General features: G+C 36.8%; 52 protein-coding genes, 3 pseudogenes and 1 riboswitch (2 of these 56 running past the window's edge). Of the genes and pseudogenes, 7 read left to right on the top strand and 48 right to left on the bottom strand.

Annotation, left to right across the window (positions count from 1 at the left end; all coding sequences use genetic code 11):
- From ACQKMI_RS04950 to ACQKMI_RS04980, 7 genes are all read right to left on the bottom strand, one after another.
- Positions 1-922, bottom strand: the start of a protein-coding gene (locus tag ACQKMI_RS04950) for a YheC/YheD family protein (RefSeq protein WP_427487572.1). 1,361 nt of this gene lie to the left of the window's left edge; 922 of the gene's 2,283 nt are visible here — the first part of the coding sequence; the start codon lies at positions 920-922; the stop codon falls past the left edge of the window.
- A gap of 100 nt (positions 923-1,022) precedes the next feature.
- On the bottom strand, positions 1,023-1,454 hold the full coding sequence (locus ACQKMI_RS04955) for a hypothetical protein (RefSeq protein WP_427487573.1): 432 nt from the start codon (positions 1,452-1,454) through the stop codon (positions 1,023-1,025).
- A gap of 471 nt (positions 1,455-1,925) precedes the next feature.
- Complete coding sequence (locus ACQKMI_RS04960) at positions 1,926-2,258, bottom strand: DMT family transporter (RefSeq protein ID WP_427487574.1); 333 nt, start codon at positions 2,256-2,258, stop codon at positions 1,926-1,928.
- Positions 2,259-2,272: 14 nt separating this feature from the next.
- Positions 2,273-2,599 carry a DMT family transporter gene (locus tag ACQKMI_RS04965; RefSeq protein ID WP_427487575.1) on the bottom strand — a complete coding sequence of 109 codons (327 nt, stop codon included), beginning with the start codon at positions 2,597-2,599 and terminating at the stop codon, positions 2,273-2,275.
- A 5-nt stretch (positions 2,600-2,604) separates the two neighbouring features.
- Complete coding sequence (locus ACQKMI_RS04970) at positions 2,605-3,135, bottom strand: TetR/AcrR family transcriptional regulator (protein ID WP_427487576.1); 531 nt, start codon at positions 3,133-3,135, stop codon at positions 2,605-2,607.
- 130 nt (positions 3,136-3,265) lie between these two features.
- Positions 3,266-3,478 carry a helix-turn-helix domain-containing protein gene (locus tag ACQKMI_RS04975; RefSeq protein WP_376072085.1) on the bottom strand — a complete coding sequence of 71 codons (213 nt, stop codon included), beginning with the start codon at positions 3,476-3,478 and terminating at the stop codon, positions 3,266-3,268.
- An 11-nt stretch (positions 3,479-3,489) separates the two neighbouring features.
- Complete coding sequence (locus ACQKMI_RS04980; protein WP_427487577.1) at positions 3,490-4,128, bottom strand: DUF2975 domain-containing protein; 639 nt, start codon at positions 4,126-4,128, stop codon at positions 3,490-3,492.
- Positions 4,129-4,256: 128 nt separating this feature from the next.
- Here ACQKMI_RS04980 and ACQKMI_RS04985 point away from each other — a divergent pair, with 128 nt between their 5' ends.
- On the top strand, positions 4,257-4,997 hold the full coding sequence (locus tag ACQKMI_RS04985) for an SUKH-4 family immunity protein (RefSeq protein WP_427487578.1): 741 nt from the start codon (positions 4,257-4,259) through the stop codon (positions 4,995-4,997).
- Between the two features lie 37 nt (positions 4,998-5,034).
- Here ACQKMI_RS04985 and ACQKMI_RS04990 read toward each other — a convergent pair whose 3' ends face one another.
- The 3 genes from ACQKMI_RS04990 to ACQKMI_RS05000 all read right to left on the bottom strand — a co-directional run bounded on the left by ACQKMI_RS04990 (position 5,035) and on the right by ACQKMI_RS05000 (position 9,213).
- Complete coding sequence (locus ACQKMI_RS04990; RefSeq protein ID WP_427487579.1) at positions 5,035-6,309, bottom strand: DUF5068 domain-containing protein; 1,275 nt, start codon at positions 6,307-6,309, stop codon at positions 5,035-5,037.
- Positions 6,310-6,740: 431 nt separating this feature from the next.
- Positions 6,741-8,255, bottom strand: coding sequence for an osmoprotectant update ABC transporter permease/substrate-binding subunit OpuFB (opuFB, locus tag ACQKMI_RS04995; protein ID WP_427487580.1), 1,515 nt, complete (start codon positions 8,253-8,255; stop codon positions 6,741-6,743).
- Positions 8,248-9,213: an ABC transporter ATP-binding protein gene (locus tag ACQKMI_RS05000; protein ID WP_427487581.1), complete on the bottom strand. Its 966-nt coding sequence runs from the start codon at positions 9,211-9,213 to the stop codon at positions 8,248-8,250. Before ACQKMI_RS05000 ends, opuFB begins: the two co-directional genes overlap by 8 nt.
- 790 nt (positions 9,214-10,003) lie before the next feature.
- Here ACQKMI_RS05000 and ACQKMI_RS05005 point away from each other — a divergent pair.
- Positions 10,004-10,762 (top strand): glucosaminidase domain-containing protein, encoded by a 759-nt coding sequence (locus ACQKMI_RS05005; RefSeq protein ID WP_427487582.1) that lies wholly within the window; start codon positions 10,004-10,006, stop codon positions 10,760-10,762.
- 106 nt (positions 10,763-10,868) lie between these two features.
- On the opposite strand, the gene ACQKMI_RS05010 is transcribed toward ACQKMI_RS05005, so the two are convergent.
- The 16 genes and pseudogenes from ACQKMI_RS05010 to ACQKMI_RS05085 form a co-directional block, all read right to left on the bottom strand.
- Complete coding sequence (locus ACQKMI_RS05010; RefSeq protein WP_427487969.1) at positions 10,869-12,833, bottom strand: S9 family peptidase; 1,965 nt, start codon at positions 12,831-12,833, stop codon at positions 10,869-10,871.
- A gap of 1,054 nt (positions 12,834-13,887) precedes the next feature.
- Entirely contained in the window at positions 13,888-14,700 is an 813-nt protein-coding gene (locus ACQKMI_RS05015; protein WP_427487583.1) for a C40 family peptidase, read from the bottom strand.
- Positions 14,697-15,482, bottom strand: coding sequence for a serine hydrolase (locus tag ACQKMI_RS05020; RefSeq protein ID WP_427487584.1), 786 nt, complete (start codon positions 15,480-15,482; stop codon positions 14,697-14,699). Before ACQKMI_RS05020 ends, ACQKMI_RS05015 begins: the two co-directional genes overlap by 4 nt.
- A 7-nt stretch (positions 15,483-15,489) precedes the next feature.
- Positions 15,490-16,422, bottom strand: coding sequence for a S66 peptidase family protein (locus ACQKMI_RS05025; RefSeq protein WP_427487585.1), 933 nt, complete (start codon positions 16,420-16,422; stop codon positions 15,490-15,492).
- The gene (locus tag ACQKMI_RS05030) at positions 16,419-17,366 is read right to left on the bottom strand and encodes an ATP-binding cassette domain-containing protein (RefSeq protein ID WP_427487586.1); all 948 of its coding nucleotides are present in this window, start codon (positions 17,364-17,366) and stop codon (positions 16,419-16,421) included. The genes ACQKMI_RS05025 and ACQKMI_RS05030 overlap by 4 nt, the downstream gene beginning before the upstream one ends.
- Positions 17,356-18,420: an ABC transporter ATP-binding protein gene (locus ACQKMI_RS05035; protein WP_427487587.1), complete on the bottom strand. Its 1,065-nt coding sequence runs from the start codon at positions 18,418-18,420 to the stop codon at positions 17,356-17,358. Before ACQKMI_RS05035 ends, ACQKMI_RS05030 begins: the two co-directional genes overlap by 11 nt.
- Before the next feature lie 6 nt (positions 18,421-18,426).
- Positions 18,427-19,401: an ABC transporter permease gene (locus ACQKMI_RS05040; protein ID WP_427487588.1), complete on the bottom strand. Its 975-nt coding sequence runs from the start codon at positions 19,399-19,401 to the stop codon at positions 18,427-18,429.
- A complete protein-coding gene (locus tag ACQKMI_RS05045; RefSeq protein ID WP_323646425.1) occupies positions 19,401-20,345 on the bottom strand; it encodes an ABC transporter permease in 945 nt (314 codons plus the stop codon). The genes ACQKMI_RS05040 and ACQKMI_RS05045 overlap by 1 nt, the downstream gene beginning before the upstream one ends.
- 197 nt (positions 20,346-20,542) lie before the next feature.
- The gene (locus ACQKMI_RS05050) at positions 20,543-22,366 is read right to left on the bottom strand and encodes a peptide ABC transporter substrate-binding protein (RefSeq protein ID WP_427487589.1); all 1,824 of its coding nucleotides are present in this window, start codon (positions 22,364-22,366) and stop codon (positions 20,543-20,545) included.
- 196 nt (positions 22,367-22,562) lie between these two features.
- Positions 22,563-23,627 carry a dipeptide epimerase gene (locus tag ACQKMI_RS05055; RefSeq protein WP_427487590.1) on the bottom strand — a complete coding sequence of 355 codons (1,065 nt, stop codon included), beginning with the start codon at positions 23,625-23,627 and terminating at the stop codon, positions 22,563-22,565.
- A gap of 23 nt (positions 23,628-23,650) precedes the next feature.
- The gene (locus tag ACQKMI_RS05060; RefSeq protein WP_427487591.1) at positions 23,651-24,445 is read right to left on the bottom strand and encodes a M55 family metallopeptidase; all 795 of its coding nucleotides are present in this window, start codon (positions 24,443-24,445) and stop codon (positions 23,651-23,653) included.
- On the bottom strand, positions 24,442-25,188 hold the full coding sequence (locus tag ACQKMI_RS05065; RefSeq protein WP_427487592.1) for a M15 family metallopeptidase: 747 nt from the start codon (positions 25,186-25,188) through the stop codon (positions 24,442-24,444). The genes ACQKMI_RS05060 and ACQKMI_RS05065 overlap by 4 nt, the downstream gene beginning before the upstream one ends.
- A 780-nt stretch (positions 25,189-25,968) precedes the next feature.
- A complete protein-coding gene (locus ACQKMI_RS05070; RefSeq protein ID WP_427487593.1) occupies positions 25,969-27,012 on the bottom strand; it encodes a P1 family peptidase in 1,044 nt (347 codons plus the stop codon).
- A 1-nt stretch (position 27,013) separates the two neighbouring features.
- The gene (locus ACQKMI_RS05075) at positions 27,014-27,712 is read right to left on the bottom strand and encodes an aspartate/glutamate racemase family protein (protein WP_427487594.1); all 699 of its coding nucleotides are present in this window, start codon (positions 27,710-27,712) and stop codon (positions 27,014-27,016) included.
- A 656-nt stretch (positions 27,713-28,368) separates the two neighbouring features.
- A pseudogene (locus ACQKMI_RS05080) lies at positions 28,369-28,554 on the bottom strand (SDR family oxidoreductase); the annotation flags it as partial.
- Positions 28,555-28,826: 272 nt separating this feature from the next.
- Positions 28,827-29,768, bottom strand: coding sequence for a rhodanese-related sulfurtransferase (locus ACQKMI_RS05085; RefSeq protein ID WP_427487595.1), 942 nt, complete (start codon positions 29,766-29,768; stop codon positions 28,827-28,829).
- An 897-nt stretch (positions 29,769-30,665) separates the two neighbouring features.
- Here ACQKMI_RS05085 and ACQKMI_RS05090 point away from each other — a divergent pair.
- Complete coding sequence (locus ACQKMI_RS05090; protein ID WP_427487596.1) at positions 30,666-32,060, top strand: alanine/glycine:cation symporter family protein; 1,395 nt, start codon at positions 30,666-30,668, stop codon at positions 32,058-32,060.
- 263 nt (positions 32,061-32,323) lie between these two features.
- Here ACQKMI_RS05090 and ACQKMI_RS05095 read toward each other — a convergent pair whose 3' ends face one another.
- Positions 32,324-34,282: a methyl-accepting chemotaxis protein gene (locus ACQKMI_RS05095; RefSeq protein ID WP_427487597.1), complete on the bottom strand. Its 1,959-nt coding sequence runs from the start codon at positions 34,280-34,282 to the stop codon at positions 32,324-32,326.
- A 277-nt stretch (positions 34,283-34,559) separates the two neighbouring features.
- Positions 34,560-36,239 carry a methyl-accepting chemotaxis protein gene (locus ACQKMI_RS05100; protein WP_427487598.1) on the bottom strand — a complete coding sequence of 560 codons (1,680 nt, stop codon included), beginning with the start codon at positions 36,237-36,239 and terminating at the stop codon, positions 34,560-34,562.
- 316 nt (positions 36,240-36,555) lie between these two features.
- Here ACQKMI_RS05100 and ACQKMI_RS05105 point away from each other — a divergent pair.
- Positions 36,556-37,110: pseudogene (locus tag ACQKMI_RS05105) on the top strand (delta-aminolevulinic acid dehydratase).
- A gap of 45 nt (positions 37,111-37,155) precedes the next feature.
- Here the strand turns inward: ACQKMI_RS05105 and ACQKMI_RS05110 are convergent.
- The 12 genes from ACQKMI_RS05110 to ACQKMI_RS05165 form a co-directional block, all read right to left on the bottom strand.
- Positions 37,156-37,953: an ABC transporter ATP-binding protein gene (locus ACQKMI_RS05110; protein ID WP_427487599.1), complete on the bottom strand. Its 798-nt coding sequence runs from the start codon at positions 37,951-37,953 to the stop codon at positions 37,156-37,158.
- 12 nt (positions 37,954-37,965) lie between these two features.
- Positions 37,966-38,742, bottom strand: coding sequence for an ABC transporter ATP-binding protein (locus ACQKMI_RS05115; protein ID WP_427487600.1), 777 nt, complete (start codon positions 38,740-38,742; stop codon positions 37,966-37,968).
- Positions 38,743-38,753: 11 nt separating this feature from the next.
- The gene (locus ACQKMI_RS05120; RefSeq protein WP_427487601.1) at positions 38,754-39,563 is read right to left on the bottom strand and encodes an ABC transporter permease; all 810 of its coding nucleotides are present in this window, start codon (positions 39,561-39,563) and stop codon (positions 38,754-38,756) included.
- A gap of 1 nt (position 39,564) precedes the next feature.
- Positions 39,565-40,545 (bottom strand): nickel ABC transporter permease, encoded by a 981-nt coding sequence (gene nikB / locus ACQKMI_RS05125; RefSeq protein ID WP_427487602.1) that lies wholly within the window; start codon positions 40,543-40,545, stop codon positions 39,565-39,567.
- A gap of 48 nt (positions 40,546-40,593) precedes the next feature.
- Positions 40,594-42,213 (bottom strand): nickel ABC transporter substrate-binding protein, encoded by a 1,620-nt coding sequence (gene nikA / locus ACQKMI_RS05130; protein ID WP_427487603.1) that lies wholly within the window; start codon positions 42,211-42,213, stop codon positions 40,594-40,596.
- A 227-nt stretch (positions 42,214-42,440) separates the two neighbouring features.
- A riboswitch (cobalamin riboswitch) is annotated at positions 42,441-42,634 on the bottom strand.
- A 142-nt stretch (positions 42,635-42,776) separates the two neighbouring features.
- Entirely contained in the window at positions 42,777-43,313 is a 537-nt protein-coding gene (locus ACQKMI_RS05135; RefSeq protein ID WP_427487604.1) for a DUF1572 family protein, read from the bottom strand.
- Positions 43,314-43,487: 174 nt separating this feature from the next.
- Positions 43,488-44,390 carry a hypothetical protein gene (locus ACQKMI_RS05140; RefSeq protein ID WP_427487605.1) on the bottom strand — a complete coding sequence of 301 codons (903 nt, stop codon included), beginning with the start codon at positions 44,388-44,390 and terminating at the stop codon, positions 43,488-43,490.
- Positions 44,383-44,901 (bottom strand): RNA polymerase sigma factor, encoded by a 519-nt coding sequence (locus ACQKMI_RS05145; protein ID WP_427487606.1) that lies wholly within the window; start codon positions 44,899-44,901, stop codon positions 44,383-44,385. Before ACQKMI_RS05145 ends, ACQKMI_RS05140 begins: the two co-directional genes overlap by 8 nt.
- Positions 44,902-45,007: 106 nt before the next feature.
- Complete coding sequence (locus tag ACQKMI_RS05150; RefSeq protein ID WP_427487607.1) at positions 45,008-45,616, bottom strand: SCO family protein; 609 nt, start codon at positions 45,614-45,616, stop codon at positions 45,008-45,010.
- A 104-nt stretch (positions 45,617-45,720) separates the two neighbouring features.
- Complete coding sequence (locus ACQKMI_RS05155) at positions 45,721-45,843, bottom strand: YvrJ family protein (RefSeq protein WP_082337366.1); 123 nt, start codon at positions 45,841-45,843, stop codon at positions 45,721-45,723.
- Between the two features lie 85 nt (positions 45,844-45,928).
- A complete protein-coding gene (locus ACQKMI_RS05160; protein ID WP_427487608.1) occupies positions 45,929-46,153 on the bottom strand; it encodes a DUF2922 domain-containing protein in 225 nt (74 codons plus the stop codon).
- A gap of 12 nt (positions 46,154-46,165) precedes the next feature.
- Positions 46,166-46,381, bottom strand: a complete 216-nt coding sequence (locus ACQKMI_RS05165) for a DUF1659 domain-containing protein (RefSeq protein WP_427487609.1) — start codon at positions 46,379-46,381, stop codon at positions 46,166-46,168.
- Between the two features lie 121 nt (positions 46,382-46,502).
- Here ACQKMI_RS05165 and ACQKMI_RS05170 point away from each other — a divergent pair, with 121 nt between their 5' ends.
- Complete coding sequence (locus tag ACQKMI_RS05170; RefSeq protein WP_427487970.1) at positions 46,503-46,931, top strand: DUF2621 domain-containing protein; 429 nt, start codon at positions 46,503-46,505, stop codon at positions 46,929-46,931.
- Positions 46,932-47,160: 229 nt separating this feature from the next.
- On the opposite strand, the gene ACQKMI_RS05175 is transcribed toward ACQKMI_RS05170, so the two are convergent.
- From ACQKMI_RS05175 to ACQKMI_RS05190, 4 genes are all read right to left on the bottom strand, one after another.
- Positions 47,161-47,349 (bottom strand): hypothetical protein, encoded by a 189-nt coding sequence (locus tag ACQKMI_RS05175; protein WP_427487610.1) that lies wholly within the window; start codon positions 47,347-47,349, stop codon positions 47,161-47,163.
- A gap of 193 nt (positions 47,350-47,542) precedes the next feature.
- Complete coding sequence (locus ACQKMI_RS05180) at positions 47,543-48,040, bottom strand: cytochrome c biogenesis protein CcdC (protein ID WP_323646450.1); 498 nt, start codon at positions 48,038-48,040, stop codon at positions 47,543-47,545.
- A gap of 22 nt (positions 48,041-48,062) precedes the next feature.
- On the bottom strand, positions 48,063-48,449 hold the full coding sequence (locus tag ACQKMI_RS05185; protein WP_323646451.1) for a response regulator: 387 nt from the start codon (positions 48,447-48,449) through the stop codon (positions 48,063-48,065).
- Between the two features lie 34 nt (positions 48,450-48,483).
- Complete coding sequence (locus ACQKMI_RS05190) at positions 48,484-49,194, bottom strand: cytochrome c biogenesis CcdA family protein (RefSeq protein WP_427487611.1); 711 nt, start codon at positions 49,192-49,194, stop codon at positions 48,484-48,486.
- 351 nt (positions 49,195-49,545) lie between these two features.
- Here ACQKMI_RS05190 and ACQKMI_RS05195 point away from each other — a divergent pair.
- Positions 49,546-49,670 (top strand): annotated as a pseudogene (locus ACQKMI_RS05195) (LUD domain-containing protein); the annotation flags it as partial.
- A gap of 130 nt (positions 49,671-49,800) precedes the next feature.
- Here the strand turns inward: ACQKMI_RS05195 and ACQKMI_RS05200 are convergent.
- Positions 49,801-51,087, bottom strand: a complete 1,287-nt coding sequence (locus ACQKMI_RS05200) for an MFS transporter (protein WP_427487612.1) — start codon at positions 51,085-51,087, stop codon at positions 49,801-49,803.
- Between the two features lie 149 nt (positions 51,088-51,236).
- On the opposite strand from ACQKMI_RS05200, the gene ACQKMI_RS05205 reads away from it, so the two are divergent.
- The gene (locus tag ACQKMI_RS05205; RefSeq protein WP_427487613.1) at positions 51,237-52,487 is read left to right on the top strand and encodes a helix-turn-helix domain-containing protein; all 1,251 of its coding nucleotides are present in this window, start codon (positions 51,237-51,239) and stop codon (positions 52,485-52,487) included.
- Positions 52,488-52,530: 43 nt separating this feature from the next.
- On the opposite strand, the gene ACQKMI_RS05210 is transcribed toward ACQKMI_RS05205, so the two are convergent.
- The 3 genes from ACQKMI_RS05210 to ACQKMI_RS05220 form a co-directional block, all read right to left on the bottom strand.
- The gene (locus tag ACQKMI_RS05210) at positions 52,531-54,435 is read right to left on the bottom strand and encodes an endonuclease MutS2 (protein ID WP_427487614.1); all 1,905 of its coding nucleotides are present in this window, start codon (positions 54,433-54,435) and stop codon (positions 52,531-52,533) included.
- A gap of 953 nt (positions 54,436-55,388) precedes the next feature.
- The gene (locus ACQKMI_RS05215) at positions 55,389-56,765 is read right to left on the bottom strand and encodes a PD-(D/E)XK nuclease family protein (RefSeq protein WP_427487971.1); all 1,377 of its coding nucleotides are present in this window, start codon (positions 56,763-56,765) and stop codon (positions 55,389-55,391) included.
- Positions 56,766-57,067: 302 nt separating this feature from the next.
- Positions 57,068-57,671, bottom strand: the 3' end of a protein-coding gene (locus tag ACQKMI_RS05220; RefSeq protein ID WP_427487615.1) for an ATP-binding protein. Its footprint extends 653 nt past the window's final position; only the last 604 of its 1,257 coding nucleotides appear in the window; its start codon lies off the right edge, out of view — the gene reads right to left on this strand; its stop codon occupies positions 57,068-57,070.

The raw sequence follows: 57,671 nt of genomic DNA on the forward strand, positions 1-57,671 counted from the left end.
TTTGATTCTCATCTAGGCCTATATCAATGCCAATTTCATCAATAACTTCTCCAAATTGCGCCATCTGAATTTCATCTAAATGTTGAGCTAGTGACAAGGAAAAATGCTCTAACATACGCCGAATATCATAAGCACCATCTTTAAATTCCTGCTCTAGAAAAGGATCTAAATAATTCGTAAATCCACCATTGTTAATATTCGGTATGATTGAGCCATTTGGTGCAACTCGCGGATAAATCGTCGTTATAACCCACTTACCTTCACCATTTTTTTGAACGTGAAGACGAAAATCATATATTTGACCTGATTTTGTTTTGGATTGGATATAAGGCTGCACGATAAAGGTGCCTGTAGAAAGTTGCCCTCTAATTAATTCATCTAGCTGGGACTTTGAATAAGCAGTAATATCCCTATCCTTCTTTACCTCAAAGTTAGTTCTTCCTACTTTCGAAATAAAATAAATCCCTTTTCCCTTCCGGCCATCTATCGGTTTAAATACGACTTTTTTATGAAAAGCCATAAATTTGTGGAGTAAATCAACATTTTCCACAATTTCAGATGGAATTAAATACTTATCGAACTCCTTCGCTTCCTTCAGTCGCTTCATCACATTCCATTTATTCCCTATAGAATAAGTTGTAAAAGGGATATCCTTTTTCAATTTCTCAATAATGTCCTTTGATACTGATAATTTTTCTGGACTTCCTGCATTATATATCACATCTGGAAAGGGCATCGTTCTTTCATGCCAGTCACCATTTTCATATACTTTTCCTCTAATAGAACGTTTATCGAAGTCAACACTTTTTGGTGTAAAGTAAAAAAATTGAGCCCCTTCTGCTTTTGCAACGGCCGCAAATGCATAAGACTTAATAACTGTTCGAGGATCTAGACGATGATGCAACATTCCAATAATTGTCATTCATTTATCTCTTCCCTTCATACGATTCTCTATCTAATAAATTCAGTGATACAACGTGCATATAGACAGATGCTCTAATTATTAGTAGTTTAATATTTCATCACCATTTGGGCTCAATGATAAATTTCCCTTTTAACATGTCAGGCTTTAGTAATTGAATCGCAGAAATCCCACTTAATTCAATGGATTTTACTGTGGATGTTCGCTCTAACCTGACAACCTCTGCAATCAAATTCGTATCATGCCCTTCATAATCATAAGCACGCAAAAGTGAAACAGTTCCTCGACAATGTTCTCTATCAATAGCCTCTATACGAAAAAACTCTGTTTCAAACTGCTTTACAGTATCCATCAACCTTAAATGAGTACCGTTTTGTGTGATTAAAAAAAAGGGAATTGTATCGCTTCCCACTATTTTCACTAGCAGCTGACCAAAGTATTTAGAATGAAAATCCTTTATCACATCTTGGAGTGCTTTTATATCGTAGAGCGCTTCACATAGAAAATGGTTTCTTTTGTTTTCATTATTCATTTCCCCCAGCCCCTCCCAAGTCTTCATGAGCCATTCGTCCAGGACAGTAAGACTACCCATTCAAGGTTTACGTGTAAACAAAAATATAAGTGGGAGATCAACTGCCCGTAAAAGCCCGATTAGTTCAATCAGCGGGAATAAGGAGCTCCCATTTCACTTTATGCAACATCCTCTCTTTATCATATGTACAGACAAGAAATATGACGACTCTTTTCGATTTACATACAAAATTGGTTCTTTGAATTAATTTGTATATGTTGGCTGAGGAAAATAGTTTACCGAATAAAGATTATGTTAACTTTTTACTAGTTTGGAGAGTTAATATGAAGAAGTTCCGAAGATATTTAAAAGCAACCATGAACGGGCAGTAAGACTCCCTAAACAACAGCAAAGAAGTTAGGTGGAGTTCAACTGCCCGTTAAAGCTCGTTTAATGAAGGTTGATTATTAATAGAGAACTCCACGTTTCACTTTATTGAACGCTATGTTGGTCTCCTTGATTTAGCAAAATAACACCACCAATAATCAGTGTGATTCCGATTGCTGAGTATAGATTAAAAATATCTCCCCATACAACGATTCCGACAATTACTGTTAATGCTGTACCTATACCTGACCAAGTGGCGTATGCAAGGCTTAATGGCAGCGTTTTTAAGCATAGGGACAAAGAATAAAACGAAATCCCATATCCTATTGCGACAGCTATGGATGGACCTAGAAATGTAAATGCCTCTGAAAACTTAAGCATTGTTGTTGCAAATACTTCACTGACAATCGATAACGCTAAAAATAGATAACCCTTCATTTACAAATTCCTCCTTAATGTCCGCTACCAGCAAGGTTAAGTATAACTACACCCACAATAATAAATAGAATACCCATAAGCTTTTTTTTATTAAATAATTCCTTATAAAAGATGACACCGATTAGCGCCGTTAGCGCCGTTCCTATTCCTGCCCAAATCGCATACGCAGTGCCAATTGCTATAGATTGTAATGTTAGAGAAAAGAAATAAAAAGCTGTTCCATACCCAACCACTACACCAATTGACGGGAATAATCGTTTAAAGCCATTTGTAAGTTTCAGCATCGAGCTTGCAAAAACTTCTGCGATAATTGAAATAAATAAAAAACCTAAAGCACTCATGTGTGTTAGTCCTTCCTTGTCATGTGCATTAATTGTTCAAAGACACCGTCTGTTGCCTTAGCGGATATCGGTGCGATATTTAATAGTTTTGAATAATACAATCCATCAATCGTTAACCGAATCAAATGAACAACGGAGGCCTCCAAGCCATCCTGAAACAACTCTTCTAATAAACATTCATAAACGGTTGAGATGGATGAATGATCATTTTGCAATAGTTGAATCGCAATATTTAAAGATGCCCCATTTGCAAGATCTTTTTGAGAAGTTAAAATAAATGCTCTCGACAGTCTCCCAGTCCCTTGCTCAAAACTTGCCAGATGCTCAAAGGATTGTATAACCTCGTTTAAAATCGTTTCAGCAATTGCTGTTTGAAGGGCATCCTTCGTATTAAAATGATACAGTAAACCACCTTTACTAATGTTCGCCCTTTCGGCTACCCTTTCTAAAGTTAAAGTGCTTAATTCATTGTCCTTTAAATACTGTATCGCCGTATGAATAATATGTAATCGTTTTAAATCTGCTTTTGATGACACACAATCCCCCCTATCAAAGCTTAAAAAAACCGTCTGGACGGTCTTTTTTATTTTACAGTTCTTAGTTCTCATCGTCAATTACCGTGCAAAAAATACGAGACCCGAATAGCATTCACTCTTCGGGCCACTGTTACTCTTCATCGTCTATATATTCCAAAATATCTCCTGGCTGACAGTCCAATGCCTTACATATCGCATTCAACGTAGAAAACCGCACAGCTCTAACCTTTCCAGTTTTTAAGTTGGATAGATTAACAATCGACACATCTACTTTTTCTGCTAGCTCACTTAGCTGCATTTTTCGATCAGCAAGCATTCGATCTAATCGAATAATTATCGTCATTTTTTCACTTCCTAAGCTGTTGCATCATATTCATCTTGCAAAAACGCACCATATCGGAATACACGTGCTATCGTCCAAATGACTAATCCACATAATAATAATGTCCAATTAATTCCGGCAAAGTGAAAGCTTATCTCTTTTATCAAACCTGTACCTACTAACAACTCACCTAATTTAATTTGTTCAGTAACTGTATAAGCAATGTACGTTCGAAATGTATCTACTGTCAAGCTTAATACAACTACAGCGTAAGCGATCCATTCTATTTTTCTACTATTCTTTTCCGAAAAAATAAGTCCTTTACTTAAATTACTTAACAGATTCCTTACTTGAACAACGATAAATAATAATAATCCTATGTAGATTGTAGCAGTAAATAGTAATTTCACGACATTCATTTTCGTGTACTGAATATTTTCCGTTACTTTATTTGCTAATTCAATTTGAATCCCTTCTAAATGAATGAACGCTGTTATATTACCCCTTTCCAGAAAATTATTTACACTATTCTCCGGCACAAAAATTACCCCTGCACATAATACGCCTATCATAATAAGTCCAATAATGATTAAAACCATCATGATTGTGAAAATTGATCGTAACCCTTTTATTAAAAATCGAAATTCTTTATTTTGGATTATTTGTTCCATTCCAAGCATCCCCTCTCTTATTGCTAATTATACATCTCACTTTATCCTTTTCAATAATTAATTAATGTTTATCATTAAAAAATATTGTTCTATTTTAATTCCATCATGCACACTGAATTAGGTATACTATGACAAAAGACAAAAACTACAGCTTTGAAAGGAATGAAATAATATTGGAATCTTTACATACATACAGAACGATCTTGCAAATGGATCAAATAGGAATCTCTCAAACTACAATTAACTTTCTAGTTGAGAATATTGAAGACGACTTTGAAAAGTTCCGCAGAAAATATAAATTTTTATCGATTGCTAAAGGATTTTTAAGAAGCTATACCTCCCTTAAAGAGGTGGAGTTAAAAGCGGAAGTATCAAAATTAGAACAATCTGGTGAGCTGGAACCTTTAAAGAAACTTGAAGGTGATTGGTACTATGCAAATATTATCAATAAACTACCTAATTACTTAATGTTTGAGGATTTCTATCTGATCAAAGAGCATGTCAATCATGAATATTTTGTACTCAGTAAAGTTAGTGATGAAATTCTCTTAATTGACTACAGCAATTTTGAAAACATAGAACGCATTTATGTAAATTCATCAATAGAGACTTTTTGTCATTCTTTAGCGGCATATAAACGATGCGTCAATAAAATTGTGAAATACTTTAATAATTTTCGAGATAAAGACGAAATGAAGTTTAGTGATGAAATACTAGCTATCCCTCATCAATTAAGGACTACATTACGAAAGATTGATCCGTCTATACTTCCTTCTCATTATTGGGAAAAGAAATGTGATGAATGGGAGAAAAAACTAGTGATGCTTGAATCGTCCCATCGCAAAGGATTAGGTCTAAGCGGATGGTAAAATAAGCCCTCTCAATTTACGAGAGGGCTCCTGCAATTTATTTTGGTAATGTAAATGTTTCTTTTTTACCTTTAGAAGTATCCTCTGCTCCTTTATTTCGGATAGGACCTAATTCAATATCAAAGGCTTTATCTTTCCAAATCTTTTCATACTGCTCCTGATCTAATACGAATACTTGTAATAGCTCGCCATTTTCTCCAGCTTTAATAACGTCATTAGGCTTATAATTTAATAGCATACCCTCGCTTAATAAATATTGCATGCCATCATTAACTGTTAATTTTGAAGACATAGAAGATAAGCCAATTTCACTAGTAGCTTTATTTTCAAGCTTAAATTTCACTGTTAATAATGTGACACCATTTGTGAAATTCGAGAAACGAGGAGCTTCCACCTCATTAGGTGTAAATTTTGTAAACTGATATCCTTCTAGAATAGCATTTACATCCCCTATTTTTTTACTTTCATTGATGTCGCTTTTTTCCTTAAGAATCTTCTTTTCACCCATATTGTCCATTGTTACTTTATCTTGATAAAATGTTGAGTTGCTTGATACTTTTTTCGAGCCATCCGTATTTAAAGCAAGATTAAATCTTCCTTCTGTACCAATAGTAGTGTCATATTTTTCTTTTTCTGCAAGCGGTACTGGAATCATTACTGATACTGTGCCCAATTCATTGATTTTTGCTAAATCTGTTTCACCGAATGGATAAGCGATATACCCAGTTACCTCATCACCCGCTTTTATCAAATAATCTGTTTCGAAGCTTAGTTTTGTTGGTAATTGATCTTCTTCCGGAATCAAGTACTTATCATTCGTATAATATTTACTAGCACCCGTAAATGTAACGTCTAAACTAGGCATGTAATAAACATCTTTATCCATATCATTCTTCACTGTGTATTTAGCTAAAATGACACCACCGTTATTTTCTTCACCAAATGGAATATTAAAATCTGTGTGGAAGTCCTTTAACTCTACTACTGAATATGCATCAATCGAAATTGAAACATTCTCCATTTTATGTACTTGTGATTCATTATTTTCAAAAAGAATTTTAGTTTTCCCTTGAGTTTCCTTTTCCATATAAGAAATTAAGGAAGCGAAGTCAGCTGAACCTTTAGTTGATTCTTGATCTTTTTTAGGTTCTTCCTTTTGGACTTTATCTTTTTCTTTATCTTGTCCTTTTTCCTCCTGTGTTTTCTTAGGTTCATCGTCTTTCTTTGTTTCGTCCCCGTCTTTCCCACAACCACTAAGAATGATTGAAGTCGATAAAATTAGCGAAGACATTAAAAATAAACTCTTTTTCATTTCTTCCTCCAAGTTGTTTCTTTATAATTTTTTGGCTCAACTGTAAAAACGAATGATAAAAGCAATTTTTTGAGCTGATACCCATTTTAATCCACATTTAGATCCAAAACAACTTGCGCTGGAAGAAATTGTACTATCGAAGCAATGAACATCCAAATATTGTTTATTGAATAATTCAATCTTATTTTTCAATTTCCATTATTTTTCATATTCAATCTCTTTCGAGATATTTTCTTTGAAAAATAATTATCAATGTACTAAAAAAGCGGTATAACTCTTAGTTATCAGAAAATAAGTACAATATACCCAAGAATATAGTCGCATGTAAGATTACTTTTTTCACCTTCGCGTCATTGCGGTCGACGCATAAAAAAAGCTAGATAAAAGATAAGCATCTCTTTTCTAGCTACTTGTACACTATGATTTTCGCCTTACAACAATCCTGCTTCTATTAAATATTCGCGTGCCACATCTTCTATCTTTTGGCCTTCAACATTTACTCGATAATTCATTTCGCGCATCTCATCATCTGTTATTTGATTTGCCAGCTTATTTAAAGCTGTTTCAATCTCAGGATATTTCTCTAGCGTTTCTTTCCTTAGTAATGGAGCTCCTTGATAAGGTGGAAATAGTTGCTGATCGTCTGCCAAAACTTGGAGATGATATTGACGTATTTCACTATCCGTTGAATAAGCGTCTAATAAGTCTATATTTCCTGATTCGATCGCCTGATATCTAAGCTTTGGCTCCATTGTTGCTATGTTAGAAAGTGTAATACCATAACGATTTTGAATCCCCAAATAACCATCTTCTCGATCGTTAAATTCCAATGTAAAGCCAGCTTTTATCGTTTCTTGAATAGGCTTAATGTCAGAAATTGTTTGCAAATGATAGGCTTCAGCCATTTGCTTTGATACTGCTAATGCATACGTATTGTTATATTTCATCGGATTTAGCATCACCATGTCAAACTTATTCAACATTCCTTCTTTCGCCTGATGATAAACATCTTCCTGATTATTATTAATGGCTTCCTCTTTTAAAAACTCTGAAATTGCCGTCCCAGTAAATTCCGGATAAATATCGATACTACCAGATTTAAGAGCATTAAATACAAAGGAAGTCTTGCCAAGCCCAGGTTTTAATTGCACCTTTAAGTCTGTTTCATTTTCGATAAGTAATTTATACATATTAATTAAAATCTCTGGCTCAGAGCCAAGCTTCCCTGCAATGACAATCTCTTCTTTCTCTTTGAAGTTTAGTAGTGGGAAGATAATCATTGCAAATGCTACAATACTAATCATACTCAATGCTATAATTGTTTTTTTAAACGACAGTGATTCTAGCTTTTTCAATAAGAAGTCAAACACTAGTGCTAAAATCGCGGCAGGAACAGCCCCTATAATAATAAGAGCTGTATTATTTCGGTCAATACCAAGCAAAATGATATCCCCTAATCCCCCAGCTCCGATTAATGCTGCTAAAGTTGCCGTTCCAACGATTAATACCATAGCTGTTCTAATCCCTGCCATTATAACCGGCATAGCAAGGGGCAACTCCACTTTCATTAATCGCTTTCGCGTATTCATCCCCATAGCCATCGCTGCCTCTTTTAAAGAGGGATCTACTTCGTTGATCCCCGTATACGTATTACGTAAAATCGGAAGAAGTGCATAAACAACTAAGGCGATAATTGCCGGTACTTTTCCGATGCCAAACAACGGAATCAATAACCCTAATAACGCTAATGAAGGAATCGTTTGTAAAACTGCACTCATACCAATAATCGTTTCTGCTATTTTCTTTTTATTCGTTAAATAGATCCCTAGAGGAATAGCAATCACCACTGCAAAAAATAGTGCAATGAAGGAAATTTGAATATGCTCTAATAAAGATGCCAATAGCTGACCTTTTCGTTCACTAAACACTTCAAAAAAATTAGCCATTTATAGTACCTCTTTCTAAGGAATCCTGCGCTAAATACTGAAGCATGGATGCTCTTGTGACAACGCCTACTATTTCCCCTTTATCTTCCACACCCAAACATTCATAATGAGCTAATTTTTGAAGAATGATCTGTAAGGAATCCTTGGAAGAAATGGTGTTCTCTGAATCTCTTTGATTATTCTCATCTGCAATTGGTTCAATTACAGCTTGGATATGGAAAGTATTCATCCCATACTCTTTTACCCCAATAAATTCTCGGACAAAATCATTGACTGGATTTTCAATGATTTCATGTGGAGTACCAATCTGTACAATCTCTCCATCTTTCATTACGCATATTCGATCACCTAATTTTAAGGCCTCTTGCATATCATGCGAAACAAAGACTATCGTTTTTTGTATCGTTTGCTGAAGCTCAAGAAGATCATCTTGTAGTTTTGTGCGGCTAATCGGATCTAAAGCACTAAAAGGCTCGTCCATTAAAATGATTTCGGGATCGGCTGCTAACGCACGAACAACACCGACCCTTTGTTGCTCACCACCAGAAAGCTCTATTGGCTTGCGCTGACTATATTTATCTGGTTCAAGTCCTACCATATTTAATAGCTCACGAACTCGTTGCTGGATTTGCGGTTTACTCCATTTCTTCAATTCAGGCACAACAGCTATATTTTCTTCAATCGTCATATGAGGAAAAAGCGCAATTTGTTGAAGGACATAGCCGATATTCCATCGCAATTCATGAATGTTGTAATCACTAATTCTTTTACCGTTAATTCGAATAGTTCCTTCCGTTAAATGAATTAATCGATTAATCATCTTTAATAATGTTGTTTTTCCACAGCCACTAGGTCCAATAAGCACAAAAAATTCTCCCTCATGGATCTCTAAATTAATAGCGTTCACTGCGACTTGGTCATTTACATATTTTTTTGTGACATTTTCAAATGCTATCATTGTATAAGCTCCTTCTTTAAAGAGGCATCATCTTACTTTCTATTATTCACCGACTAAATGGATCTTCGGCAAAACGAGGAGTTGATTTCCATTCCGGCCGTGCGCTTTGTTGCTGTCGCTACGCTTTCGCACAGATAAAACATTTGTAGCTGCCGCTTCGCTTTCGCGCAGATAAAACATTTGCCGCTGACGCTTCGCTTTCTTGCAGAGCAGAGCTTCCTGGGGCGTCCAGCCTACACTCCAATTAACTAATCCCCTTACTATAGAAATAAACTACTATTTTTAATCCACTTCATTTCATATACGTTAAGCATAGTAGGTCTAGAACTAACACTTTTTAAGATACACAGTGTTCTTATATATATTTCACTATCTAAAGTCATTTCAAACTTATTTTTTCGTTTTACATCAAAACATTAGTCCTCTTGACGCTCTACTCTATTTGTCTCATAATTTTCATAGAAAATCGTATACTGTTTTTGAGTACTTATAACTACTATTCAATAAAGTTGTCCTTGCAAAATGAATGGCTTCATAAATGTTAAGAATGCCCTATTTGTTTTTTTGATTAATTATTGAAACTATCTTTTAATGACCTTTCATTTCTAAAATGTGCTGGAAATTAAGGAACTAAATGAAGGGTTTTATCGTTCTATGAATGATATACTCTACAAAAGAAAACATGACTTTATTTCTATTAATGACTCTGGAATAATTAGAAATAGATGAATTTCGTGATTGAAAAGAAAGGAGGAAGGGAGATGTTGTAATCTACCAACATCAATGAACAATGAAATACTTAATTAATTTTTTCAAAGGACTTATGATTGCTATTGTTGTTATTTGTATTTCGTTTTTTATGGTGACGCAGCTATTCAATACTAATGAGACTGTAGAGCCTGCAGTTGTTGCTGATAATCCTAGTGTAGAAGAGTTTATTGGCTCAATTGCTGAAATTGCTCGGAAACTAGGTGCCGAAAATGACTTGTATGCATCGATTATCATTGCGCAAGCCGTTTTGGAAAGTGAGCATGGACAAAGTGGCCTTGGATCTGCACCAAATAACAATTTATTTGGTATGAAAGGTAGTTACCAAAATAACTCCGTAACATTTGAAACATCAGAGGATGATGGATCAGGTAATATGACAACGGTGATGGCTCAATTCCGCAAGTATCCTTCCTATGAAGCATCTTTACAAGATTATGTGAAATTAATGCGTACTGGGGTTTCATGGGATAAAAATTTCTATGCAGGCGTTTTTAAAAGCAATGCGAAGTCCTATACAAATGCTACAAAGTTTTTAACAGGCTCCTATGCCACAGATTCTAAATACAATGAAAAGCTTAATGCACTGATTGCAAAGTATGATTTACAACAGTATGACAGCCCTGTCAAAGATAAAAAGACAATTACCGTAGCTGATGGTGACTCTCTTATGCATATTGCAGAGGCTCATAATGTTAAAGTTACGTCCATTAAACAATGGAATCAGCTTCGATCTGATACACTTGAAGCCGGTCAACAATTAAATATTTATAAATATTAACGCAAAACCTCCAAGCTTAATTAGGATTTATCCTTGTAGCATGGAGGTTTTAATATGATTAATAGAACCTTTCTTTCACAAAACTAATTTTTCCAATGCGAGAAACTCATAAAACCCTAAAATCTTTCATACTTTCTCCCAGAATATAGTGTGCAAACCACATCAAATTCTGCTTCATAATAGCCACATTAGTTCCTGGATAGTCAGAACTATATGCCATTTCTTTAAATATAATTAATTCTGTATCAACTTCCATATCTATTAATCCTTGATATAGCTCATATGCATTTGTAATTGGAACTCTAGCATCCTTTTCGCCATGTTGGATTAGAGTAGGCGTACAGGCTGATTTAATATAGGTCATTGGTGATGTTTTCGTATAGATCTCTTGATCATTCCATGGAGTATTTCCTAAATACATCCTTATAAAGTAAGGAATATCTGTATTTACATAATGGCTACTCCAATTAGTAATCCCACCTCCAACTGAAATAGCTTTAAATCTACTACTAAATGTAGAACAGAAAGCGGATATATATCCACCGTTGCTCCATCCCATACCCCCTACTCTATCTTTATCTGCAATCCCTTTGTTCACTAGTTTATCCACTTCACATATAACATCATCGTAGTTAGCAATTCCCAGCTTTCTATAGTTTGCGTTTAAGAAAACATTACCATAACCCGAACTTCCCCTGTAGTTTGGTTCTAAAACGATAAAGCCTTTTTCGATAAACTGTTCAATAGGATATTTCTCATTAAAACAGTCTGAAAATATTGGAAAGGATGCCCAAGCCGGACCACCATGGATTACTACTAATAAGGGATATTTTTTATTTGCGTCAAAGTCGACTGGGGTTGATAAAACTCCCTCTATTTCAAGACCATCACTACATTGCCATGAGATTACTTCCCTGTTACTTTTAAGCTTTCCTTTGAAAAAGCTATTTTCATTCGTTATTTTTTTATCGTCTAAATAGATTTCAAAAGTTTCATTTGTAATAGCCTTAGTATAGGATAAATGAATTCCATCCCTTGTTATAGAAGCATCTATTATAAAGCAATTTACTGTTTCGCTTAACATTTCCACAGTGCCATTCTCACATAACAACCCAATAAGATAATTCGTTTTATTCTGCCATCTCATTAATATTCCTTTAGCTGACCACCGTAATGGAATAACCGTACTATCAAAATCTGTTAAAGGTTGAATTAGCTCTCCGGTATTAATATCGTAGATCTCTAGCGTATTGTCTTGTATATGGGTCTTATAGTAATCCTTCTCCCTTATGCTTGCTGTGTAACATATTTTGCTGCCATCAGGAGAAAAGCAAACGCTCCCTCCCAACAACTTATCTATATTCAACTTTTTCAGCTCTCCAGCTTTAATATCTAGTATGTATAGATCTCCATTAATAGTATCTCCCATATTTGGGCTTGGTGTAACCATTAATACAACCTTTTTCCCACAATTTGAAATATCAAATTCATGGACATGAAAATCCATACCATTAGTTAGTTGATCAACAACGCTATTTTCGTGTGCATCTTGATCATTTTGTATCACTTTTTCTATTTCAATGTAATATAAACAATAATTCTGGTATTCCTTACCTACATGATGGAAATCTCCATATAGTTCCTTACGTTTCTTTAACGTCTCAGGTTCTTTTGACTGTGCAACATAATAAAAACCCTTGCCAGAAGGCTCCCATTTGAATTTACTGACCCCATCTTTCTCGTTAGTAATTTGAACCCCACTATCACCATCTATGGACGTAACAAAGATCTGATTTTTCTTATTATCCCCGTCACCAACTGGGCTAAGGTATGCGATAGCTTTAGAATCTGGAGACCATAATGGGTAGGTACTATCTATATCAGTTGTTAATGGATAACAATGCCCCTTATCTTTTTCATATATCCATACATGATTCCTATATTTATTGTCTTTCCAATCAGCTGTCTTCTTGACAAATGCTACGTTTTTGCCATTTTCACTTATAGTTGTACCTGATAAGGTTGGTAATGAAATAATCTCTTCTATACTCAGATACACATTTCCACTCATTTCCATAAGTACACCCCTTTGTTTCTTCCATCATATATATTGAAAATGATCTTTACTAAATTTCTATAAAATGGGCGAAAACCCCTTCTTTCAGTAACTATCGCTACGACGAAAAGACACCCATTTTCACAAGAGTGTCTTCATTAAAGTTTAATTATTTCATCAGGCGTGTCGATTAACCATTTTTATCCACTCTCATTAATTAGAAGGCTCTGATTTCTGCTACGGGCTACTCGCTTTGTTGCTGCCGCTTCGCTTCCGCACAGAGCAAGGCTTCCTACGAGCGAGCGTCGAGCCGCTTCCTCCGCTACGCTCCGTGCAGGGTCTCGGGCCAACACGATGTTGGTCACGAAGGCGTTATCACAGGATGTGATGGTTTTAGCCTTCGTTCCTCTATCGCTTTCCCGCGGGAGTCGAGTAGCCCTACGCTACAATCAGTTAAAGTGGGCATATATTAGCAAAATAGCAACAAAAAAGCCTTTTATCGCTCAATAATAAACCGATTTCTTCCTAATCAACACGCCTGTTATTTTTTTCAAAAGTATTTACTATAAAAATCCTGTCGTAGTTTTCTGCTTAACTGAGTATATATTTTTGTAGGTTCACTCTTTTCATGCCCCGGTATACTATTACTAACCAAGATGTTTTACAAACCAGTCGCACGCTTCGAGTTTCATATTATAATTAAATTGATGATTAATAAAAGGCATACTAAGTTTTAGTTTATCAGGTTGTTCAGAATACAACGGTAATAACTTCTCCATTTGACTTAGTTGTTCATATGCATCACCCCAAGCTTTTTTAAAAACAAAAAAGATGCCCCTGTTAGTGAACAGAAGCATCTCGCTCAACAAAAGTATTCACTCAAAGTGTAAAAATCAAAGAGTGGTGGAATAGATATATGACAGGTGAAAATTAGCTTCTTGTTTATTTATTATGAGATTAGCTTTAATAATAAATAAACAATTGCTCATATTCTTCACCCTCCGTTCATTCCAAATGGCAGGTTTAATTTAACATAAATTTCTATATTTTATAAATTTCGATAAAACTTTTAAAATAGACTCCCTACCGCTGTTATGGTTGTTGCTAAATCTTCTCGATAGAGCGGGTGTAATTCATTCAGACTATTAATATTTACTTCATTCCCACCAAGTGATGAATGGACATAATGATCATCTCCTATATACAGTGCAATATGATCTGGGAAGTATATTAAATCACCCTTTTGTAGGAGCTCGACGGCTATTTGTTTGATTGGAAACCCATCGACAATTTTAGCATCTCGGTAAATCAGTACACCATTAAGCATATATGCCATTGAACATAGGCCTGAGCAATCAATACCGAGTGGCGATTTTCCTCCCCAGCGATAGGGTGCTGCTAAATAGCTAAGCGCTGTTTGGACAACATTTTCTCGTAGTTGTTGCTCGGGTAAGCTGTTTACCGAAATTTTTTCTTGTAGCCATTGCCTACGCACATACCCAGTCTCCCCCGACACAAATTGCACCGCTGCCCATTCTGGATCTATCTCCTCCATAGCAAGCGAACAGATGATTGAACCTTTAACGAGTGTCGTCATTTTCGCACTTTGAATCAGAGGCTGTTGCAAAACATCGGCGAAGCTTTGGTTAATAAAATGGTTTGCTTCTTGTCGCCAAGTATCTGTTTTTGTTTTATCAACTAGTAAGTTAGCCTTTTGGCAATAACCTTCATAGCGATAAGCGGTTTGTATGCGTACCCAGCTCTCATCTATGTCTTCTATGATTTGAACCGTCATTCCATATAGTACCTCATCCACTAATTCTGATGCTTCATCTGGCTTTACGTGTAAATTTGCGATCATGGACTTCACAATGGCATTCATTCTATCAGCTCCTTCCGCTTCACCAAGTACTCGTAAACAACTTTGGAAATACGACCAATTAGCTGCCTTGCATGATCATTATTCGTAACCTCTGTTACGAAAACGCCAATGAGATAATCCCCAGAGCTGCTGTACACAATCCCAGCATCATGATCTACTGTTTCAAGACCACCTGTTTTATGAGCAAGTTTCACATCATCTACTAAATAACGACTTAATGATTCGTGTATACGTTGACGACTTAAAATATCTAGTGTTAGTTCACTAAATGCTGATGGCAACAAGTCCCCGCGATAAATCCGTGAAAATAGCAGTGCCATATCACTTGCCGACGTTGTATTATCGAAGCCTTGTTCAAGCCTTTCAAAATCCATCATCTTACGTTGAATGGTTGTTTGCTTAAGCCCAATTTGACGAAAATAATGATTGAGTGCATCCATCCCTAGAAAATCGATTATTACATTTGTTGCTGTATTATCACTCGTAATAATCATCCATACTAAAAGCTCATAGATAGTACTTTGCTCTAGACGCTGCTCACTAATAACACTAAAATCCACCCATGCTTCGGGTGCTATCTCCATTTCTTGCTCTAATGATTGGTTATTGCTTTCTAAATAATGCAGAACAGCTAGCAGTATAGGCACCTTAATTAAGCTAGCACTAGAAAACGTGTCTTCAAGCTTTTCACTAATGAAAAATTGCTCAGTCTGACAATCTTTCACAAACAAATGCACGTTATAGGGAGCATTTTGAAGAATCTCTGTTATCGTTTGCTTCATATTTCACCTACTCTATCACTTTAATCATTTGATTCTCCGTATCCATTGTGATCGTTCGACCTAGTGGCAGTGACATCGTTGGTAAGACGTGACCGCAAGCTATGTCCTTTATGATAGGTTTATGGAGTGGACCTAAAATTTCTTGGAAAATTGTTTGTAGGGATAGACTATGTTCTGGATGTTTTGGATTTTCTGGACCACAATTTGTCCAAGCTCCTAATAAGATACCTGCCACCCCATCTAGTTTGCCTGCTAATTTTAGCTGCGTAAGCATCCTATCAACACGTTGCTCACTCTCGTCTACATCTTCTAAAAATAATATTTTACCCTTTGTATCGATTTCATAAGGTGTCCCAAGTGATGCGGTAACTAATGTTAAGTTCCCACCAATAAGTTGCCCTGTCGCTTTTCCAGCTGCAAGCGTTGTCATTGTATGTCCAGGTGGATTTTCAAGACAGTAGTCTGTACGTTCTGTTGCTGTCACACTTTCGATAAAGGAATTCCATGTGTATTGATCCATCTCTGGCCGAATAAATTCAGTAGAGGGCATTGGTGTATGGTACGTCACAAAGCCACATGTTTGGTTAAAAGCGATATGTAATGCCGTCACATCGCTATAGCCGGCAAATACTTTTGGGTTTGCCTTGATCATATCGAAATCTAGAAGCGGTAAAACTTTCGTCGCCCCGTAACCTCCACGTATGCAGAAGATGCCGTCAATATTGGGGTCTCTAAACATTCGATTAACTTCAGAAGCTCTTAGTTCATCAGAACCTGCTAAGTAGCCGTGCCTAGCCCGACACGTTTCCCCAGCAACAACTTTAAAACCTAGTTTTTCAATACTTTTAACGGCAGGGAAAAATTTTTCAGGCGGTGTTGCACCCGAAGCACTTATAAGACCAATTGTGTCACCCTTTTTTAATGCCTTTGGACGAATCATTTGCAACCCTCCATTGTTAGTGAAGTTCGGTATCTTTCTTTTTCCTCTTCATTGGCCAATACAAAATGACCTTCTTCTATTTCGATAAATGAAGGTGGCTGAATGTCATAGCGGTGCTGTGACGGATCATAGATTTCTACGACTTTATCACGTTCCTTATAAGGATTCGGCTCAGGTACCGCTGATAATAATGCCCTTGTATATGGATGAAGGGGATTAGAAAACAGCTTTTCTGTCTCAGCTAGCTCAACAATTTTCCCTTTATAAATAACAGCCGTTCGATCCGTAATAAATCGGACTACCGATAAGTCATGTGCAATGAATAAATAGGTTAAATCATTTTGCTGCTGTAGGTTTGCTAGTAAATTTAATACTTGTGCACGAATGGATACATCTAATGCTGAAATTGGTTCGTCCGCAATAATAAACTCTGGCTCCATTACTAGTGCACGTGCAATACCGATACGCTGACGCTGCCCTCCTGAAAATTCATGTGGGAAGCGACTAGAAAACTCCGGTAATAATCCTACATTTAATAATGCATTGCGTACTTTCTGCTGACGCTCTGCCTCATTTTTAAAGTTTTTTGTATTCATAATTCCCTCTGAAATAATATAGTCTACCTTAGCGCGTTCATTTAGTGATGCCATCGGATCTTGAAAAATCATTTGGATTTTCTGCGTAATTTCTCGATCCCACTCTTTTGATATTTTGCCATTTAGTTTCTTACCGTGATACAGTATTTGTCCTTCGGTGACTTCATTGATACGCATAATAGCTCGGCCGATTGTTGTTTTTCCAGAGCCCGATTCACCTACTAAACCGAACGTTTCACCTTTGAAAATATCGAAACTGACATCATCAATAGCTATAAATTTATTTTTGCCTTTACCAAAAACAACCTTTAAATTTTTCACCTCAACTAACACTTCTTTATGACTCATGCGCGTATCGTCTCCCTTCTGTAAAAAAGGCTTGTAGTGCTTCAGGCGGCTCTACTTTCGGAGCAAGTGGATCCAATAGCCACGTACGAGCAAAATGTGTGTCACTCACCTGAAAAAATGGAGGACGTTCCACAAAATCAATCTTTAACGCATATTGATTGCGAGGTGCAAAGGCATCTCCTTTAATTTCTTGAAAAAGATTTGGTGGTGTACCCTTGATGGAATAAAGCTGCTGCCCTTTTGAGCTTAGTTGCGGCAATGATGAAATGAGTGCCCAAGTATAGGGATGCTTGCCATTAAAGAAAATTTCATGTGTCTTCCCCACCTCGATGATATCACCCGCGTACATCACTGCAATTCGGTCGGCAACCTTTGCGACAACGCCTAAGTCATGGGTTATATAAACGGTTGTTAGTCCATATTTTTGTTGTAGATTTTTTAGAAGCTGTAAAATTTGTGCTTGGATTGTGACATCTAGCGCAGTTGTTGGCTCATCACAAATTAAAACTTTGGGTTTACATGCTAGCGCAATCGCTATCACAATTCGTTGACGCATACCGCCGGAAAATTCGTGAGGATATTGCTTATAGCGCTTTTCCACATCATGAATGCCTACATCTTTTAACAACTTTAAGGTTTCTTCGTATGCGGCTTTCCCCTTTAAACACTGATGTAAATGGACGCATTCCTCGATTTGCTTGCCAATTGTTTTAAGCGGATTTAGTGATGTCATTGGATCCTGTGTCACCATTGCCACTTCTTTCCCACGAATGCTTAGCCACTCCCGCTCGGTTCTAAACTGCGCTAAATCCTGATCATTGTAGAGGATCTGCCCCTGATCAATGTAGCCATTTTTATCGAGCAAGCCCATGATTGATTTCACAAGAACGGATTTTCCTGAACCTGATTCGCCAACGATTGCAAGACTTTCACCTTTGTACAAATCAAGGGAAATATTACGAATAGCCGTTAGCACTCTGCCACGAAGTGTAAATTTAATGACAAGGTTATGAATGGTTAAAATAGGTGATTTAGTTTGTGTCACTTCCATCATCCCCCTTTATACGTGATTTTTCGGATCTGCTGCATCTGCAAATGAATTTCCTATAATATAAAATGCAATCGTAATGATGCTTAATACAATACTTGGGAAAATGAGCTGATATCTTAATTCTGGAGACATCATGAGCACCCGGCCTTCATTGATTAAATTTCCTAAAGACGGCTCACTAATCGGTAGCCCTAATCCGATGTATGTTAAAAATACTTCCGAGCCTATTGCAAATGGTATAGCTAGACTCATTCGTAGCATAATGACAGAAATAAGATAGGGTAATAGATTTTTCATTATAATTCGGTAATCAGGTGTTCCTAAGCATTTTGAGGCTAAGTTATATTCACGATCGCGCAAAATCACGATTTGATTGCGTATAAACCTCGCCATTTCTACCCAGCCAGTAATACACATAGCAATAATTATGGTTGAAATACTTGGTCGCAAAATATAGGACATTAAAATAAGTACGATAGTCGTCGGTATGTTATCAACGACGTTGTAAAGCTGCGTGATAGGCAACTCTAATTTACGCGAAAAGCCCCAAAGTGTACCAATCGTAATACCAACGATAGCCTCTACTAAAGCAACGACACAGCCAATAAATAACGAGGTCCTTGTCCCTGCCCAAATACGTGACCATAAATCCTGCCCAATGGAGTTTGTTCCAAACCAAAATTCAGCGCTTGGCGCAATATTACGCGCTTGGAGACCTGTCTGCTCATCAAGATATATTTCAGTCGGTGATTTTTGCGCTGGTAAATACGGCTGTAAAATGGTAAAGGTTACGATAATAAGCACCCCAACTAATAAAAATACAGCGATGCGATTTTTCAAGAAGGATTTCCATGTTGAACGCCAATAGGAGTAATTAGAGTAGGCTGTTTCTTCAGCTTGCCGCTCATCTACTTCTGCAAATTCGAACAATGTTTCACGTGATTTGTTTGAAATATTATTTATTTCTTCTGAATACATTCCCATTAACGCACACTCTCCCCTTTCCCCAATTTAATCCGCGGATCAACAAGAGCCATTGCAATATCTCCTAAAATGAGTCCGATAATTCCAAGTGAAGAGAAAACAAGCACTAAGCCTTGTACAATCGTATTATCCTGTCGTTGTATGGCATCTACGAGTAAGCCCCCCATCCCAGGAATGGAATATAAGGATTCAATGTAGATGGAACCTGTAATGGTAAAAAGAATAGTTGCGGGTAAATATTGTGCCATTGGAATAAAAGCGTTTCGTAGTACATGTTTAAACATTAATGCACGCTCTTTAACTCCTTTTGCTCGCGCTAGCTTAATATAATCTTTGTTTAGTTCATCCACCATATAACGTCGCATCCACATGGCATAGGAAGCAGTCGGCGCTAGTGCCATCGAAATAAGTGGTAAAATCCAAGTAACGGGACTATACTCATCAAAAAGCATTGGCAAATGAAATATTTCTGTAATATACATTTGAATGACTAAATAATAAACAGCTGCAGGCACTGCAACAACAATGACAATATAGCCAGTTCCCAAACGGTCCAGCCAGCGTCCCTTCATCTGTGCCATTAATATTCCGAGCGGAACCCCAACTAAAAGAGATAGTACAACCGCACCTAAACCAAATAGCAAGGAATACATGATCTTATCTGCAATAATCGTGACGACTGGTACATCTGTTCGATATGTAACGGATTTACCTAAATCACCTTGAAACAGATTCGTGTAAAAGTTCCCCAATTGTACAAGTAATGGGTCACGTAAGCCTAAATTCGTTAAATAGATCTCTTGTTGAGCAGGTGACATTTTATTCGCTGCTGCCCCTAAATAACCTTCTTCTGGCATTAAACGAAGTAATGAAAAAACAATCGTAATAATAATAAATAGTGTTAAAACTGATTGTAATAAACGTTTACCTATATACCACAGCATCACTTCATCCTCCTTTTTCAGAAAGAAGAAAGGAGATCCCGACTTTTCTATTTCGGCATCTCCTTCATCAATACTTACTACTTTTGAATAGTTATCTTGAATGGAGCCATAATGTAATTTTCAACATTAATTACCTAAAGCGCGATTGATTCAACTAACAATCATCTGGACAAGGTTTCAAATGATTGATTTTTCAATCATTTCGCCGCTTTAGCTAACGCATCCGCACGTTCTTGCTCCCACTTCGTTAAAGCTTCTTTAAACTCCTCGTTACTCATTGGTTTCTCTAAAATCCGCTGACCTTTAAATTTCTCGGCAGTCACACCAAATGGCGAGTATTGCGCCTCAAATGGATTCAATTTAGAAGCAACATAGCCACTACCTCCTACTGAATAAGGAATGACAAATGCCTCATCAATTAAGAACGCTTCCGCTTTAGCAAACAATTCGTAACGTTTTGCTGTATCGATCGTCGCTTTTGCTTGGTCCACTAAGTTTTGATATTTTGATTTTCCATTTGCTTCTGTATAACCTTCAGCTAGCTCCGGTTTATTATAAGTACCATCTGCAGTGAATGGATCCGTATACGTTGATGGATCGGCATAGTCTGGGCCCCAGTTTGCTTCGAGTAATGCAAATTTACCTGGTTTACGAACCTCTGATAAAAAGCCTGTTGATGGTCCGGCCTCTATAACAATATCTACATAATCAGTACCTAATAATTTTTCAAGCTGTTGTTCAACTACTTGTGAACGATTTGCCCAATCTGGACCGCCAGAGTTATAAGGCATTAACACTTTTATTGGGAAAGTTACTTTTCCTTCTAGCGCTTTTTTCGCTTTTTCCTTATATTCCAATGCCTTCTCCTTGTTGAAGGAGTCGTTATTTGAAATATCAGCTAATGGTGCTAACTGTGTATAGTCAACCCCCTCCACATTGACAAAGTTTTTAGGCGTAATTGTGTTGCTAAGCAAATCTTTTGGATTATAAGGTTCTAAAGTTAGCATTGCAGATACACGGTCGAGCGCATGGAACAATGATTTTCGGAAATCTTTATTATTGACCGCTTTCTTCCAATTTTCAGGCTCGTATTCCGCATCAAATTGTGGGTTAAAGTTTAATGCATAGAAATACGTATAGAAGTTATTTTGTGTTTGACGGATTTGTGATTTTTTCTTATCGTCTTTAAACCACTCATCAATAATAGAAGTTGGAATACTCGCCGAATCGACTTCTCCTCGTAAAAATAATTCTGGTTCTACTGTAGCCGCTTCTTTATTGTATTTATAGCGGATACGATCAATCAGTACATTGTCTTTATCCCAATACTTATCATTTTTCACAAGTACTCGTTCATTTTGAGGTTCAAATTTATCTAAAATAAAGGATCCATTATAAAGGAAATTTTCACGAGTTGTACCGAAGCTTTCACCTTTTTCCGCTATAAACTTACCATTAACTGGGAAGAAACAGACATAGTTCAACATAGAAAGGAAATAAGGTGTAGGCGTATCTAACGTGTATTCTACGGTATGTTCATCTATTGCCTTTATGCCAACCTTCGTAAAATCTGTCATATCACCGTTATAGAAGGCTTCCCCATTTTTTACGACAGTCGCAATCCAAGCTGTCGATGATTCATTTTTTGCATCAAGCACATAATGTAAGCCATCTACAAAATCTTGAGCAACAACGTTTGCATACTCTTTACCGTCATGTGTCATCCACTTTGCATCATCACGAAGCTTGAACGTCCAAACGGTAGCATCGTCATTTGATGACCATTCTTTGGCTATGCTTGGTTGCACAACACCATACTTATCATACTCAATTAATCCATCAACCAAGTTCGCTGCTACAGCAAACTCATTCGTTTCAGAGGTCTTTAAGTAATTTAACGTTTTTATTTCCCCCGAATAAACAACCCGATACTCTGATTTTTTTTCACTTGAAGAATCGTCACTACAGGCTGCACAAAGCATTACAACTAGACACGCGAAAAGCAACCAATACCTTTTCATCATAAGCATCCCCCTAGCAATCTTTTTATCTCGCATAAACGGGTAGCGATTTCTATGTACCGTAAGCGAAAGCGCCAGGTACAAGATACCCACTTCAAGATTCAAAACATATGAGTGGGTAGATCAACTGCCCGTAAAAGCCCGTTTAGTTAATCAGTGGAGGATGAAACCGTTCCACTGATGAAGCTTCATTTTATTATGAAAATCCTAGCCCAACCGCATCCGTCATCCTAATGCGTTCATTTTCAAATATTGGACCACTGGCAATAGGATCCTTCAAACATAAACTAGGTCCATCTAAATCTATCATCGTGATATTTTTCTGTGATGCGGCAAAATGTGCAGCAGCACTTACGCTAATTTTTGTCTCTAACATACAGCCAATCATACATGGTATGTCGTTTGCCTCCGCAATGTGGCAAATTTTCTGTGCTTGATAAATGCCACCTGTTTTCATGAGCTTAATATTAATCAAATCCGCAGCTCGCTTTTCAATAATTGTATAGGCATCTTTTGCAGAGAAAACACTTTCATCCGCCAAAATATTTGTCAATGTATTAGCCGTCACGAATTGCATTCCTACTAGATCATGGCAATGAACAGGCTGCTCAACCAATTCAACATTCGTACCTGCATCTTCAAGTGCACCAATAATTTGTACAGCCTGCTTCGGTGTCCAGCCCTGATTCGCGTCCACTCGCAATGTTACGGCGTGTCCAACTGCATCACGAATAGCCATAACTCGCTTTATATCACTTGCTGGATCTTTCCCCACCTTGATTTTCAAAATTTGAAAACCTCGCTGTACGGCGGCAATACTATCCTTCACCATTTCTTCAGGATCGTTTACACTTATCGTAATATCTGTTACTAATTCTTTCCGATAGCCCCCTAGTAATTTATACAGAGGTGTTTGATAGTGTTTTGCAACTAAATCATAAATCGCCATATCTACGGCGGCTTTTGCACTGGTGTTTTGATAAATACTGCTGTCGATTCGCTCCATGATTTCTGTCAATTCTTCCATATCCATCCCGATAATGGCTGGCTTTATATACTCTTCTATAGCGTACGAAATAGACCCTAGTGTTTCGCCAGTAATGGCTGCAGTCGGTGCCGCTTCACCGATACCTATTCGCCCATCATCAGCATGGACATAAACAGCAATATTGTGAATGCTATGCACTGTTCTTAAAGCTGTTTTAAACGGTGTTATAAGTGGTGCCTCTACCTTCCCCAAGGTAATATTTTTTATTTTCATTCATTCACCTACCTTTTGGTTGCTTATGTTAAGAACTGTAAAATTCGAAGCACCTCATAAAAATCATCCGTTACGAATTCCACTGTATTATGTGGTTTAAACGTAGCATTCGGATAGAACGAGTTTCGATATGCACGCGTATGATCACGATAAATGATTTCCACTACAAAGCGCACAGGTAATGGTACTTGCAAATCTTCCCGAGACACTTTCATCGAATCCTCAACAAGTCGTTTCGTTTCTTTAATCGTCAGCTGTGGACTGACACTAATAGTCGCATTTCCTATTCCTTCTTTTGTGGCAAATGTAATTATATGATCATTGATTGATTGAATTTCCTCTGTTAACCCCACATCTCCACTAACAAATGAAACTGGAACACCATGTAAAGCAGACGCGTACGTATTAATTAAAAATTCACTCGCGTACTCACCATTAATTTTCACATCTGCAAAAACACAAAGTGTATGTGCTAAAGGATTCCGCGCACTTCCCCCTTTACTGTGATAGCCAATAAAAATCGCGCGATCAAAGCTCTTATCAAGTCCCGCAACCATACACATCGGGTCATACGTCCAACCTCGAATAACCTTGCAGTTAACTGGTAAATTAGAAATATCAAGATTACGTGCTGAATCATGAGCATCCTTTAGTAAAATTTCAGTTGCTCCACCACGAATAGCCCCCTCTATAGCGGCTTCTACTTCCTTAGTCATTTGCTTTTGGAAAAACTGATAATCTGGCGCGTTTAGCTCCGTTTCACTCCAAGCTGTTGTGCCAGTAATCCCTTCAATATCTGCACTAATATAGACCTTCATAGAAATCGAAACTCCTTTACTTTATTGTCTTGGATAATTGCCTCCACAGCTCCATAGCTAGCTTCTTGTGCACCTACACGTCTTGCCGATGAAACATTATTAAAATCAAAGTGCCACCATTCCTCTGAATAATTCGTAAACCCAACCATTGTCATGCAGTTATATAGAAGACGTCGATGAACACAGGCTTCCCAATTTTCCTCCGGGTGTTGTTCAAAATAGCGTGTTGCAGACTTTTCACTGATTTCATCAAATGCTGAGCCTAAATTTAAAGCATTACCTTTTAAATCTCCTAGTGTCAGATCAATCGCCCCACCTGTTAAATGAGGGGCGAAATGAGCATGGTCCATGCTAGGATACGCAACATACTTACGCGTTTCTCTTACAACCTCTTGCTCAGTAAAATGGGGAAAAAGCTGTGCTATTTGCTTTGAAAAATTCGCAAACAAAAATTGTTGCACTTGGAATGGACGATAACCATCATATAAAATAAGACTAAAATTTTTAGGTAATAATAACAGCGCTTGTGTTAATCGCTCATATACACCCTGACGTAAATAAATAACTTGTAAACTATTTGGTATTTTTTGATGATAGTAAATGGGCTCAATAAAAATCCTTGAGTGTTCTGCTCGAACTTGAATGATTGGCTCGCCATTTTCACAAATTGCAGGTGTTGATTCCCTTATTGAAGTTTTAACTACCTCAATGGGTTGTAAAATGGTGTCATGTATAGTACACACCTCCAATTTCAGATTTCGATAAAATTTTTAGATAATTCAGTTTTATCGAATGTATCACACCTTAAATTTATTGACCAGAAAAAAAAAGAAATATGACAGAGTAATAGCTATTCTCTGCTTTTTTAACAAGGTACGCTAAATAATTGGTGTAAGGAGTCGAAAGATGATGTTTTTTCACCTATTTAAGAATTTTATTCGTGAATAGGGTAGAAGATAACCGAAAAATAATAAAAAATGACCGATTTTAGCCTCTTCAAGTACTTCCCTAAATCTGTTATGCCTTGGTATAATTGCGTCCGAAATCGACTTTGTGCTGGTACAAGAACTCCTTTCCGATTCCGTGACATCTTCCGAAGCTTTGGGCCAACGTGATGTTGGTCACTCAGTCGTGTGTTGCTGTCGCTACGCTTTCGCACAGATAAATTGCCACAGGACGTGGAGTTCTTAGACTGAGTTCCTCTATTTCAGCGGGTGTTTGGACATCCGTTGAAAGAAGTTAAAGCTCATCACATAACGTGTGGTTGATTTCCGTTCCGACTGGGGGCGTTTAGTCGGAACGGAAATCAACTTATATAAATATGAAATGACATCCACCTGTGATGATCCTTAGTTAATTGAATCAAATTTAATTGGTTATAAAAAAACCTCCATTTTGATTAATATCAAAATGGAGGTTAACTCTTATAATTATTTCGAAGTTACTAAATAGGCCAACTATATAGTATTTTTATTAATATTTCGAGCACTAAAACTACAGAGGTTTCATGTCTATTAATAAAGCTAGAATTGATAGGCTTCTACTTTATGACCATTTCGACCAACAGTAGTCTGTGCCTGTGATAGTGAATTTAAAATGGCTTCCTCTGTTGCTTCTGCAGCAGCTGCAAATAATTGATTCATGATAGGATGATCCTCACGTAGTTGTGTACGTGTTTCGACTAGCTGATCTGATAGATGAGCGATATGATGGGCTGTTGTAAAGCCAATGACTATATCTCCGCTGCCATGTGAAAAATGACTGCCTGTACGTCCTAGTCCGATACCACAGCGTTTAATGACCCGTGTCAGTTGACGACTACTAAGCGGAGCATCGGTGGCAAGTACGATAATAATGGAGCCATCCGTCGGTGATAGTGTCGATTCACTTTGACCGTTGGAAGCAATATATCTATGCGCTAAAAACTCTGCGCTTTGCCCGAAATTACTAAGAACCATACATCCTATCGTATAGTTCGTTAACTCATTTGTCACGATTCTGGAAGATGAACCAATCCCACCTTTATAGCCAAAGCACATCATCCCTTTTCCTGCACCAACTGCCCCTTCATCTGAAGTTTCATCTGAAGCCTTGCGAATCGCCTCTACAGCATGCTCAGGTGTGATAGGACATTCTCGAATAGAATTTAAATAACTATCATTACATTCCCCAACTACGATATTAATAGTTCCTGTTGAAAGACCTATTTCACTATTCGTATCTAGCATAAATTGCAGTGTTCCTTGTGTTACAGCTGGAACACCAAATGTATTCGTTAGCATAATTGGTGATTCAATAACCCCAAGCTCATTCACCTGCACAAGCCCTATCGTTTTCCCAAAGCCATTTATCACATAACTTGCAGCCGTAACCTTTTGCTGAAATAAATTTCCTCCATGTGGTAAAATCGCAGTTACTCCTGTACATGCATACGCACCGTCTTGATTCATTTTCTCATCAAGCGTTACATGACCTACACGAACACCAGCAACATCGGTAATACAATTTTTCTCACCAGTTGATAACGTTCCAATTACGATCCCCAATTCTCGTACTTTTCTTGGCATCTTACTCCCCCTTATGAATTGCCATATTTACAGCAGCCTTTTCATGTAGAATTGTTGTATCAAAAACAGGTACGTTAAGATCTTCCTGTTTAATAAGTAATCCAATCTCTGTACAGCCTAATATAATTCCTTGTGCTCCCGTTTGCACAAGGTTCTCAATCACCTGTAAATAATATTCCTTTGATGTTTGTTCAATTTGGCCCAAGCATAATTCTTCATAGATGATACGATTGACCTCAGTACGTTCGTCAGCAAGCGGGACAAGCACTTCAATGCCAAATCCCTCTACTCTAGCTTTATAGAAATCTTGCTCCATTGTGTACTTTGTCCCAAGAAGGGCAACTTTCTGTAAACTAGCTTTTTCTATTTGATTGGCAGTGGCATCTGCTATATGTAAAATTGGTATTGTGATCTTTGCCGCAATGAAATCTATAATCTTGTGCATTGTATTTGTACAGATGATAATAAAATCTGCCCCTGCATTCTCTAGAGATTGCGCTGCTTTTCCCAGCACTTGCCCAGCTTTCTCCCACTCTCCCTGAGCTTGATAATGCTCAATTTCTTGGAAATCTACACTATACAAAATACATTTGGCTGAGTGTAAGCCTCCTAATTGTTTCTTTACCTCTTGGTTCATAAGACGGTAATACTCAGCAGAAGACTCCCAGCTCATACCACCAATCATGCCAATAGTTTTCATACAAATTCCCCCTTTAATTCGGCTTATCATCATAACGTAGGGTTGATCCGTTCCGACTGGGCGCTTTCCTGAGGACGTCCAATCATCTTATTTACTTAGTATAAGTTTTAACAAATTTCATACCCAACTTTTGGTGATGAACCTTTAATTTTTTATTATTATACTAAAATCCCCAGGAGAAATAAGGGGATTTTCAAAAAAATAGCCTTTTGCTAGCTTTAACCTCGTTCTTCCATTTCTTCAGCCTTTCGGTTATAACCAATCGAAAAGACCTAATATATGTACTAGGAATAATATAGCCTTTTAACTTGAACAAAACTTGAACAAATATCAAGTAAATAAGTAAAGAAGCTTTGTGTAAGTTTATAATAAAGATTGATTAAAAATGCTCTGAAAAAGTTGATTTTATATATAGAAGAAACCCACACGTTGCGTTCTACGCAATGCTTTAGAGAATTTTTATGGTTATCCGCCATTTGAGAAAGCTTCGTTTGACTATCATTCAGATACCGGCCAAACAGATATCCTCGCTAGGTAAAATATTTAAGCTTTCAGTCAATGAATCATTTTTTGTATGAGAATAACCGGTTCAATTACAAACTGATAGTAAAACTTACTTCGCTAAACCCCATTAGAAAAAAGGCATTGGAAGGGGGTTAAATACCCGTTAGTTTCCAATGCCAGTTTTTATTTATGCTATTTTTCAATCCACCATCTGCGAATAGAGTAATCCCTGTTACATAACTAGCTTGGGATGAAGCAAGCCATGCTGCTACAGAAGCAATCTCCTCTGGTTTTCTTATATACCTTATCGGAAACATGCTTTCTATAAACAGCCTTTGCTACACCACAACCACGCTGATTAGCTGCCATGGAGCAAACACCAGCACCTGCTGCACCAATAAAAAGCAGATGCACATTACTACTTCAAAACAACAAGTGCCCTGCACGATATTAAAATGCTTGAACTTGTGGACTTTGCTGTTGACCAATTGCGTCAAATGAAACCAGAAGAGCTTTCGACTAAATTAAAGGCTTTTTTAAATAAATAATTACCAAAACAGACCCTTAAATTAAAAAATGACGTTTTTTATGTTTAGACAGCTTTTCATGCTTATGCTTGTAACGCCACAATTGTTTGCGCTACTTGCTCTTCTGTTAAATTGTGACGCACGATGTAGCGGTTGCGCACATGCTTTGTGCATTCGATTGTACAGCCACCTAAATGCTTTGCTTCATTTTCTTCAGATGCGATGATTTGCTTGTTACATTCAGGGTTTGCACAGTTAATGTAACGTTCACAAGGTTCGCCGTCATAGTGATCACGACCGATAATAATATGCTCTACTTGATTGATCGGCACCGTTAAACGCTCATCAAATACGTACATTTGACCGTCCCATAATTGGCCTTTCGCAACAGGGTCTTTTCCGTATGTTGCAACACCTCCGTGTAATTGACCGACATCGCCAAAGCCTTCACGTTTCATCCAGCCCGAAAACTTCTCACAACGAATCCCACCCGTGCAGTATGTTAAAACATTTTTCCCTTCGAATAGCTCGCGGTTTGCACGTACCCATTCCGGTGTATCGCGGAAGTTTTGTACATCTGGTCGAATCGCGCCACGAAAATGGCCAACATCGTATTCATACGTGTTACGCACATCTAATACTACTGTATTTTCATCTTGCATTTCAGCAAGGAATTGGTCTGGTGACAGGTAGCGACCTGTTAATTCATGTGGATTTACGTCTTCTTCTAAGCCTAAGTTTACTAACTCAGGACGTGGGCGTACGTGCATTTTTTTGAATACATGCTCATCTGCCGCATCAATTTTGAAGACAATGCCTTCAAATAACTGGTCGGCTTGCATGTTTGCCATGTATTGCTCTGTTTGCTCAATCGTACCTGAAACAGTACCATTAATGCCCTCATTGGCTACCAAAATACGACCTTTCAAACCGATTTCTTTACACATTGCTAAGTGCGTTTCTGAAAACGCAACTGGATCTTCGATTTTCGTGTAATGGTAATATAATAAAACTTGATAATTCATTGTTTCCACCTATCATTTCATATATTTGCAGGATATACCTGATAGTGTCTTTTACGACCTCTTAAACATAAAGGATAATCATTTAATATGCTATCGGTAATTAGGCTGAAATGGGTATACAATATTGTTTTTAAAGAACTTGTGCAGTGGTCAGAGGATTTAAACTAACAAGAAATAGCCGATCCAGCCATCTCGTTTCAAATCCAACATTCAGAAGTTTTTAATCTTATTTATTATGTTTTTCTATTGCCAAAAACACAAACCTTGATACAGCAACAACTACTCTGTATCAAGGTTTATTTTAGTGTCGCATTATCTTATATTTATATAACAAATATAACTATAAGATGTGACAGTATTAGTTATAGCTCACACTAACTTACCCTGGCTCAAATAAAAACAGTTTTCTTATAAAATGCCATATCAATGTTTCAGTAATGTAAATATCAGCATCTACTTCTTCTATTGCTTGCAAAATGCTTTCATAAAATTCAAGTGGTTCAATATCCGAACTTATATATATTAAATATGAGCTGCCTATGCAACTCAATGATCTTTCATTAACGCTCCTGTTAGACATTAATCAGACTTGGAATATTCTTTTTCAATTTCTTCTTCCTTTAACCAGCCCATTACTTTAAGTGCGTTTCTTTACAAAATCCCATAACCTCCTTTTTATCTCAATATGTATTGTTCTTTCGTGTCATTATATTATTTTTACCCGGTAAAATTTCGACAAAATAATCCATACTAAACAACAACTAGGGATAGGTGTATCAAATATTGTAAAAACATTACATCACACAAAAAATTAATACAATTCTGTATTTTCAAAAAGTGGATATATTACAAAAAAACAGTGTAGACTAAAGCGTATTGAGATTGGAGGAAAGCAAATTGGAATGGATATCGAATATTGTAAGTGATACTAATAATATTATATGGACATATTTCATTATCACATTGTTATTAGTTGCAGGATTATATTTTTCCTTTGGCACAAAATTTGTGCAAATCCGACTTTTCCCTGAAATGTTTCGTTTAATAGTGGAAAAAAGAGAGGGAGAGTCAGGTGTTTCTCCGTTCCAAGCCTTTACTATTAGCGCAGCCTCACGTGTAGGTACTGGGAATATTACAGGCGTTGCTCTAGCAATCGGAGTAGGTGGACCTGGAGCAGTATTTTGGATGTGGATTATCGCTATATTGGGAATGGCGACTGCTTTTATTGAAAGTACACTTGCACAGGTGTACAAAGTAAAGGATGGCGATACGTTCCGTGGTGGACCAGCTTATTATATGGAAAAAGCGTTAGGTCAACGAAAATTAGGGATCATTTTTGGTATTCTTTTAACGTTAAGCTTTGGCTTTATATTTAATGCGGTACAATCGAATACGATTGCAACTTCTGTAGGTGAGGCATTTGATATTAAGCCTTCTATCATTGGTGTAATGTTAGTTGTGTTAACGGCCATGATTATTTTTGGTGGCGTACATAGAATTGTAAAAGTTACGCAAGTACTTGTACCCGTGATGGCGGTTTTCTATTTAGCTGTAGCCTTTTTTGTTATTGTAACGAATCTGACTGAAATACCTGCCGTTTTCAAACTGATTTTCACAGAAGCGTTTGGTCTTCGAGAAGCTGCTGGTGGTGCGATTGGAGTTGCTATTATGCAAGGTGTACGCCGCGGCTTATTTTCTAATGAAGCCGGTATGGGTAGTGTTCCTAATGCCGCAGCCACAGCAAATACCTCTCACCCTGCAAAGCAAGGATTAGTGCAAAGCTTAGGTGTATTTTTTGATACAATTATGATTTGTTCTGCAACAGCGTTTATCATTATTTTAGCGGGTCTATATAATACAGGTGAAAGTAATGGAATTATTCTTACACAAAATTCCTTAGCTGTACATGTAGGTGGATGGGCCCCTTACTTTATCGCTATTGCTATTATTTTCTTTGCATTTAGTTCTATTGTCGGAAATTACTATTACGGTGAATCTAATATTGAGTTTATGAATGCTCATAAAGGTTGGATGTTTGTCTACCGTATTTTAGTGCTTGCTATGGTTATGTTTGGTTCTCTTGCGCAAGTAGAGCTTGTTTGGAACTTAGCAGACCTATTCATGGGACTAATGGCTATCATCAATATTACGATCATCTTGTTACTTGGTAAAATTGCCTTCCTTGTATTAGACGACTTTACAAAGCAACGTAATGCAGGCAAAAATCCTGTATTTTATGCAAAATCAATCCCAAAATTGAAAAATACTGATTGTTGGGAAGAAGATCGATAATTATTCAAAAACGCCATTCCTCAAACGGAATGGCGTTTTTTGTTATGCAGATTCTAATCAATTATGCCTCTGCATAATTGCGTCTGAAATCGGCTTTGTGCTTAGGCCTGCAGATGTTTTTTGTGCGAAAGCGCAGTGCTAACGTAGCGTCAGCAACACGAGGGCCGACACGATGTCGGTCACTCAGTCATTGCCACAGGACGTGGGGTTCTTGGACTGAGTTCCTCTATTTCAGCGGGTGTTAAAGCACCAGTTGAAAGAAGTTAATATTTAAATTGACTAATTAGCTGTTTTAGCTCATCTGCCATATGCGCAAGCGCTTGTGCAGAAGCATTAATCTCTTCCATTGAAGCTAATTGTTCCTCTGTAGATGCTGCAACGTCCTCTGAAGCAGCTGCATTTCCTTGTGCTGAGAATGCCAAATCCTCCGTAATAGCAGTCACCTCTTGTACACCTGCTGACATTTGTTCAGAGGCAGAAGATACCTCTTCCATTTTAGGAGTAATTTTATCCATGCTCGTTTTAATCACTTGGAATTTAGTAATGGCTTCATCCGATACTTGTAGTCCATTTTGAACATCCTCTGTAACTTTTGCCATAATGTTTACGGATTGTTCTGTTTCTAATTGAATACCATTGATTAGCTCGAAAATTTGCTTTGCAGATTCCTGCGATTGCTCCGCCAACTTTCTTACTTCATCAGCAACAACAGCAAAGCCTTTTCCGTGCTCCCCTGCTCTTGCTGCCTCAATCGCTGCATTGAGCGCAAGTAAGTTCGTTTGATCTGCAATACTTGTAATCACATCTAAAATGGATGTAATTTGCTTAGAGCGTTCGTGTAGTGATTGAATTTTCGTGTTTGAATCGGTCACCGATACATGAATAGACTGCATCTGATCTTTTGTATCCTGGACTGCCTGTCCACCTTCATCTGCTTGTAGCGTTGCATGCTGTGAAAGATCGGTCACAGTAGATGAGATCTCCGCAATATAAAGAATGGCCTTAGAAAGCTCCTGTAACGATTCTGCATTCTTATTGGCACTCGTCGTTTGCGTATCTGCGCTCGTCGCAACATCTTGAATCGAAATGGCCACTTTTTCTGTAGCAATGCTCGTTTGATTAGCATTGGCTGTTAGCTCTTCTGCCGACGAAGCTACCTCTTCGGCATTTTGTTCAATTTTTTGAATAAGAGTTCTTAAACTGTCTTGCATATCATTAAAGGCTTGACCTAGCTGTCCAATCTCGTCATGAGAAGTGATTATCACTTCCTCTGTTAAATCACCTTCACTAATGGTTACTGCACTATCCTTTAGTAATCTAATCGGTTTTATAATGGTCTTCATGACAAAAAAGAAAACAATCGAACTGATGACAATCGCAGCAATTAGTACGAGAAACGTTTTTTTCAAAATGGGTGATGCTGATTGGTCAATTTCCTTTGCAAAAATTGTGCCGGTAATTTTCCAATTCGTCAATTCATTTGTTGTATAGAACATAATACGGTCTTCACCGTCAAAGACATATTCAAACGTTCCCGATTTGTCGTCGTATATTTTGTCGAGAAAGCTTTCTTTTAATTCGCTACCCGGTTCTAAAGTCGGATGTGAAATGACACTCTTGTTTTCATCAAAAATAGAAGAATATCCATTTTTCCCAATATTAATAGAGTCCGAAATTTTTTGAAGGTTTGTCAATTTTATATCAATTGCCACTACCCCAGATTGATCTTGTACCTGGCGAGCAACTGTTACGACCATATCTCCAGTCGCTACATCTTTATAAGGATTTGTAATTAAAACTTCTCCCTTCAAAGCTGTAGCTTCTTTATACCAATCTCTTTCTAAAGGATTGTAATCAGCGTTATTCGATTTTGGTTCTACAAATAATGCACCCTCATTTGTTCCAAGATAAATGCTCAGAACATCCGGATGTAGCTTTATGTATTGTTGAAATTTTGTTTGTACCGCTGCCCCCTGCTGTTCATACTTAGAAGAATCTATTTCGCTAAACACATTGATGTCATTTGTTTTTTCACTAATGGTTTTATCAATTAACGTATTTAAAATTTCTACACTTTCATCCGTACTAACAAGTATTTCTTCTTTTATCGAATTTTTTGCTGAAAGATACGATAAGCTACCTACAGAAATAACTGGGATTAATAAGATAAAAGCAAATAATGTGTACAGCTTACCTTTAAAGCTTCCAAATAATCGTTTCATGCAACAGCTCTCCTTTTGTCTTTACGAGTTCTTAAAATGTATTTTGTCTCATTTCGTGCTTTCTTTTTAGATTCAAAGAATCCCCCCAGCACACAGCCTCCCCTTCTCATATCGAATAAATTTCCTTCTTCTATTTTTATCGGACGAAATACTTAAATTCAAAGACCTTATTTCATTTTTTTGATTTTCTCGACATAAATCGAGCTCTCACCGCCACTATTCACTAAACATAGAACCCCTATGAATCTCCTTTATGAGATTCATAGGGGTTCTTGTGTTAGTACTTAAATGCTTGAATGGATTCTTGTAAGTCAATCGCCATTTTTGCCAAATGTGTGGAGGCTGCCGCTACTTCTTCCATCGCTGCATTTTGTTCCTCAGAGGATGCTGCAACACTTTGAACATTGCTACTCGATTTCATGGATACTTCGCTAATGAAGTCAATTTCTTTTACAAGTTTTTCAATATCTTGATGGATTGTTCGAATAGCCGCTGTCACTGATTCGGTTTGAGCTTGGACATCATTAATGGCATCGTCAATTTGTATGAAATTATCTCTTGCCACATTTACTTTTTCACGACCAACCATTACTGACTCATTACTACTGATCATGTCTTCCTCGATAATTCTTGTATCTTCAGTAATTTGCAAAACAACTTTTTCAATATCTACAGCTGCTAAATTCGATTCATCTGCTAGCTTCCGTACCTCTTCTGCTACTACAGCAAAGCCTTTGCCATGCTCACCACTGCGTGCCGCTTCTATTGAGGCGTTGATCGCCAATAGATTTGTTTGGGTAGCAATATTTTTAATAACATTGACTGCTGAGACGATTGCTGCTGTATTTTCATCTAAGGCTTTTACACGTGTACTTAGCTCTACCGTATTATTCGCAATGTCATTCATCTGTTCAATGACATTACGAACTGAGGAACGCCCTAGGCTAGCCATATTTTTGGTATCTACAGTTGCATTGTTAACATGATCAATATTCGTTGATATCTCATCCATTTTTTTGAAAATGTGCGAGGATAAGTTTCGTACATCACCTGTCAATGTATCCTGTTCTTCAATACCATGTGCAATATCTTGGATCGATTCGGAGACAACTTCTGTTGCCTGTGTTACTTCCATACTACTCGCTGTGAGCTGCTCGGATGTTGCTGCTACCTGTTCAGATGAATTACCAACTTGCTTCATCGTATGTCGAAGCTTTTCTGCCATCGAATTAAAGGAAGCTGCTAGCTGGGCAAACTCATCTTTTGTTTTAAATTGCAGGTGCGCTTGTAGATTGCCAGTTGAGAATTTGTCCATTTCTATTACTGTTTGTTGAATATTTTTTGCTACTCTTCGACCAAAAACTGTCGCAATAATAATGCTTATAAGTAAGGACACCATTGCTAGTACAGCAATCTCTGTGCCACTTCTGTTACCTTTTTGCTTAGTAGCCTCTATACGTGCCTGCATTTCGTCCTGCTGAGCTATTGCCATCGTTTTCCCAAACTCAACGAGCTTTAGAGAACCTTTCCCTAAAACCGGTAATGCCAACTGCTGGGCTTGCTGTTTTTCACCACTTTGAAAAAGCGGTACAATTTGTTCATCTATAGGCTTTTCCCATGCCTCTAACTGCTTTAAAAACTGTTCAAAGTCCGTATTTTTATGTTCGAGTTCTTCAATGCGCTGAATAGATTTATGTAAAGTTTCTCGTATTTCAAGATGATTGTTAAGCATGTCTTCTTTACCATATAACATATACCCTCGAATGGCAGCATTTGCACGAACTGTTTGAAAGGAAATATCATTATACAAGTTCATTAATTCCGTATTTTTTTCGATTTCCGCAAGTGTGTGTTTATTATCATTTAAAAAGTACAAGGCAATACTAGTAATTAGTAATAAAAATACTAAAACTATACCAAAAGCAAATTGCAGTTTTCGTTCTACCGTTGATTTCATACGACTCCCTCTATTCCACTATTAACATTAATTCTCTTGAGTATAGCCTAATCATATCTTTTATCCTATAAGAAGTGCGTCTTTTCTCATAAATTAACACTAAAATTTTACAAAAATTAAAACACATCTCCAAATGGCTTGACTTCTGTAATTTCTATTGCTGTTTAAAAGCGTAGTGTAATCATAGTGGTAATAATTATACGATGCTGGTCACGAACGTGTTATCGCATTGTGGCTTCACGCCGTTCATTAGATTTACCTACTAATTTTGAATTTGCTATCAATATAAAACTGATATAAAGGAGAGTAGTAGAAAATGAGTCAACCTAATTTATATGTTAGTTTAGTAGTGGGCTCCGAATGTGATAACGAATCGCTTGCATTTCGCTCAGTACTTGAGTCATTTGGGGTACGAGTGACTCTTCATTTAATTGGAAGACCAAATGATTTAATTGATGTTTTGTCAGGGGAAGATTGAGACGATCGAATAGACTATTTAATTTTAAACTTCCTTGGGAATGAAGGCCGTTTTTGCATGCCAGAGCTAGGTGAGGATATTTATGAGTTAAATGAACCAAGGGGTGAATTTTTCGGTCCGCAAGAGATCTTAAATTATTGTAAATTAAATGATGTGAAGGTTATTGCCTCTGGCTGTACTTTAGGTGAAAAGCAGCTAGCTACTGCATTTTTAAAAAGCGGTTGCCACTCCTATTTGGCCCCGGATAATGACATAGATGGTAATGCGAATTTAATGTTTCTCATAAAATTTATGTATGAAATCATTGCAAATGAGCGAACACAACAGGAAGCCTTTGAAATCGCAAAATCTATTGACCATGAAACTTCGATGTATCAGCTGTATTTTGCATAGAAAAACAGCAAAAAATCGTAGCTATAAAATTGGCTACGATTTTTTTTAATCTTCCCTTTGTCTGTCCCGGGGATGCGAAGGCAAAATAGCGTTATATAGTTCGAGTGAAGCAGGATGTTTAAATGGATCGTCCTTGTTTATTTCCTCAACTAGTCGACCATTATGTATCACTAGTATTCTATCTGATATAAAGCGTGTTACATTTAAATCATGAGAAATAAAAATATAAGATAACTTCAGTTGCTTTTGTAGTGATTGAAGTAGTTGCAATATATTTTTCTGCAATATCATATCAAGACTGCTGATAGCCTCATCTAACACAATTAATTTGGGGTTTATAGCAATTGCTCTAGCAATATTTACACGTTGCTGTTGACCTCCACTAAGCTGTGAAGGATATTTATTTGCCATATTGCTTTCTAACTCAACACAGTTAAGTAGCTCCTCGACCTTACGTAGCCTTTCGCTTTTGGAAAAATTCTCGAAATTAAGAAATGGTTCCTCTATGATCTCTGCAATCGTTTGCTTTGGATTAAAGGAGTTAAAGCTATTTTGAAAAACAGCTTGTAAATCTCTTCGAATCCCCTTTTTTTCTTTAGCGCTAGCTTGATATAAATTCACATTATTAAATCGTACAATCCCACTCGTTGGATTCTCTATGCCCAAAATTATCCGACCTAATGTGCTTTTTCCTGATCCACTTTGACCGACTACGCCTAAGCATTCGCCTTCCTGAAGTGAAAATGTAACCTGTTGTAATACTGGTACTTCTCGCTTTTTTTGTAAGAATGACTGTCTCTGATGATAGTACTTTTCAACATTTGTCACCTCTAATAGAGCCATCTACTCCCTCCTTTAAAAAGTGATTCTCGATTGTAAAAGTTTCTTTGTATACCAATGCTGTGGTGCGTCAAAAAAATCAAAGACATTCGCCTGCTCGATGAGTTCTCCCTTATACATAACAGCAACTTCATCGGCAATTTCAGCAATAACACCAAGATCATGTGTAACGATAATAATCGCTGCATCGGTGTCATTTCGAATTTGATTGAACAATGATAATATTTTCTTTTGATTAACTGTATCAAGAGCTGTTGTAGGTTCATCGGCAATATATAATGTAGGTTGCATCGCAAAAGAAAGAGCAATCATGACACGTTGTAGCATCCCTCCACTTAATTGGAAAGGATAATATTGCAATAGCTTTTCTGGATTAGGTAAATTTACTTTATTCATTGCAGAAATAGCTATCTGCCTTATTTCTTTTTTATTCATGACGTAATGTGCTTTTATTGTTTCCCGAAAATGCATTTCTATTGTTTGATTACAATCAAACGCTATCAATGGATTTTGTGTAATCATCGATATGTGCCTTCCTCGGTATTCTCTCAATCTTTCTTTTGTGACAGATGTTAAATCAGTAGTTTGATATAAAATTTGCCCTGCCGATTTTGCTATCGCCGGAAGAGATTGCATAATTGCTTGACATAACATCGACTTACCACTACCACTTTCTCCGATAATCCCTAATATGCGTCCTTTATTTGCTGTTAAATTAATTGAAGATAGGATTTCCTGCTCTCCTATTTGCACATTTAAATCTTTGACTTGTAATAAAATTTTTCTTTCCATAGCTATCCCTTTCAACGATGAACTTGCTTATTATGACCAGATAAAATAGTAAATAATAGGACTACGATGATGATCGCCACACCTGGATATAGCATAATTTCTGGATGTAGTCGAATATACTGTTTGCCTTCACTTATCATCATTCCCCACTCAGGAGTAGGAGCTTGAACACCTAATCCAATAAATGAAAAGCCAGCAATTTCTAAAATGACTTTTCCTAAATCGAAAGAAATAATAGTCAGCATCGGCGCCATTATATTTGGCACGAAATGGCGTAGGATTAGCTTTCCCCCTGAAGTTCCACTAATTTTTGCAGCTTTTATAAATTCTTTTTCATGAACGCTTATAAATAGGCCTCTTAAAATTCTTGAATAATAAATAGTTTGCGTAAAAATAAGTGCCAATAAGACATTTCTTAAGCTTGGACCCAAAATACCTAGTAGTCCAAAGGCAAGAACAAGCGTTGGGAAAGCTAATAAAATATCACAGATGCGAATAAATAAATAATCAATTATCCCCCTCTTAAAAGCCACGATTGCCCCAATACATATAGCGAAAAAGGTTGCTATTAATTGAATGAATATAGCTGACCCTAAAGAATAGCGAATACCTAATAGTATACGTGAAAGTATACATCGCCCTAAATGATCTGTGCCGAGAGGGTATGCCCATGATGGTTCTAAAAACTTTTTGGAGACGTCTACTAAAAAAGGATCATTCGGCATGATCAACGGCGCAAAAAGACCCATTAACCCAATAAATGCGAGAAGAGTTAGACTAGTCAATTGTTTACCATTTAAACTTTTGTGTAATTTAATCACGCTACTTTCTCCCCCCTACCATCATTAGCTGAGGGTCAAGAACTCGATGTAATATATCTGTACATAAATTAGCAAAAACATAGATGATAGCAATTATTAAAACATAACATTGCACAACTGGATAATCCCTATTAATAATTGATTCTATTAAGTAGCGACCTAAACCAGGCCAGCTAAATACCTGCTCGACAATAACTGCCCCACCTAATAGATTCCCAAGTGTCATACCAAGCATCGTCGTTAGTGGAATAGCAGCATTTTTGAAGACATGTCGACTGAGAATAACAGATTGTTTTAAGCCCCGTAAATGTGCATACTGAACATAATGTTTTTGTAATTCTTCTATGACGTTTGTACGAATGGACTGAATAAACAACCCAATAGTTGGTAATGCCAAAGATACGGCTGGTAAAACTATATGTAAAATAGTCCCTTTACCATTGGTCGGGAAAATGCCCAGCTTCAAACTAAGTAAGTATAGAAGAAAAAATCCTACCCAAAAAGTTGGGATGGATACACTAATAATAGATAATAAGCCTACAATCCGATCGAATACGGAATTTTTATAAAGAGCACTTATAATACCAAGAGGAATACTAAAGCAAAGAATACATACAAATGCAGCTAGGGCCAATTCAAAAGTTGCCGGTAGTTTTTCTACTATTTCTTGAGCAACGGGTAATTTACTCACAAATGATGTACCAAAATCAAAGTGCAACACACCTTTTAGCCATATAAAATATTGAATAGACAAAGATTGATCAGTGCCTAATTCCGATCGTAGCGCCTGTATTGCTTCTGCTGTCGGGGCGACTCCTGACTGTCTAAGTATGACCTCCGCTGGCTCTACTGGGACAAAACGAATAAATAAAAAGTTCATTATTGAAACCCCTAGTAAAACAAATGGTAATGTAATCACTCTTTTTAGACAAAAAAGCCAAGTTGATTCGTACATTTCTTTCATCACTTCCCAAGTCTTCATAGTGCAAAAAGAGAGGAGTCATAGTAGACCCACTCTCTTTTCATTCTCTTACTTTAAATCCATTTGAGCATAAGGAATATCATATTCAGATGCACGGGGGTTAAAATCTTTCAAATATTTATGGTAAATAACGTTATTCGTTTCATATGAAATTGGATAGAATAATGCTTGGTCATGGAACATTGTTAAAATATCTTTATACAATTGCACACGTTCCGCTTCATCTGTCCCAATTAATAATTGATGGATTTTGTCATCAATTTGTGCTGCATTTTCTAGGCCTAATTTCGCTTCATAAACGCCATTTGCATTCGGTGTTGCTGATTCGTTTGCGAAGCTGTGTGGATCTGTTGGTGGACCGTTTGTGCGCCAGAAATTAATATCTACTTGATTATCCATTAATTTTTGGAGCCCTACCATTACATCAGCGCCTTCAAGGTTTAATTGAACGCCAATTTTTGCTAATTCCCCTTGCATTAATTCTGCCATTGGTTTTTGGATAGCGTCTGTGGCAATATAGATTAAATCTAATGTAAGAGATTGCCCATTTTTGGAACGAATTTTATCACCATTTTTTAATGTCCAACCTGCTTCATCTAATAACTGTTCGGCTTTTTCTGGATTAAATAGTATTGGTTTTAACTCAATGTTGGCATATGGAATAGCATCCCAAAACAGCGTATTGGCAACTTTTTCTGTACCATGGGTAATACTTTCAACCATTTGTTCTTTATTAACAGCGTATTGAAAAGCCTGACGTACTTTTAACTCTGCTAAAGGACCAGATTGTGTATTCAAAAGTAATGCACGTGTAGATAAAGGTTCAGATACTGCCGTTTTGTATTGACCGCTGTCTTTTAAGAAAGTGTGGTTATCTAAGCTAATAATGCCACGACCATAAATTAAGTCTAATTCTTCATTTTCAAATGCCAGTGAAATAGATTCTGAATCTGGTATAATTTTCACTTTCACTTTGTCTACCAGTGGCTTTTCACCCCAATAATGTTCGTTGCGGCTAAAAAGTGCATACTGATCTTTTTTATATTCGGTTAATACCCATGGACCTGTTCCAACCGGTGCTTTAATACCCTTGTTAGTTGTATCTCCCTCAGGGAATCCGTTTTCCCCTAAAAAGCGAAATGGTCGCACAAAAGCAAGTTCATTTAACACAGGATAATAGGGCGCATCTAATTGTAGACGAATTGTATAGTCATCTTCTTTCACAACATTAACAATATGATTCACCATCCCCATCCAGGAGTGTGTATCACGATCTGCTAAAACTGCATTAAAATTTCGAATAACATTATCTGCATTAAAAGCTGTCCCATCAGAGTATTTTACATCTTGTCTAAGATGAAATATGTAAGCTGTTTTATCGTCAGAAATTTCCCAGCTCTCCGCTAATTTCGGCGATATTGTCCCGTCATCGTTATATTCTACCAATGATTCATATACCATTGCTTGCGCAGTCATCTGGTTTGGTAAATAAGTATGCGGATTTAAAGGCCCTATATCTAATGGCCAGCCGATTGTTATCATTTTTCCTTCGTTATTATTTTTGTTAGAAGTTTTACTTTCATTACCTTCACTCGAGTTTGAACAGCCTGCTATAATGGTTAACATCAGTAGTAGAATGAAAGGTACTAATTTTTTAAAAAATATCATTATGATTGCTCCTGTCTATTCTTGGGTGTTAGAAAATTGAACTATATATGTTTCTCTACCAAACTTCTAACTTGAAACTCAAAGTAGCTCTTTGTTTTCACCTCACTTTGATATAAATTACTAAAATTAGAAAAATGCATAAAAAAAATCCTTATTCCACGTGAATAAGGATAGAAAAACTCATTAATAAAAGCCTTCCATCCATCTCCCTATCTTTCGTAGATCTACAATGAATCTTACTACAAGCAGGCATTCTGGCTTATGAATCTTCATTTTGCTTCACCTTCCCAAGTACTTACTCAGTGGTATTTGAAACAAAACTCCTCATTTACAGCTGCGGGACAGCATGGGATTTACACCCATTTTCCTTTAAATTAAGTGAAAAAGTTTTTTCACTCAAACTTGTAATGAACCATATTAAATTGAATATTAAACATAACACGCTTCAAAGATACACGTCAATTTTATTTTCTGAATATAATAAAGTTTTGCGATTTTTAAACAAAGATATTTATGTATATTCCACAAAAAAGCCATCACACACTAGTGCGATGGCTACACTTCTATCGTTGATGTTTTTTTAACATTGATTTTGTAAATTCCTGAGACTGTCCCTTTGGAATACTTAATGTTTGCCACTCCGAGCCCTTTATTAGCTTAGCGATGTAAACGATCTGACCGACATGTTGTGAATAATGGGACATTTGTCTTTCAATCGCATCTATCACGGAAAGCTGTTCTCCCCTTATCGTTACAAACCCTTGTAAATCAGCTTCCGTTAATTTTTGTAAAGCATCTAAAAATACTTGCCAGCCCTTTTCCCATACTGACATAACTTCTTCTTTTGTTTGAAGGCTAAACGTAAATTCCTCATCGCGATTTCTCGTTGCTTTCTCACCATCTGTCGTTAAAAAGTCAGTCCATCTTGATATCATATTGCCACTAACGTGTTTTACTATAACGGCAATGCTGTTGGATTCTTCGTTAAAAGCCCAATGCAGTTGTTCGTTATCTAGTTGTGAGAGTGTTTTATCCCCTTGTTCTTTGACACTTCTAAATCTTTTTTGGACAACATGTAAATACGTTTGCGCTACCGTCATTGTTGAATCCCCCATCCTCTTTTCTACTATTTTAATATAAACAGAATGAGATGTGCCAATTTGGTAACTAGTTGTTGCTAAAAATAAAGTATTACTTACTCACTGGGGGTTTTTTTTTACCACTGATCGCTAACCCTCACCAATCGAGTTTTTACAGGCAGTTTATCTTCCACCTTACTTCTTTGCGTTCTCTGAATTTATGTGCGGGATAAATTCCCTTGCAAGAGCAATCATTTTTTCTTGTACTTCCTGTTGATCACCATTTAATTGATAGCCTATTTGATATACATAGCCATTATAATACGTATAAAATTCATTGGCTCTTGTACTCATTTGATAAATACGCTTGTCTGCCTCATCATAATAATAGTATACATACGCGAAACCTTTATCTGGTGTCATCGCACGAAAATACAAAGGATTCATAAAGTTCAAACCTACATTCGTGATTTCCCCTAAAAATTCCTGACTTTCTTCCGTAACTTTATAGTTTACAGGATTATGATCTACATTTGTTACCGTCAAATTAATATATTGTCGATCTACTCCAGTGAGAGACTTTTCTTTATAACTAAATTGAAATTGCTTTTGCAGACTACCATCTTGCATATCTGACGTTACCGCATAGACCTCTTGTATATTTGATTTAAATGGAAGATCATCAGGGTCTATTAAATGAACAGCATTTCCCATAGTAGCCGCCGCTGCTTGCATAGCCTTGAAGCCTTGAAGCGGTGCATAAAATTTGATATTTTCGCGGTGAATAAATTGATCTGCTATTTGAAAATACTGACTGAACGTTGTCTCTGTTCCTTCAACTTCTGTTTGAAATAAATCGGTGAATGATTGTTTTTCTTCTTCATGAAGTATTTCTGTCGTTAAATGGTCCATCGGCTTCGAAGCTTGCCATGCAATAAATAGTAAGATAGAACATGTCATCATGACGGCCAGTGCACGATGCGGCCAAAGGTTTTTTGATGGATACGGCTCTTGCTGAACTTGTTGTCGAACCTTTTGAATGATTGCTTCTTTATGTGCTGAGACATCCTTCAATACATGCATTGTATGTTTATCCATGGAAAAGTACCTCCCATTCAATATGCTGTAAGTCTACTTTTAATAATTCCTTCCCTTTCTTTAAACGAGATTTCACGGTACCCTCAGGAATTGCCAGTAGCTCTGCAATCTCCTTAATCGTCATCTCCTCCAAATAAAAATAGACAATTGCTTCACGTTGTTTTATTGGTAATCGTAAAATGGCTTCATCTAAAAGAGCTTGTTCATCTTGACGAATAAGTGTATCTTGGAAAACAGTTTTTTGTTTGGCAAAAAAATTATGCTGAAATGTAATTTTTCGATAAGCCCAGCTTTTTAAGTAATCCTTACATTTATTAATGGTCATGCGTGCTAAATAAGCCTTCATCTCTCCTCTTTCTTCATAATGCTTTTGGTGATGATAAAATTTAATAAATACATCTTGAACAATATCCTCAGCTATTCGTAGATCTTTCGTATAGTAGTAAGCGATTCGAAATAAATGATCTGTATGTAGTTCCATTAGTTGCTCTAAATATTCTGTATCAGTCAAAATCTTTCCCTCCTTCTACACTATAAACGAGGCTACAATTATAAAAGATTATTTTTCAACAAAAAAAACCGTCTCTTCATTAATTGAGACGGTTTCCTACTATCCATTATAAATTTTCATCAATATATGTTTCTATATCTGACGCAATCGTGTCAATAGGGACATCCTCTGGATTCTCTGCATATCCTGAATACATTTTTACAATTACCCCATTTTTATCAACTAAGAAAAATTGATTTCCATGGACGACTTGGTCGCTGTTAGGATCATTTCTGACGATTATTTTTGTTGATTTTACAGCGAACTGCTCGATATATTTTTGTGAATAACCAGTAAGTAGGTTCCATTTTGATTGATCTGGAACATTATATTTTTTCAAATAATCAGCTAATACTTCTGGTTTATCCACGTCAGGATCAACTGAAAACGCAACAATATTATAATCTTCCACACCTTTTTTCTTCAGCTTCTCTTGAACTTGCGTCATATTATAAGACATGGGTGGACAAATTGAGGTACAATTCGTGAAAATATACATACCAATCCATGGTTTTCCTTTTAAACTCTCTAAAGAAACTGTTTCTCCGCGTTGATTGACATGTTCAAAATCTGGTAATTCCATGTTATAATCTGCTTTAAACTTCGAATTTCCACACGCACTAAGCACAGCTGCTAATGCAAAAAGTAGAACTAGTCCAATTATTTTATTTCTCATCTTTAACACGCTCCCTACTTACACTATCCCCATCCTATCGTACGATGTAACTATTGACAAGGACACTCAAGTGACAGCTTTCGTACATCTTTGTGAAATCGATTTCACTTTAAGGAAACAAGTGCATCATGAATGGCATCTAATTTCACTTCTACCCGGTGCAGTAAATAAAACGACACTAAAATAGGAAAACCGATATCCGATATCATGTTTAACCATTGTTCCATGTTGGTCCCTCCTTCGCTGCTAGATAAATAAGACTGATATTGCTGAAAATGGTCCTTGCAGTACTCTGCAAAGACCATTTCTTGGTTATTCGATCTCTAAATCAAATTCTGTTACTTGACGATCAATGATGCGAGCCCCACTCATTGCAACCAGAGCGCCAGCTTGTCCATCAAAAACGTTTTTAGCGATGATCGTTTGCATGACCTTTTGAATTTCTTCCGCTGTTACCTTTGGCTTCGGTGCATCAATCGTAAATGATGCTGTTTTCCCTGCTGCTGTTTCAAATTGCAGCTCTAAAACTTGTGTCATACCTTTCCCCCCTTAGGATAAATCTGTCGTTTCTTGTTTTACAATGCTGTCTAGTGCGTGTGAAGATAGACTTGCAATGGCATTTGCTACAGCTACTAAATCCTCTGCCTTATGCGAGCTGTTCAAATTGCGGTACGTTTTTGTTGTGAATAGAGGCTCGTTTTGAGCATTCTGTCCAGCGACATACTTTAAGCGCACTGTAGCACCTACGAAATTGACTTTTGTCATGGAGGTCACCTCCTTTCTTACACAATATATACAGACTTATTGCTAAAAAAGGGACATTTAGGATGAATTATTTTATGTAAGCTTTTATAATAGAGTGAGAGAAGGCAAAGAGGTGAACGATTTGTTAAGTGGTTGGTTTTTATGGTTTATCCTATTTTGGGTAGTTGTACTCATTTCATTAATGGCGATTGGCGGATTTTTCATGTTCCGCAAATTTTTAAAGGCATTACCGAAACAGGACGGTAAATCTGATTTAGATTGGCAAGAGTATTATTTAGATAGAACCATTCATTTATGGGGACAACCTGAAAAAGAGCTTTTATATGAACTTGTAAGCCCTGTACCTGAGCTATTTAGACAAGTAGCAAAGGAAAAAATTGCAGGAAAAATTGGGGAGCTTGCTTTAGAAGAAAAGGCATCTGCCATTAACCATGATTTAATTATTCGTGGTTATATTCAAGCAACGCCTAAGCGCGACCATAAATTTTTACGTAAGAAATTAGATGAAATGCAAATTGACATCGCTCCATACGAACATCTATTTGAATGAAGAAACGCTGCACAGAATCGTTGTGCAGCGTTTTTACTTCCTTCCTTTCTTTCATTTGGACAACTCCTTCCGTCGCTTCGGCAATTCGATCCGTCGCTCTTGGCTTTCTATCCGTCGCTCGGCTTTCTATCCTTCACTCTGCCTATTTCTTCCGTCGATTTTGTCTTTCTTTCCGTCGTTCGGACGACTCTTTCCGTCGCTTTTACTTCTATCCTGCACTTTGGCTCTTTCATCCGTCGCTTTGGCTTTTCTTTGCGTCCCTCTGGGGGCTATCCACGACTTTGACTGTTCTATCCACGATTTTGGTGGGTCTATCCACGATTTCGGCTTTTCTATCCACGTTTTTTTCTTCTCTATCCACGACTTTTGCTTTTCTATCCGTCACTTGGCTCTTCTTTCCCTCGCTCTGGTCTTTCATTCCGTCGCTCGGACGACTCTTTCCGTCGCTCTGACTTCTATCCTTCACTTCGACTCTTTAATTTGTCATTTTTGCCTATCGTTCCGTCATTTGGACGACTCTATCCGTCACTCGAACCGCTCAATCATCCATCAACCAAACTACGCTCAACAAAAAAACTACACTAGATAAAATCTCTAGTGTAGTTTTTCCATCACATATTCTTCAGCGGAATTGTTTTTTTGATTTTTATAAATTGAATAAGCATTGCGATTCGCCAAGGGAGTAACATCGCGAACGCTAAAATCCAAAACATTCCTGCTAATTCACCAACGTCAATGGAGCTACTTAATATCACTTTTGCAATTACACGGAATACTAACAGTCCGATTAATATAAAAACGAATGCTTTTGAACGTTTTAAATAAATATCTTGACCTTTTACTTCAAATTTAGAAGTGGCAATTAAGATTGTTGAGAACACCATGCCAACTGCTGCCGCTTCCAAAATTTGCATGGGTGGCACTCGAAATTGTTCGAATAAAAACATTAACGCACCTGAAGACATCGCAATAGGTGGAATGATAATTTTCTTCTCATTTGTCGGTTTCTTAGACGCTCGCATACGTATAACCATGACAAAGGTACCCATAAAAATGGCCATTATGGTAGAACCTATTACATAATATTGAGAAGGGATATCGCTAAACATAAAATTTCCTCCTCTAATGTCATTAACAATTTTGTCCAAGCAATTGATCAACTACAGCTTTTAATCTTTCTGGCTCGAAAGGCTTTGTCATAAAATCCTTTGCACCACTTTCAATTGCTTCCACTATTAACTTTTGTTGCCCTAAAGCTGTAATCATAATTATTTTTGCATCTGGAAATTCAGGGATGATTTCTTTTACTGCTGCAATACCTGTCATAACGGGCATTGTTACATCCATCGTTACAAGATCTGGTTGTAACTCACGATACATAGCCACAGCTTCCTTACCATTTGCAGCCTTACCAACTACCTCATAACCCCATTCAGTAAACATATTACTTATTGCAACACGCATAAAGAGCGTATCATCCACTACTAAAACTGTAGGCACATGTTCATCTCCCTTCACGTTAAGGTATCGTATGCCACTTTAGTGTAGCAAATTAGAAGCCTGTAAATCCACCAAAAATAGGCTCTAAAATGCGTGTTATATACGTTAATCCATCAAAGAATAACAATACACCAACGGCAATCATAATATAACCGCCGATTTTCACAATTTTTTGGCTGTGTGTTCGAATCCAAGTCATACGTGCTATAAAGAAAGATAACACGAAGAACGGAATCGCAAAGCCTAAGAAATAAGCTAACATATAGCTGAAACCTGAACTTGGATTTGCACTAGCTAATGCAATAATCGATGCTAAAATTGGGCCAGTACATGGCGTCCAGCCAGCCGCAAAGGCTATTCCGATAAATACTGATCCCAAGTAACCAGATGGGCGGTTTTTAAATTGGAATTTTCGATCCTTCATTAAGAAGTCAATTTGTAGTAATCCCACAATCATTAAACCAAATACTACGATTAAGATGGCACCAACCTGACGTAATAATGTTTGATAATTAAGGAAGAACTCCGCCGCAAACGATGTCCCTAGTCCAATCATAATAAAGATAATTGAAAATCCTAGTAAAAAGAAGAGGGTGTGCAAAACAGCACGTTTTTGCATCATACCTCGTTCCGCTTTTAGCTCATCTAATGTCATCCCCGTTATGTATGATAAAAATGCGGGATATAACGGTAGAGTACATGGTGAAATAAAGCTTAAAAAACCTGCACCTAAAGCTAAAAATAAGTTAATATCAGTTTCCATATTTTTTCACTCGCTCCTTACAGTTACTGCCTCCATCGTACCAAAAAACACTGTAAATTGCGCCCTTCCTGTTTGTGAACGTTTCATGGCAAAAAGATGATCAAAAAATGAAGTTCTATCATACTAGTATACAAATTTAATGTTCAAACTTTATTACATCAACGTATAGTTGTTCATGTACTTTTGCATTATGCGCTCCCCTTATATTATCTGTCAACAAAATTCATCATTATTCTGCATTCCAAGTTATGTATTTCTACACATATCCAAAGGACACTAGCGCAGAGCTTTAAAGCAGGTGCACAGCTTTTTTGTAGAGTATTTTTGAATATTGACATGAAGTACCTATTTGAGCAAATTGCCTCCTGTATCAACTTTAAACAGGACCAAGTAAATCGGCAGATATCGAAATGATTCTTATTGTTGGTGTACATGGGCCAATGAAAGCTAATTATATTGTGATTGAGGATCAGTAAATCCATTACGCCTGAAGGCTTTATGTTCATTCAGCAGATAAATCTTGTTGAATGAACATAAACCAGGCATACTTCACATTATGAAGAAATGCCTGGTTTTATTATCTAATGATATATGCAAAGTGATACATTAATTTGTTACACTCTCAGTTTCTACCTTTTGTTCATAAAACTCTGGATGTGCTTCTTTTAAGACAGATGTTCGTAGCATAACTAGTGATATCGTTACGATAATTCCACTTGTGACAAGTAAAATAACCGTTGCCGGGAATGCATCGTATAAGATGCCGTAAACAACCATACCGATAGGCATCATTGACATGGCCATTGTTTCCAATAATCCTAATACGCGTCCGCGATATTCTTCCGAAATTAGCTTTTGCATATATACCATAATCGGCATGTTAATCCCCATCTCAAAAATAGCGAAAATAAAGTAAATTACAATATAAAAGATAACCATCGTTAAATAGGATAAATTCGTTATTAATGGAACAACCGCCAGCCCTAAACTGCTAGCCAGCAGCAATAAGCTGATTTTAGCAAAACGCAGTGGCGCCTTTACCTCTGCCCGTGTTGCGAAATAGACGGAAGCAACAAGCATACCAACTGCACCCGAGGCCTCTACAAAACCAAAATGAGTTGATTTTACTTTTAATAATTCAATAATAATGTAAGTCCCCCCTACAACGATGGCAGAGAAAAACAAATTAATCCATAACGAAACCCACATAATTGTTTTTATTACTCTTTGTTGCTTAATATAACGAAAGCCACTAGTAAGCCCAGCCCACATCTTTTCCTTCTCTGCCATTTTATCTCTTGTACTATAAAGATTAAAATTCATTGTGGCCTCTAAGCAAAACGTAATAACATAGGCCACCATATGTACAAGTAAAAATGCTTCCATGGAGAAAAATCCATACATCATTCCACCGATTACTGGTCCTCCAATTGCTGCGATGGACACTGACATTTGATTAAATGACATTGCTTTTTGTAGGCGTTCTGGATCTACTAGTGTTGCGATTGAGGAAGAAAATGTTACACCCGAAAAGGCTGCGCATATTGTATTAAAAACTGTTGCAATATAAATAGCATACACCGACAAACCGACCATTTCTGTATAAAGTAGTAACCCAACAACGGTCAAAATTGTACCTGCTTGCGCTACTAAAATTGTACGTTTCTTTGAATAATTATCAGCTACATAACCAGCCAGAGGCGCGACCAATGCACGAGGTAAAATGGAACATATCATCGTTGTCGCAAAACTCATCGCTGACCCTGTCAGTGCTAAAATATATAAACCTATCCCAAATGATAAAACATGAGACCCTAACTGCGAGATCATTTTGCTGGCTGTAAATGTCCATAAATGATACGTTGCCTTTTTATACTTTTGCGCTTCATTCATCGAAAATCCCCTCCGTATTTTAATTAGGTTAAAAAGTTTAATTTGATTAAACAAAATATAACATAGCTACTACTTTTCACGCAAGCAAAAGTTTAATATAATTAAACAAAATAATATTACTCACTTTTAATGAAAAAGGAGGCAAGGCAGTGAACTCTTTAGGCACACGAATTCGTAAAATAAGGAAGGAACAAAAATTAACATTAGAGGCACTTGCCGGTGATCGTCTAACAAAGGGCATGTTAAGCCAAATTGAAAATGATAAGGCCAAGCCTTCGATGGAAAGTCTTGATTATATAGCGGAACGTTTAGGTGTCAAAGCAAGTGAATTGCTTGAACAAGTAACACCTTCTTCCATACGTCATCTTTTAGAGCAGGTCGAAATTTTATTTGCTGAATTAAAACTTGGTAATACAGATAATGTACAGCAAATCGTAGAGATGATTAAGCCTTATATAGAAGATCTTTCGCTTAGTTATGAGGCAGGGCGTTTACTGTATATATATGCAGCAGCACAACATCATGCGAGATTAACGACATGGGCATCACCGCTTCAACAGGCACGCGTTATGTTTAAAGAAATTAATTTACTAAGCCATTGGTTTGAAACTTATATATTAGAGTTGGGCATATTATCGGAAGAAAGAAACTACAAAATGGCTTATTCTTGTATTTTGCAGGCGAAAGAAGAGGCTGCGTATGAAAATTACCAATTAGATTCACGAGATACTGTGAAAATGGCTTATTATATTAGCGTTTTTCAGTTAGCAATTGGTGAATATGAAGAAGGTAAACAGCTCATTTATGAGACGATTACCGATGCACATAAAAATCAATTTTACTCTTATATAGATGATATGTATCGTATTGGGGGATTTTGTGCCATGATTGACCATGATTTCGAGCAAGTAGAGCATATGCTGAAGAAGCTTGAGCAGTATCGGGTTTTTGCGGAACAAGTGAGTGTGGATGCTTTAATTTTCGTATTAAGAGCGCATTATTATAACAATTACAAGCACGATTATCAGCAGGCACTAGAGGAAATAGAGTGTTTTGGTACACTTATGAATGATAGCTCGGTTATTTTCGACAAAAACTTATACTATTCAGAAAAAGGGAAATCCTTATTTTTACTAGGTCAATATGAAGAAGCTAAGGAAGTATTTAAACATTTTACAAACATTCCCCCACCCATCTTACATCCATTTGACATATTAAGCTTTAATGAGTGCTTTACCTATAAAGCCCTTTGCTATGCACATTTCGGTGAGTTAACAACTGCCTACGAAATTGCCAAAATGGCCTATACGGATTCTCAAGATTTAATCGATCTACCTTATAAACAAAAAATTGAAGAAACTTATTACTCAATTAAAGCACAAATAAATTCGGTTCAATAAATAGTTAGGGATTGCATTTAGACATATGTGCAATCCCCTTTTTTTAGCTCAATTTATCATTTCTAATTTCCTTCTGTATCTTGCGAAGGGCTTTTTTCGAACCACGCTCTATATCATGCTGAAGTTTTCGATCTTTATAATCCACAAATAAACTCTCTACATCATATCCTTCTGGGTATAGTTCTGTTGCCGGTAGCTCTAATGCCAGTCGCTTAACATTTACCTTTATGAATTCTCTCTCATAGAACACGACAACATTATAGAAATTATCCATCTCTTGATAAACGATTCCAACGTCATCATGATCTAACAGCTTTACACGATCTCCCTTTTTAAATTCATACTTTTCTTGTGTTCTCTCCTTCTCAATCTTAGGCTTTCTGATTTTACTATCATTTACTCGTTCCATCAGATAATCCTTATTAGCAATATAACCTTTCGCTCTTTGTAATACCGTTTCACGTATATTCATTTTCTTAGAAATCCATAGAGCATTACTCTCTCCAGATGTTCCGATCACTAATTTGTATAATGGTTCCAATGTTTCACTATTAAAACGCATAGCCGCATTCATAAAATCACTATGCATCTCAGAGAAACGCTTAATTTCTCCATAATGAGTTGTCGCCACTGTGATACAACCCATATGATAGAACTCCTCCAAAATGGAAATGGCCAGCGCTGCCCCTTCATTTGGTTCCGTACCGCTACCTATTTCATCAAATAGCAAAAGAGTATTATTATTGGATGCCCTCATAATATCCGAAAGGTTTTTCATATGGGATGAAAACGTACTTAGTGCATTTTCAATACTTTGATTATCACCGATGTCTACAAAAATATGATCAAATACAGCTATTTCAGTCCCTTTATCCGCAACAATATGGAAGCCTGACATTGTAGCCAATGTTAACAAGCCAATGGTTTTTAGGACAACTGTTTTTCCTCCAGCATTCGGTCCTGTAATGATTAAGCTGCGATAGTCTTTACCAATTTCAAAATGAAGTGGCACCACCTCACCTGTTAACAGTGGGTGTTTACAATTGATGAGCTTCACATAGCCAATATCATTTAAACTTGGTTCTACGCCTCCAATATGCTTGCTGAACTTGGCTTTAGCAAACACCATATCATATTGGCTAATCAACTCCATATTGATGTTGATTTCACGGATATGTTCCATCAGGAGCCCCGATAATGTCGCCAATATCTGATATTCCTCCACCTCTTCCTCTGCCTTCAAAGTGGCCAATTCCACATTTAATTTAGCGATAGCACTTGGTTCCATAAAGACCGTTGCACCTTTTGATGAAATCTCTACTACTGTCCCTTGCACATGATTTTTATAGGACGCCTTAATAGGAATCGTGTATCGATCATCCTTCTTACTTATAAAAAACTCCTGGATATACGTTTTATTTGCATTATTATTTAAAAACTTTGCTAAGCGGTCTTTAATTTTCTCCTCTGTCGTTTCGATATGATTTCGGATACGCTTTAACTCTCTACTAGCGGCTGAATCTACACGATTTGCTTTAATCGCAAAGTTAATCTCCTCTTCTACACTTTTAAATTCAGACATCGAATTAGCATAGGATGCAAGTACTGGTGCAAAAAACTCTTTTTCCAGCATAAATTTTTTAATTTTTCTACAGCCTCTTAAAAAGTCAGAGATGCTAACTAATTCACTAGGGTCTAAAATAATCCCTTTTTCAAGTTTTTTAATCGTATTATCAATATTGGACACCCCTAAAAACGGGACATGACCTTCCGCATCTAAAATTGCTCGTGCCTCAGTCGTTTCATTCAAACGATTTTTAACAACTGTCAAATTTGGGCTCGGCGTTAATTTATCTAACAACTGTTTACCTAATCCACTAACACAGTATGATTTAACGATATCCTTCAATTCATTGTATTGTAACTTCTCAAAAGTAGTCTGATTCATTGTTAATGTCTCCTCACTGTGATTTTCTAGAATCATTCATGAAGACACCTACTCATTAGATAGCAATGATTTTATATTCAAATCAATTATGCCTCGGCATAATTGCGTCCGGAATCGGCTTTGAGCTTAGGCCTGCGTGATGCAGGTCAGTTAGCCGTTATCGCATGGATGCGATGATTTTAGGCTAACATCCTATATTGAACTCCTCTCCGATTCTGTGACATCCGCCGGAGGCTTTAACTTCTTCCAGCGGGTGTTTGGGCACCCGCTGAAAGAAGTTAAAAAAGACAAAAAAGCTGTGGGAGAACCCACAGCTTTCACATTACAAGGCATGTGTAAAAAGCATCTTGAAAAAGACCTCATCAAAGTGAAGCACATTCAGACCATTACACGCTTTATAAAGTATAGTAGGTATCTTCATAGGTATCGAAATAAACCCACGACTAAATAAGGGGTCAGTTTATGACGCAAATCCCCCGTCGTCAATTAAATTTATTTCATATAATTTTTCCTATTTAGAACCTACCGCACTCATTAAAAGCACCTCTCATTAATTATCATTGTTATCTAATTTGTCATTATCTTACTATATGCTGGTGAAAAAGTAAAGGTGTTTATGTTTGTTACGATTTTAAACTTGAGGACTACAAAAAAAACGAGTTAATCTACAATAATGTAAGGTTACTTAATCAATTTTTGAAATTGATAAAAAGTATTCTAAAACAAATAAGCGAAACTGCTTAGCAATTGGCGTAAAGTAGCGATTTTCGGACCAGGCTAATCCAATAGTGCGTTGACAAGCTGGATCAACTATTCGAAGTTTATGCGGAAACTACCCTTATTTGGGTACTTATGGTAATTCAGAAACGAAAGCAACACCTAATCCTTGCCTAACTAAGTCTGAAATAACAGTGGATTCGTCACCTTCAAAAGCGATATTTTGGACAAATCCTTTAAATATTGACGAACATCCCACTGCTCTCTAACAACGGTGTTTCAACCTCAACACCGAGCTTTTTTAATAGTTTAGCAATGGTTAGCATAGCACTTTTAGAGTTTATTTTCGCTTCTATGTAATAGATTTCACCTGTTAAAATAGATTGGTACTCACGAATGGTAGTAAATTTTCTTCTATCCAAATGGACTGGTTGCATCGCTATTGCATATCGTTTTCCACGGTCACCGCTCCCAAGAATAATACCTTCATCAACAAGTTGTCTTAATGGGAGACCTTGTTCCTCAATCCATCGTAATGTCTTATTCCAAAGTTCCGGAACATTTTCGCCATTTATGACCATTTCATTTCCTTCATGCGTAATGATAATGGTTAGCTCGTCCCATCTTTTATGGATAGTTCTTTGGTATGGAGAGGAGAAATTCCATAATTCATCTACATCATTTTCTTCATCTAGGATCCATCGAATCGTTCTAAACACATCACCGTATGTTTCTGTTATGACCATCTTTACATAGTCTCTTTCGTCACTGTCGTCTTCGTTGGATATTTTCGTAATTGCTTTAATAACATCTTCAAATCGGTCGTATATAGAGCGAACCAAAATTCTTTCTTCTTCTATGGTAGCTAGTTTTTCACGTTTATTTTTATATGGCATCCGTAACGCGTCTACATACTGTTGAATAATGGATTTGGCATATATATTTAAGTCCGGATTATCCAAACAAGGCATTAGAACGATGTCTACTAATTGCTGATAATCAATTCCAATCCATCTAGAACTCCCAAAAGTCGCTTCATTCGATTCTTTCATTTGGCTTTTCGGGACTAACCCAACAAGTAAAAACTTATCATCTTTAAAAGTCTCCTCAAATTTTCGTAAGTATTTATCGCATTGATTTACGTCCACTCTTGCATATACCTTTTGTTCTACAGCGAGGATTAATTTTCGTTCATTAGTTTTCTCTTTTTCATCAACGATATTTACTTTGAAAAAGACATCAAGCCTTCCTTTTTCATCATTTTTCTCCGATTCTTCCTCTGCTTCATATATATCTAGTTTATTTATATCCTTTTCTGCGATTACCTCAGGACTACGGAATTGATTTACATTTAGCATAGCAATATCGGTAATATCATCAATATTTTCATCAGCCGACTCTGCTACAATCATTAAAAATCTTTGAAAAGGATAATAGCCTAACATATGTCTCTCTGTCGGATTTAAAAGCCACGATAAAAACCTCGAATGCCAAGTTTCAAGATGAGTCGCTCCGACAACATGAAACACATTCGGCCGATCAATCAAAAATTTTAACGCAACAAAATCTTTATCCATTGTTAGTTCATAAAGCATCCGTTTAAGGGATTTCATCACATATTTCCTCCTACTAATTTTTTTGTGTAAATAGAAAACATATAAAAAGGAAGTCCATTTCTTATATAATTTAGTTACTACACACAATTCGCTGAAAAAAGGACTTCACTTTGAATCAGTTTACTATAGCTGCTGTTAATGGCATACCGGGAAATTGTAGATACATACAGCTCTTGAGTCAAATTTATATCCCGTGAAAGGAAAAAAACTCTCCGGCGCACACATCAAAATTTTTATAAGTTGGTAATCCGTTCAACAAGCCCTAAATCGTCGGAATTTTTTTTGCCCTACGATTTCTATTAGGAAGAAGGAATAATAATAGAAAACCGTGTTCCCTTTCCCTTTTCACTTTTTATTTCTATATCTCCGTTTAATCCTTTTACAATACTGTATGCAATCATCGTACCTAGCCCGGTTCCCTTTTCTTTTATAGAATAAAACGGCATAGCGATTCGATTTATCTCCTCACAAGACATTCCAATTCCTGTGTCAATAATATCAATCACAATATGATTCTTTACCTTTTTCACATTAATTCGGAGCATCCCTCCATTAGTCATGGCTTCAATCCCGTTCGTTGCAATGTTAATTAAACACATTTTTAGATTATCGGTGTTGGCATATATATAATAGGGACATTCATTATCGCTTTCAACTTTAACATTACATTGGATGGCGATCGGTAAAATAACCTCTATTACTTGCTCAACAATTGGTCTAATATCTAATAATTCTCCTGCAACATTTTGTGGTTTTATAAGGGACAAATAATCGTTAATAACGAGTTGCGCTTTTTCTAACTCCATTAGCATGACTTGCAAATAGTCATCCTTTTGTGTTTCAGAGATTTCGTTTTTACTAAACATCTGCATAAATCCATATACCGTAGTCAACGGGTTTCTT

This window comes from Lysinibacillus sp. NPDC097214 (assembly GCF_050277945.1).
Lineage (GTDB): Bacteria > Bacillota > Bacilli > Bacillales_A > Planococcaceae > Lysinibacillus > Lysinibacillus xylanilyticus_B.

Excerpts from the sequence above, each read along its gene's own strand:
- ACQKMI_RS05160 (WP_427487608.1), bottom strand. The coding sequence starts at position 46,153 with ATGACACAAGTTTTAGAGCTGCAATTTGAAACAGCAGCAGGGAAAACA.
- ACQKMI_RS05000 (WP_427487581.1), bottom strand. The coding sequence starts at position 9,213 with ATGATAGCATTTGAAAATGTCACAAAAAAATATGTAAATGACCAAGTC.
- ACQKMI_RS05060 (WP_427487591.1), bottom strand. The coding sequence starts at position 24,445 with ATGAAGGTCTATATTAGTGCAGATATTGAAGGGATTACTGGCACAACA.
- ACQKMI_RS05210 (WP_427487614.1), bottom strand. The coding sequence starts at position 54,435 with ATGAATCAGACTACTTTTGAGAAGTTACAATACAATGAATTGAAGGAT.
- ACQKMI_RS05050 (WP_427487589.1), bottom strand. The coding sequence starts at position 22,366 with ATGAAAAGGTATTGGTTGCTTTTCGCGTGTCTAGTTGTAATGCTTTGT.
- ACQKMI_RS04955 (WP_427487573.1), bottom strand. The coding sequence starts at position 1,454 with ATGAATAATGAAAACAAAAGAAACCATTTTCTATGTGAAGCGCTCTAC.
- nikA (WP_427487603.1), bottom strand. The coding sequence starts at position 42,213 with ATGATATTTTTTAAAAAATTAGTACCTTTCATTCTACTACTGATGTTA.
- ACQKMI_RS04980 (WP_427487577.1), bottom strand. The coding sequence starts at position 4,128 with ATGGAACAAATAATCCAAAATAAAGAATTTCGATTTTTAATAAAAGGG.
- ACQKMI_RS04990 (WP_427487579.1), bottom strand. The coding sequence starts at position 6,309 with ATGAAAAAGAGTTTATTTTTAATGTCTTCGCTAATTTTATCGACTTCA.
- ACQKMI_RS05165 (WP_427487609.1), bottom strand. The coding sequence starts at position 46,381 with ATGACAAAAGTCAATTTCGTAGGTGCTACAGTGCGCTTAAAGTATGTC.
- opuFB (WP_427487580.1), bottom strand. The coding sequence starts at position 8,255 with ATGGCTAATTTTTTTGAAGTGTTTAGTGAACGAAAAGGTCAGCTATTG.
- ACQKMI_RS05140 (WP_427487605.1), bottom strand. The coding sequence starts at position 44,390 with ATGGATAAACATACAATGCATGTATTGAAGGATGTCTCAGCACATAAA.
- ACQKMI_RS05045 (WP_323646425.1), bottom strand. The coding sequence starts at position 20,345 with ATGCTGTGGTATATAGGTAAACGTTTATTACAATCAGTTTTAACACTA.
- ACQKMI_RS05180 (WP_323646450.1), bottom strand. The coding sequence starts at position 48,040 with ATGTTTAGCGATATCCCTTCTCAATATTATGTAATAGGTTCTACCATA.
- ACQKMI_RS05200 (WP_427487612.1), bottom strand. The coding sequence starts at position 51,087 with ATGAATGAAGCGCAAAAGTATAAAAAGGCAACGTATCATTTATGGACA.
- ACQKMI_RS05215 (WP_427487971.1), bottom strand. The coding sequence starts at position 56,765 with ATGAAATCCCTTAAACGGATGCTTTATGAACTAACAATGGATAAAGAT.
- ACQKMI_RS05055 (WP_427487590.1), bottom strand. The coding sequence starts at position 23,627 with ATGAAAATAAAAAATATTACCTTGGGGAAGGTAGAGGCACCACTTATA.
- ACQKMI_RS05155 (WP_082337366.1), bottom strand. The coding sequence starts at position 45,843 with ATGGAACAATGGTTAAACATGATATCGGATATCGGTTTTCCTATTTTA.
- ACQKMI_RS05040 (WP_427487588.1), bottom strand. The coding sequence starts at position 19,401 with ATGGGAATGTATTCAGAAGAAATAAATAATATTTCAAACAAATCACGT.
- ACQKMI_RS05110 (WP_427487599.1), bottom strand. The coding sequence starts at position 37,953 with ATGGCTCTATTAGAGGTGACAAATGTTGAAAAGTACTATCATCAGAGA.
- ACQKMI_RS05010 (WP_427487969.1), bottom strand. The coding sequence starts at position 12,833 with ATGAGTGGAAATGTGTATCTGAGTATAGAAGAGATTATTTCATTACCA.
- nikB (WP_427487602.1), bottom strand. The coding sequence starts at position 40,545 with ATGAAGACTTGGGAAGTGATGAAAGAAATGTACGAATCAACTTGGCTT.
- ACQKMI_RS05020 (WP_427487584.1), bottom strand. The coding sequence starts at position 15,482 with ATGAAGCAAACGATAACAGAGATTCTTCAAAATGCTCCCTATAACGTG.
- ACQKMI_RS05150 (WP_427487607.1), bottom strand. The coding sequence starts at position 45,616 with ATGAGAAATAAAATAATTGGACTAGTTCTACTTTTTGCATTAGCAGCT.
- ACQKMI_RS04975 (WP_376072085.1), bottom strand. The coding sequence starts at position 3,478 with ATGACGATAATTATTCGATTAGATCGAATGCTTGCTGATCGAAAAATG.
- ACQKMI_RS05100 (WP_427487598.1), bottom strand. The coding sequence starts at position 36,239 with ATGAAATCAACGGTAGAACGAAAACTGCAATTTGCTTTTGGTATAGTT.
- ACQKMI_RS05190 (WP_427487611.1), bottom strand. The coding sequence starts at position 49,194 with ATGGAAACTGATATTAACTTATTTTTAGCTTTAGGTGCAGGTTTTTTA.
- ACQKMI_RS04960 (WP_427487574.1), bottom strand. The coding sequence starts at position 2,258 with ATGAAGGGTTATCTATTTTTAGCGTTATCGATTGTCAGTGAAGTATTT.
- ACQKMI_RS05005 (WP_427487582.1), top strand. The coding sequence starts at position 10,004 with ATGAAATACTTAATTAATTTTTTCAAAGGACTTATGATTGCTATTGTT.
- ACQKMI_RS05095 (WP_427487597.1), bottom strand. The coding sequence starts at position 34,282 with ATGAAACGATTATTTGGAAGCTTTAAAGGTAAGCTGTACACATTATTT.
- ACQKMI_RS04985 (WP_427487578.1), top strand. The coding sequence starts at position 4,257 with ATGACAAAAGACAAAAACTACAGCTTTGAAAGGAATGAAATAATATTG.
- ACQKMI_RS05030 (WP_427487586.1), bottom strand. The coding sequence starts at position 17,366 with ATGAGTCATAAAGAAGTGTTAGTTGAGGTGAAAAATTTAAAGGTTGTT.
- ACQKMI_RS05075 (WP_427487594.1), bottom strand. The coding sequence starts at position 27,712 with ATGAAAACTATTGGCATGATTGGTGGTATGAGCTGGGAGTCTTCTGCT.
- ACQKMI_RS04965 (WP_427487575.1), bottom strand. The coding sequence starts at position 2,599 with ATGAGTGCTTTAGGTTTTTTATTTATTTCAATTATCGCAGAAGTTTTT.
- ACQKMI_RS05115 (WP_427487600.1), bottom strand. The coding sequence starts at position 38,742 with ATGGAAAGAAAAATTTTATTACAAGTCAAAGATTTAAATGTGCAAATA.
- ACQKMI_RS05135 (WP_427487604.1), bottom strand. The coding sequence starts at position 43,313 with ATGACGGTAGCGCAAACGTATTTACATGTTGTCCAAAAAAGATTTAGA.
- ACQKMI_RS05085 (WP_427487595.1), bottom strand. The coding sequence starts at position 29,768 with ATGAATTATCAAGTTTTATTATATTACCATTACACGAAAATCGAAGAT.
- ACQKMI_RS05035 (WP_427487587.1), bottom strand. The coding sequence starts at position 18,420 with ATGATGGAAGTGACACAAACTAAATCACCTATTTTAACCATTCATAAC.
- ACQKMI_RS05015 (WP_427487583.1), bottom strand. The coding sequence starts at position 14,700 with ATGAATGCCATTGTGAAGTCCATGATCGCAAATTTACACGTAAAGCCA.
- ACQKMI_RS05070 (WP_427487593.1), bottom strand. The coding sequence starts at position 27,012 with ATGCCAAGAAAAGTACGAGAATTGGGGATCGTAATTGGAACGTTATCA.
- ACQKMI_RS05175 (WP_427487610.1), bottom strand. The coding sequence starts at position 47,349 with ATGAAAGACCAGAGCGAGGGAAAGAAGAGCCAAGTGACGGATAGAAAA.
- ACQKMI_RS05025 (WP_427487585.1), bottom strand. The coding sequence starts at position 16,422 with ATGATTCGTCCAAAGGCATTAAAAAAGGGTGACACAATTGGTCTTATA.